Source organism: Methylopila capsulata, from assembly GCF_016907975.1.
Lineage (GTDB): Bacteria > Pseudomonadota > Alphaproteobacteria > Rhizobiales > Methylopilaceae > Methylopila > Methylopila capsulata.
Window position 1 is genome coordinate 1,120,872 of record NZ_JAFBCY010000002.1, and the last position, 56,517, is coordinate 1,177,388.

Consider the following 56,517-nt stretch of genomic DNA (forward strand, 5'->3'; position numbering starts at 1 on the left):
GCTCACCTCGCTGGTGATCGCGGCTTTCGCCACCACCACGCTGCTGACCAAGAACTCGTTCCTGGACGAGATCCGCAAGCAGTACGTCCAGACCGCGCGGATGAAGGGCCTGAGCGAGAACCAGGTGCTTTACGGCCATGTGTTCCGCAACGCGATGCTGCTGCTGATCGCGGGCTTCCCCGGCGCCTTCATCGGCGCGTTCTTCACCGGCGCGCTGCTGATCGAGACCATCTTCTCGCTCGACGGCCTCGGGCTGCTCGGCTTCGAGTCTGTCGTGAACCGCGACTACGCGGTGGTGTTCGCGAGCCTCTTCATCTTCTCGCTGCTCAGCCTCGTGGTCTCGCTGATCTCGGACCTCAGCTACATGTGGGTCGACCCCCGCATCGACTTCGAGACGCGGGAGACGTGATGCGAGCGAACCGCCAGAGTCACCGCGCGATCTTCCCCCCTTCCCCTTGCGGGGAGGGGACGGGGACGTCGCGCCCTTCGCCGCGAGGCGCCGCATGACCGACGCTGCGATCGCCGCTCCACCGCCCTCGCCCGGCGCGCCGCCGATGCCCGCCGTCCCGGCTGGAAAGCTCTCGCCGATCAACCGGCGCAGGCTCGCCAACTTCAAGGCGAACCGGCGGGGCTACTGGGCGCTCATGCTGTTCCTTGTGCTGTTCGTGGTCACGCTGTTCGCGGAGTTCATCGCGAACGACAAGCCGTTCCTCGTGAAGCACGACGGCGCCTTCTTCGTGCCGGCGCTGGTCACCTACGCGGAGACCGCCTATGGCGGCGAGTTCGAGACCGAGGCCAACTATCGCGACCCCTACGTCCAGAAGCTGATCAAGGACAGCGGCGGCTACATGGTCTGGCCTCCGATCCGCTACTCCTACCGCACCATCAACCTGAACCTGCCGACGCCCGCGCCCTCCGCGCCCACCTGGATGCTGACCGACGAACAGTGCTCCAAGGCCTCCGTCGGCCGCACGCCTGAGGGCGACGCCACGCCGACGCAGGGGGGAAGCGCGCCCAAGGCCCGGACCTGCGCCGACCTCGAATGGAACTGGCTCGGCACCGACGACCAGGGCCGCGACGTGCTGGCCCGGCTGATCTACGGCTTCCGGCTCTCCGTGCTGTTCGGCCTTGCGCTCACGCTGCTGTCGTCCGTCATCGGCGTGCTGGCGGGCGCGGTTCAGGGCTACTTCGGCGGCTGGACCGACCTGCTGTTCCAGCGCTTCATCGAGATCTGGACCTCGGTGCCGACGCTCTACCTGCTGATCATCCTGTCGTCGGTGCTGGCGCCCAACGTCTGGGTCCTGCTCGGGATCCTGCTGCTGTTCTCCTGGACCGCGCTCGTCGGCGTGGTGCGGGCCGAGTTCCTGCGCGGCCGCAACTTCGAATATGTCCGCGCGGCGCGGGCTCTGGGCGTCTCCAACCGCGCCATCATGTTCCGCCACCTGCTGCCGAACGCGATGGTGGCGACGTTGACCTTCATGCCCTTCATCCTGTCGGGGTCGATCACCACGCTCACCGCGCTCGACTTCCTCGGCTTCGGCCTGCCGCCGGGCTCGCCGTCGCTCGGCGAGCTGTTGGCGCAGGGCAAGTCTAACCTGCAGGCGCCCTGGCTCGGCATCTCGGGCTTCGTGGTGATCGCGCTGATGCTGTCGCTGCTGATCTTCGTCGGCGAAGCGGTGCGCGACGCTTTCGACCCGCGGAAGACGTTCCGATGACCGACGCTCCCCTGCTCTCCGTCCGCGACCTGTCCGTCGACTTCGCCCGCGAGAACGGCCGGGCGCTTGCGGTCGACCGGGTGTCGTTCGATCTCGCCAAGGGCGAGACGCTGGCGATCGTGGGCGAAAGCGGCTCGGGAAAGTCGGTCACGGCGCTCTCGATCGTGCGGCTGCTGTCCTACCCCGCGGCGGGGCATCCCTCCGGCGAGATCCTGTTCAACGGCAAGGACTTGCTGAAGGCCTCCGAGCGCGAGCTGCGCAAGGTGCGCGGCGCGGACATCACCATGGTGTTCCAGGAGCCGATGACCTCGCTGAACCCTCTGCACACCATCGAACGGCAGGTGGGCGAGGTGCTGAGGATCCATCGCGGCTGGTCGGCGGCGAAGTGCCGGGAGCGCACGCTGCAGCTGCTCGAACAGGTCGGCATCCCGGACGCCGCCGAGAGGCTGGACGCCTTTCCGCACCAGCTCTCGGGCGGCCAGCGCCAGCGCGTGATGATCGCGATGGCGCTGGCCAACGAGCCGGACCTGCTGATCGCCGACGAGCCCACCACTGCGCTCGACGTGACGGTGCAGGCGCAGATCCTCGCGTTGCTGAAGGAGCTGCAAGGCCGGCTCGGCATGGCCATGCTGTTCATCACCCACGACCTCGGCATCGTGCGCCGCATCGCGGACCGGGTCTGCGTCATGACCGCAGGCAAGATCGTCGAGCAGGGCGAGACCGCCCGGGTCTTCGCCGCGCCCCAGCACGCCTACACGAAGAAACTGCTCGCCGCCGAGCCAAAGGGCGCGCCGCCGCCGCTCGACCCGGACGCGCGCGCCATCGTCGAGGTGGCGGACCTGAAGGTGTGGTTCCCGATCAAGCGCGGGCTGCTGCGCAAGACCGTCGGCCATGTGAAGGCTGTCGACGGCGTGTCGATCACGGTGCGCGAGGGCCAGACGCTGGGCGTCGTCGGCGAGAGCGGCTCGGGCAAGACTACGCTCGGCCTCGCCATCCTGAAGCTGATCGCCAGCGAAGGGCGCATCGCCTACCTCGGCCAGGCGATCGAGGGCTTCAACGCGGCGGCGATGCGGCCGCTCAGGGCCGACATGCAGATCGTGTTCCAGGATCCCTACGGCTCGCTCAGCCCGCGCATGACGGTGATCGACATCGTCACCGAAGGCATCGACGTGCAGGGGACGCGGCTGAAGCCCGCGGCGCGGCGCGAGGCCGCCACCCAGGCGCTGTCGGACGTGGGGCTCGGCGCCGACGCGCTCGACCGGTACCCGCACGAGTTCTCCGGCGGCCAGCGCCAGCGCATCGCCATCGCCCGCGCGCTGGCGCTCGAGCCCGCCTTCATCGTGCTGGACGAGCCGACCTCGGCGCTCGACATGTCGGTGCAGGCGCAGATCGTCGACCTGCTGCGCGCCGTGCAGGCCAAGCGCAAGCTTTCCTTCCTGTTCATCAGCCACGACCTGAAGGTGGTGCGCGCGCTCGCGAACGACCTCGTCGTCATGAAGGATGGCGCGGTGGTGGAGCACGGGCCGGCGGCGGAGGTGTTCGCGCAGCCGAAGACCGACTACACCCGCGCGCTTCTGGCCGCCGCCTTCGACCTCGAGGCCCGCGAACCCGAGGCCGTTGCCCAGTGAGCGCCGACGTGACCGACGACGACATTCTGGCCGCCCGGGTCGCCGATGTGGCGTTCGAGGGGCCGACGCTGCTGCACGACGGCTATCGGAAGCTGGAGCTCTGGCGCGCCACCCTGCCCGAGGCGCCCGGCCGCGGCGTCATCGTGCAGGAGCGCGAGGTCTTGCGCGCGGGGCCGTGCGTGGGCGTGATTGCGGTCGACCTCGCCCGCGACGAGATCGTGTTCATCCGCCAGTTCCGCGCCCCGGCCGCGCTCGCGACGGGCAAGGGCGACCTCGTCGAAATCGTCGCCGGCCGCATGGAGCCCGGCGAGGATGCAGCCTTCGCCGCGCGCCGCGAGCTCACCGAGGAGACCGGCCTCGTCGCGCTCGCGCTGTCGCAGCCGCTACTGACCTTCCTGCCGACGCCCGGCATCGTCGACGAGCACGCCACGCTTTTCCTCGCCTCGGTCGACGCCAGCGCGCTGCCCGAGCACGCCGGCGCCGCCGACGAGCGCGAGCTGACCCGGCCGTTCGCGGTTCCGATCGACGCCGCGATCAAGGCCATCGAGAGCCCGGTCGCGAGCAATGCCTATCTGCTGATCGCGCTGCAGTGGCTGGCGCTAAACAGGGCGCGGCTGCGCGCGGTGATCGAGGCCGGCGAGAGCTGAACGCTCGAGAGCGCGCACTCCGGTCCCAACGCTCGCCGTCGTCCTCCGGCTTGACCGGAGGACCCACTTCGAACGTCAAGCTCTGCGCCGGAGACGGATGGTCCGGTCAAGCCGGACCATGACGACTGGCGCGCCCATGGCGCAACGCCGCCCCGCCCGCTATGTCTGGCTCTCACCCCTCGGAGCCCGCTTGATCCCATGCTCGTCCTCGGCATCGAGACCACCTGCGACGAGACCGCCGCCGCCGTCGTGCGGCGGAGCGGCGAGGGGCCGGGAGAGGTGCTGTCCAACGTGGTGCGGGCGCAGTTCGAGGCGCATGCGGCCTTCGGCGGCGTGGTCCCGGAGATCGCGGCGCGCGCCCATATCGATGCGCTCGACGGCGTGGTGGCCAAGGCGCTGGCCGACGCGGGCGTGACCCTCGACGCCCTCGACGGCGTCGCGGCCGCCGCCGGCCCGGGGCTGGTGGGCGGCGTCATCGTCGGCCTGACGTCGGGCAAGGCGCTGGCGCTCGTGGCGGACAAGCCGTTTTCGGCCGTGAACCATCTGGAGGCTCACGCGCTCACCGCGCGCCTCACCGACGGCGTCGCCTTTCCCTATCTCCTGCTGCTCGCTTCCGGCGGGCACACCCAACTGCTGGCGGTGCTTGGCGTCGGCCGGTACCTGCGGCTCGGCACGACGCTCGACGACGCGTTGGGCGAGGCCTTCGACAAGGTCGCGAAGATGCTTGGCCTCGGCTATCCCGGCGGCCCGCAGGTCGAGCTTCGAGCGGCGAGCGGCGACCCCGCGCGCTTCGCATTCCCGCGGCCCATGCACGGCCGGGCCGAGCCCAACTTCTCGCTCTCCGGCCTCAAGACTGCGGTTCGGCTCGAGGCGGAGCGGACGGCGCCCCTGAACGAGACCGACGTCGACGATCTCTGCGCCGGCTTTCAGGCTGCGGTGGTGGACGTGGTCGCGAACCGCGCGCGAGCTGGCGCGCGGGCGTTCGCGGAGCGCTTCGGGGCCCCGAGCGCGCTGGTGGTCGCCGGCGGCGTCGCGGCCAACGGGCCGATCCGGCAGGCTCTGCAGGGTCTGGCCGGCGACCTCGGCGTGCCCATGGTCGCGCCGCCTCTGGCGCTCTGCGGCGACAACGGCGCGATGATCGCCTGGGCCGGCGCCGAGCGGCTGGCGTTGGGGCTCGTCGACGACCTCGACTTCGCGCCCCGTCCGCGCTGGCCGCTGGACGCCGCCTCCGCAGCGCCCGGAGCGAAGGCGTGAGCGTCGCGGTCGTCGGCGCGGGCGCCTGGGGCACGGCGCTCGCCAACGTTGCGGCCGAGGCCTGCGGCGGCCGAACCCCGTTGATCGGCCGCGACCCCGCGGCGATGGCGGAGATCGCGAAGGCCCGCGTCAACGCCCGCCGGCTGCCGGGCGTCGCCCTCCACGCCGGCGTGGCGCCGACGGCCGACCTCGACGCGGTCGGCGGCGAGGACGTCGTCCTGCTCGTCACGCCGATGCAGACCCTGCGGGAGGTCGCGCGGGATCTCGCGCCGCGCCTGAAGCCCGGAGCGATCGTTGTCGCCTGCGCCAAGGGCGTGGAGCGCGGCGCGCACGCCCTGCCGCCGCAGGTCCTGGCGGAGTGCCTGCCCGGTTTCGCGCACGCCCTGCTGTCGGGCCCGAGCTTCGCCGACGACGTGGCGCGCGGCCTGCCGACGGCCGTGACTCTGGCCTCGTCCGACGAGACGCTGGCGGCGGCGCTCGCCGCGCGGCTCGCGACGCGCAGCTTCCGCCCCTACCACACCACGGACATGACCGGCGTCGCGCTCGGCGGCGCAGCCAAGAACGTGCTCGCGATCGCCGCCGGCGCGGCGGAGGGCCGCGGTCTCGGCGCGAGCGCCGTCGCGGCGCTGATCGCGCGCGGCTTCGCCGAGCTGTCGCGGTTGGGTGCGGCGCTCGGCGCGCGGCCTGAGACGCTGGCGGGGCTGTCCGGCCTCGGCGATCTGGTGCTCACCGCGACGTCGTCGAAGTCGCGCAACTTTGCGCTCGGCCAGGCGCTTGGCCGCGGCGAGGCGCCGCCGGACAAGCTGGCGGAGGGCGCCGCGACCGCCGAGGCGCTGGTCGCGCTCGCCGCCGCGCACGGCGTCGAGATGCCGATCTCGGCCGCCGTCGCCGAGGTCGTCGCCGGCCGCGTCAGCGTCGCCGCCGCGATCGAGGGCCTGCTCGCCCGGCCGCTCAAGGCCGAGGCTTGACGGCGGCCGCGCTGGGCTCGAAGAGAGCTCCGACCCCTGCGACGACCGCTGAAACCGCGAAGAGGTGACCTCCCCATGGCCTACTGGCTGTTCAAGTCCGAGCCTGACGCCTGGTCGTGGGAGCAGCAGAAGGCCGCGGGGCGCGACGGGACCGAGTGGACCGGCGTGCGCAACTACCTCGCCCGCAACAACATGCGCGCGATGAAGCTCGGCGACCTCGGCTTCTTCTACCACTCGAACGAGGGCAAGGAGGTCGTCGGGATCGTCGAGGTGGCGAAGCTCGCGCACCACGACAGCTCGACCGACGATCCCCGCTGGGAGTGCGTCGACATCCGCGCGGTCGAGGATATGCCGCAGCCGGTGACTCTGGCCGCCGTCAAGGCGAACGAGAAGCTCGCCAAGATGGCGCTCGTCACCTCCATGCGGCTCTCGGTGCAGCCGGTGACGGACGACGAATGGGCCGAGGTGCGGCGCATGGGCGGGCTGACCTCCTGAGCGACCCCGCCCGAAGCGACCCCACGGCCTTCGTCCGCGCCAACACGCGGGCTCGGCCCGTGCCGCACGCGCCCGAGATCACGCTCCACGTCGCCGACGAGGCCGTGCCGCTCTGGACGAAGACGGAGGAAGAGCTTTCCGCCATCGGCCTGCCGCCGCCGTTCTGGGCCTTCGCCTGGGCGGGCGGCCAGGCGCTCGCACGCTACCTCCTCGACACGCCGGAAACGGTGCGGGGCAAGCGCGTGCTGGACGTCGGCTGTGGCTCCGGGCTCGTGGCGATCGCAGCGATGAAGGCGGGCGCGGCGCAGGTCACCGGCGCGGACGTCGACCCCTTCGCGCTGGCGGCGATCGCCCTCAACGCTCAGGCCAACGGCGTCGAGGTGTCCGTCACCGGCGACGACCTCATCGGAGGCCCGCACCCGGCGGTCGATCTCGTCACCGTCGGCGACCTGTTCTACGAGCGCGACCTCAGCGAGCGCCTGCTGGCCTGGCTCGACGGGTTTCTCGCGCTCGGCGTGCCCGTGCTGGTCGGCGATCCCGGGCGGAGCTATCTGCCCCGCCCGCGGCTCGTGGCGCTCGCGGAGTACGCCGTGCCGGTGACCCGCGACCTCGAGGACGCCGACGTCAAGCGCAGCACGGTCTGGCGGCTCGCGCCCGGCTGATCCGGCGGACGATCAGTGCTCCCCGCCGTCCTTCAGGAAGGCTGCGGCGTCCATCACGATGCGGCTGTCGGCTCCGCCGATCGCCTTCAGGTTCCGGCCCTTGTAGGGCACGTTCAGCAGCAGGTGGCGGATGCATTCCAGCCGCAGACGCCGCTTGTCGTTCGCCCTCACCACGGTCCACGGCGCGGCGTCGGTGTGGGTCGCGGCCAGCATGCGCTCGGCGGCGTGGGAGAAGCTGTCCCAGAGGTTCAGCCCGGCGTAGTCGATGGGCGAGAGTTTCCAGCGCTTCAGCGGATCATGCCGGCGGTCGTGCAGCCGCTTGATCTGCATTTCGCGGCCGATCGTCAGCCAGAACTTGAACAGCCGCACGCCGTCGTCCACCAGCAGGCGCTCGACCCGCGGCGCCTCGTCCAGGAAGCGCGCGGTCTCCTCCGCCGTGCAGAAGCCCATGACCGGCTCCACGCCGGCGCGGTTGTACCAGGAGCGGTCGAACAGGGCGATCTCGCCCGCGGTGGGCATCTCCGCAAGATAGCGCTGGAAGTACCACTGGCCGGCCTCGACCGGCGTCGGCTTGCCCAGCGCCACGACCTTGAGGCTCCGCGGATTGAGGTGCTGGGTGATCCGGTGGATCGTCCCGCCCTTTCCCGCGCTGTCGCGACCCTCGAACACCACGACGATCCGCTCGTTCTCGGTCTTCGCCCAGGCCTGCAGCTTCAGCAGCTCTATCTGGAGAAGCCGCAGCGTCTCGCTGTAGGCCTTGTGCGAATAGGAGTCCTCGTAGGGGAAGCCGCCGCTGCCGAAGGCGCGGGTCTCGACCTCGGGCGGCAGGTCCGCCGCGTCGAGATCGACCTCGACGCCGCCGAGCATGACCTTCGGCGCGTCGCCCGCGCCCTCGGGCACGACCTCGTCCAGCAGAGCCTCGGCGGCGGTCTTCTTTTTGGTCTCGTCCGCCTTGGGTTTCTTCGTCATAGGTCGCATCCTCATGTCTTGGCGCCGTCACGCAGGTGGCGTCCTATTGCGATTCATCCAGTACTTCGCACGCAAGGCCACGATCGCCCGCCCCATGCCGCAGCTTCCCGACGACCTTTCCCCCGCCGCCAAGTCCGATCGCGCCGCCGCACGGCTCGCGCGCGCCGGCTGGACGCTGGGCGCGACGGCGGCGGTGCTCGTGGTCTTTGCGGCGCTCGGACGGGTCCAGCCGCTGGAGGCTGCGCTGGCCTTCGTCCTCATCGGCGTCGTGACGGCGGTCGCGCCGCGCCGCCGAAGCTTCGCGGCTCCCGCGCGCCGGGCCGCGCCGGCGGTCGAGGCGGTGAGCCCGCAGTCGTTGACCCTGCTGTCCGGCCTTCCCGACCCGACGGTGGTGCTCGACAGGCGCGGCGTGACGCTGGCCTTCAACGCGCACGCCCAGGCGGCGCTGCCGGCGATCCGGGCGGGCGACCCGATTTCCTTCGCCGTGCGCGCGCCCGAGGTGCTGGAGGCCGTGAAGGCCGCCGCCAAGACCCGGCGCCCACAGGTGGTGGCCTACGCCGAGCGCGTGCCGGTCGAGCGCTGGATTGAGGCGCACGTCGCGTCCGCCGGCGGCGCGGACGGCGCGCCCTCCGCGATCGTCGTCGCCTTTCGCGACCTGACCGAACAGCGGCGGTCGGAGCGCATGCGCGCCGACTTCGTGGCCAACGCCAGCCACGAGCTGCGCACGCCGCTCGCCTCGCTGCTGGGCTTCGTGGAGACGCTGCAGGGCCCGGCCAAGAACGACGCCGCGGCCCGCGAGAAGTTCCTCGCCATCATGCGCGCGCAGGCGAACCGCATGTCCCGGCTGATCGACGACCTGCTGTCGCTGTCGCGCATCGAGCTCAAGGCTCACGTGCGCCCGCGCGACGTGGTCGACGTCGTGGCCGTCGCCCGCAACGTGATCGACGCGCTGAGCCCGCTGGCCGAGGAGCGCGGCGTCGAGGTGGCCCTGCTCGCGGACGGGCCGGCGCTCGCGACGGGCGATCGCGACGAACTCACCCGGGTGGTCGAGAACCTCGTCGAGAACGCCATCAAGTACGGCGACGACGGCAAGCGCGTCGAGGTGACGATCGCGACTGCGGGGGAGGGCGTGCGGCTGGCGGTGCGGGACTACGGCCCGGGCATCGCGCCGGAGCATCTGCCGCGGCTCACCGAGCGGTTCTACCGGCCCGACGTGTCCCACAGCCGCGAGAAGGGCGGGACCGGCCTCGGCCTGGCCCTGGTCAAGCACGTGCTCCAGCGGCACGGCGGCCAGCTCGCGATCGAGAGCGAGCTCGGCGCGGGCGCAACCTTCACCGTGACGATCCCCGCGGCCGTTCCCGCGCCGGCGACGCCCGCTCTCGCCAAGGCCAGCTGAAAAGCTCGGCGCGGCGGCTGTCATCCATCTGTCATCCAGGCGTCATAGAAGAGATATGCCGCGTCGCTAGGGTCCTGCTCGACCCCGCGATCGAATGCGGGGCGCGCGGTCTCGCCTCGGCGTCGGGGCCGCCTCCATGACACGGTTTCGGCGTCTGACAGGACGTCTCACACAGGAGAGGCAGCGTGAAGCTCTTCACGATGACCAGCGCACTCGCGCTTGCGTTCGCGGGCGTTTTCGGGGCGGCCGGCGCCGCCCAGGCGCAGTCGCGCGATCAGATCCGCATCGTCGGCTCGTCGACGGTGTATCCCTTCACGACCGCCGCCGCCGAGCAGTTCGGCAAGGGCGGCCAGTTCAAGACCCCGGTGGTCGAGTCGACCGGTACCGGCGGCGGCCTCAAGCTGTTCTGCGCCGGCGTCGGCGCCGGCCATCCTGACGCCGCGAACGCTTCGCGCGCGATCAAGAAGTCCGAGTTCGACGACTGCCAGAAGAACGGCGTCACCGAGATCGTCGAGCTGAAGGTCGGCTTCGACGGCATCGTGATCGCGAACTCGAAGAAGGGCCCCGACTTCAAGGTGACCCGTCAGCAGCTCTTCCTGGCGCTCGCCAAGGAAGTGCCGGGCCCGGACGGCAAGCCGGTCGCGAACCCGTACAAGACCTGGAGCGACATCGACCCGTCGCTCCCGGCCGAGAAGATCGAAGTCCTCGGCCCCCCGCCGACCTCCGGCACGCGCGACGCGTTCCTGGAGCTCGTGATGGAGAAGGGCGCCGAGAAGGTCGCGAGCCTCGCGGCGCTCAAGAAGGCCGACGCCAAGGCGTTCGATCGCTCTTGGAAGACCATCCGCGAAGACGGCGCCTACATCGACGCCGGCGAGAACGACAACCTCATCGTCCAGAAGCTCGAGGCGAACCCGAAGGCCGTCGGCATCTTCGGGTACTCGTTCCTCGAAGAGAACGGCTCGCAGATCAAGGGCGCGACGGTCGAGGGCCAGGCCCCGACCTTCGAGGCGATCGCGGACGGCACGTACAAGGTCTCGCGCCCGCTTTACGTCTACTTCAAGAAGCAGCACGTGGGCGTGATCCCGGGCCTCAAGGAGTTCATCGCCGAATACGCCTCCGACAAGGCGATGGGCGAAGAGGGCTACCTCACCGAGAAGGGTCTCGTGCCGCTCCCCAAGGAGATGGCCGCGACCGCCGAGGACGCCGCCAAGAAGCTCGCGACCATCGGCGCGCCGGCCTCCTGAGGCTGCGCTTCGCGCGCCGCCGGATCGAGCGATCCGGCGGCGCGCCCGTTCAAGACCACCGTTTCCCCTCCGAGCCTGCGGGCGGAGCCCTCGTCGGATGACACTCATCTACCTTCTCGGCCTCGTCCTCGTGGCGGCCGGCGCCTATGTCGTCGGGCGGCAAAAGGGCGTCACCTTCGCCATGGCCGGCGGCGCGTCGCGCATGCACTCGCTGCCGAGCTACCACGGCGCCTACCTCGCCGTGTCGGCCATCGCGCCGATGCTGCTCTGGTTCATCCTGTGGCTCGTCTTCGCTCACCGCGTGGTGGAGTGGGGCGGCATGTCGGCGCTGCCGGCGGATCTCGCGCCCGCCGACGGGCTCGCCTACGCCTCGCGGCTCCGGGAGATCCTGCTGGTCGCCGACGGCGTGCAGACCAACGAGGTCGCGCCCGGCGTCCGCGCCGCGGGCGAGACCTACGCGCTGTGGCGCGGGCTCTCCGAATGGACCCTGCTGATCGTCGGCCTCGGGCTGGCGTTGATCGGCTTCGCCTGGGGCGCGCGCCAGCTCGAGCCGCAGTTCCGCGCCCGCAACGGCGTCGAGCGTTTCGTGAAGGTGCTGCTGATCGCCTGCTCGGCGGTCGCGGTGCTCACCACCGTCGGCATCGTGTTCTCGGTGCTGTTCGAGACTCTGCGCTTCTTCGCCAAGTACCCCTGGTACGACTTCCTGTTCGGCCTGCAGTGGTCGCCGCAGACCGCGATCCGCGCCGACCAGGTCGGCGCGTCCGGCACCTTCGGCGCCGTGCCGCTGTTCGCGGGCACCACGCTGATCATGCTGATCGCCATGTCGGTCGCAGGCCCCATCGGCCTGTTCGCCGCGATCTTCATGGCCGAGTACGCGAGCCCCCGGGTCCGCGGGATCGTGAAGCCGGTTCTGGAGGTTCTGGCGGGCGTGCCCACCGTGGTGTTCGGCTTCTTCGCCGCGCTCACGGTCGCGCCCTTCATCCGCTCGACCGGAGAGGCGCTGGGGCTCAACGTCGCCTCCGAGAGCGCGCTCGCGGCGGGCCTCGTCATGGGCGTGATGATCATCCCCTTCGTCTCGTCGCTCTCCGACGACGTGATCAACGCGGTGCCGCAGTCGCTGCGCGACGGGTCCTACGGCATGGGCGCGACCAAGTCGGAGACCATCAAGAAGGTGATCCTCCCGGCGGCCCTCCCCGGCATCGTCTCCGCCTTCATGCTGGCGATCTCCCGCGCCGTCGGCGAGACCATGATCGTGGTGATGGCCGCGGGCCTCGCGGGCAACCTCACCTTCAATCCGCTCGAGGCGGTCACCACCGTCACCGTGCAGATCAAGACGCTGCTCGTCGGCGACCAGGAGTTCGACAGCGCCAAGACGCTCTCGGCCTTCGCGCTCGGCTTCGTGCTCTTCTTCTTCACGCTGGTGCTGAACTTCATCGCGCTCCGCATCGTCCAGAGATACCGAGAGCAGTATGACTGAGATGACCGCCGTCTCCGGTTTGGGCCATCGCGTGGATGCGGACGAAGCCCGCGCCCGGGTCCGCAAGCGCTACCGCGCGGAAGCCCGCTTCAAGGCCTACGGCATCGGGGCGATCGCCTTCGCCGCCCTGTTCCTTGTGGTGCTGTTGGCCGACATCGTCACCAAGGCGCTGCCCGCCTTCACCACCACCCACCTCGTGATCGAGGCGCCGGTCACGGCCGAGACCGTCGATCCCGACGGGTCCCGGCAGGCGTCCTCGCTGGCGCGCGGCGACTATCTGAAGCCGCTTCGCGAGGTCTACCAGGGCTTCTTCCCGGAAGTCTCCGGCCGGGCTCCCCGGCGCGAGCTGAACGGGCTGCTCTCGAGCGGCGCCGCCGACGAGCTTCGCGCACAGGTCATGGCCGACCCGACGCTGATCGGACGGACGGTGAAGACCCGCGCGCTCGTCTCGGACGACGCCGACCTCTACTACAAGGGCGTCGTGACCAACGTCGTCGAGGAGCCGGGCGAGGCCGTCGCGACGCCCTCCGCGACCTCCGGCGACGTGGTGGTGACGACGTCGACGCCGGCCTTCGCGGACGATCTCGCGGAGATCAAGGCCGAGCTGTCCGAGACCGCGCGCAAGCGCCGCTTCGAGGTGGACCGCATCCGCACGCTGCGGGAGGGCATCCTCGCCGACAGGCCCTCGGCCGAGCTCGCGCTGCGCGAGGCCCAGGGCGGCGGCGACGCCACCCGGATCACGATCGCCCAGAACGCGCTGGCCAAGATCGACAGCGACGCCCAGAGCCTTCAGGCGCAGATGGAGACGCTCGCCGGCGAGGCCGCCGACTTCGAGGCGCGCTTCAAGGACTCGGGCGGCGCCGAGAAGCTCGACGAGAAGCTCCCGAGCCGGCTGCTGGCGATCAACGGCGGCATCGTGAAGATCACGAGCCTCGCCGCCGACCGGGTCGAGGGCGTGACGCTTACGCCGCTCAAGAGCCAGGACGCGGCGCAGCCGAACGCCTGGAAGCTGCTGGCCTATGAGACCCCGGAGAACTCCCGCCGCGTCAACGACCAGCAGATCGCCTGGCTCGAGACGCTGAAGGCCAAGGGGCTCGTCGAGACCGGGTTCAACTGGGGCTTCCTCACCTCGGGGGACTCGCGCGAGGCCGAGCAGGCCGGCATTCTGGGCGCGCTCGTCGGCTCCATCTTCACGATGGCGGTGACGCTCGTGATCTGCCTGCCGATCGGCGTCGGCGCCGCGATCTACCTCGAGGAGTTCGCCCCGAAGAACCGGTGGACGGACATCATCGAGATCAACATCAACAATCTCGCGGCGGTGCCGTCGATCGTCTACGGCCTGCTCGGCCTCGCCGTGTTCCTGAACTTCTTCGGGATGCCGCGGTCGTCGGCCGTGGTGGGCGGCTTCGTGCTTGCCCTGCTCGTGCTGCCGACGATCATCATCGCGAGCCGCGCGGCGCTCAAGGCGGTGCCCCCGTCGATCCGCGAGGCCGCGCTGGGGGTCGGCGCCTCGCACCAGCAGGCGGTGTTTCACCACACCCTGCCGCTGGCGATGCCCGGCATCATGACCGGCACGATCATCGGCATGGCCCACGCGCTGGGCGAGACCGCGCCGCTGCTGCTGATCGGCATGGTGGCGTTCATTGTCGACGTGCCGACGAGCTTCACCTCGGCGACGACGGCGCTGCCGGTCCAGATCTATCTCTGGTCGGACCTGCCGGAGGTGGCCTTCCAGGCGAAGACCTCCGCCGCCATCCTCGTCCTTCTGTCCTTCCTGTTCGTCATGAACGGGCTCGCCATCGTCCTCCGCAAGCGCTTCGAGCGCCGCTGGTGACCGGACCCAACGGAGTAAGACCCATGGACGCGACCGCGACCGCCGCCCGGCCGAAACCGACGGCCTCCGCCACGCTCCCCGCCGGCGATCCGAAGATCGTCGCCAAGGACGTCAACGTCTACTATGCGGAAAAGCACGCGCTGAAGAACGTCTCGCTCGACATCCCCGAGCGCGCCGTGATGGCCTTCATCGGCCCGTCGGGCTGCGGCAAGTCCACGTTCCTGCGCTGCATCAACCGGATGAACGACACGATCGCCTCGTGCCGCGTCGTCGGCTCGATCAAGATCGACGACCAGGACATCTACGATCCGAGCCTCGACGTGGTGCAGCTCCGCGCGCGGGTCGGGATGGTGTTCCAGAAGCCGAACCCGTTCCCGAAGTCGATCTACGAGAACATCGCCTACGGACCGCGCATCCACGGCCTCGCCCGCTCCAAGGCCGAGCTGGACGAGATCGTCGAGCAGGCCCTGCGCAAGGCGAGCCTCTGGAACGAGGTCAAGGATCGTCTGCAGGACACCGGCACGGGCCTGTCCGGCGGCCAGCAGCAGCGCCTCTGCATCGCCCGCGCGATCGCGGTGAGCCCCGAGGTCATCCTGATGGACGAGCCCTGCTCGGCGCTCGACCCGATCGCGACCGCAAAGATCGAGGAGCTGATCGACGAGCTGCGGCAGAACTTCACGATCGTGATCGTGACGCACTCGATGCAGCAGGCCGCGCGCGTCTCCCAGCGCACCGCCTTCTTCCATCTCGGCGTCATCGTCGAGACCGGCCCGACCGAGCGCATCTTCACGAGCCCGAACGACAAGCGCACGCAGGACTACATCACCGGCCGCTTCGGCTGATCCGGCGGCGACAGGGGACATCGACAATGGCAATGACCGACCACATCGTCAGCTCGTTCGACGCCGACCTGCAGACGCTTGGCGACAAGCTCGCGGAGATGGGTGGCCTCTGCGAGAAGCTCGTGGGGGAGTCGATCGAGGCTCTCCTCCGGCGCGACATCCCGCTCGCCAAACGGGTGATCGAGTGGGACCGCTCGATCGACCGGCTGCAGCATGAGATCGAGGAGAACGGCATTCTCACGATCGCGAAGCGCGCGCCGGTCGCGATCGACCTCCGCGAGGTCGTGGCGGCCCTGCGCATCGCGAACGATCTCGAGCGCATCGGCGACCTCGCCAAGAACATCGCGAAGCGCGTCGTCGCGCTCGAGGGCCAGTTCCAGCCGCCGAAGCTCGCGGGCGGCGTCGCCCACATCGCCGACCTGACGCTCGCGCAGCTGAAGGAGGTGCTCGACGCCTACACCCAGCGCGACGAGCGCCGGGCGATGGAGGTGTGGAAGCGCGACGGGGACATCGACGCCCTCTACAACTCGCTGTTCCGCGAACTTCTGACCTACATGATGGAAGATCCGCGCAACATCGGCTTCTGCGCCCATCTGCTGTTCTGCGCCAAGAACATCGAGCGCATCGGCGACCACGCCACCAACGTGGCCGAGACGGTCTACTATCTCGTGCACGGCGAAGCCGTGACCGACGAGCGACCGAAGGGCGACCTGGCCGGCGCCGCGATCAGCTACGACTGAGGAAGGCGTGCATCGGATGACCCCCCGCGTGATGATCGTCGAGGACGAGGAGCCGCTGACGCTGCTTCTCACGTACAACCTCGAAGCCGAAGGCTATGCGGTCGAGTCGGTCGCCCGCGGCGACGAGGCCGAGACGCGGCTGCGGGAGCAGGCGCCGGACCTCGTGCTGCTCGACTGGATGCTGCCGGGGCTGTCGGGCATCGAGCTCTGCCGGCGGCTGCGCTCGCGGCCCGAGACCGAGCGGCTCCCGATCATCATGCTCACCGCCCGCGGCGAGGAGGCGGAGCGCATCCGCGGCCTCGCGACGGGGGCGGACGACTACGTCACCAAGCCGTTCTCCGTGCCGGAGCTCGTCGCCCGGGTGCGGGCGCTGCTGCGGCGCGCCAAGCCGGAGCACGTCGCCGACGTGCTGAAGGCTGGCGACATCGAGCTCGACCGCGGCTCGCACCGCGTCCGCCGCCAGACCCGCGAGATCCATCTCGGGCCGACGGAATTCCGGCTGCTCGAGTTCCTGATGCAGTCGGCGGGCCGAGTCTTCACGCGCGAGCAGCTTCTCGACGGCGTCTGGGGCCGCGACGTCTACATCGACGAACGCACCGTCGACGTCCACGTCGGCCGTCTGCGCAAGGCCATCAACCGCGGCCGCCAGCAGGACCCGATCCGCACGGTGCGCGGCGCCGGCTACGCGTTCGATGAAAATTTCGCGCGCGCGGGCTGAACGCGTCGCGTTAGGCTTAACAAGGAGTTAAGATCGCGCGTCGCGTTGCGACATGGCATTGTCTGGACGGCGCGTTTCATAAGGCGAACGCGGTGCAGACGAGCAGGGTCGGCGACCGCATGGCGATGTCTTCCAGGGCCCATTGGAAAGTCGAGGTCGTCCGTGACTTCGATTTTCATTCCGACGAGTACCGCCGGCTGTTCGATCGCTCGGCGGCATCCGGTTTCCAATCTCCCGCGTGGCTTGACGCCACCTACGCCGCCATCCGGCGGGCGCCGCTGGCCGATCCCTTCATCCTGACCGTCCGTGATCTTGGGACCTCGGCTCTCGTCGCCCTGGCGCCGCTCGTCCTGCGTCATCGATTCGGGCTCAAGGTGGTCGCCTATGCCGACATCGGATCGCTCGATTACTGCTGCGTCGTTCAATCGCCCGAGTTCGAGATCGGGCTCGACTCGGCGCTGCGGCGCGACATCGACGCCGCGCTGAAGGCCGCAGACGCGCTGTTCATACCCAAGGTGCCGGACGCCGCGCTGAGAAGCTTCGATCGGCTGCTGTCCGCCCGGCGCCTCAAGATGGACTACTCCGCCCATCCCGTGCCGCTGTTCGCGCCGTTCTCGGAATGGCGCGACGCGACCATGAACGGGACGACCCGGCGGTCTCTCGACAAGAAGCGGCGCAAGCTCGGCCGCATCGGCCGGCTGGAGACGGTCGTGGGGAGCGAACCCGCCTTCGTCGCCGCGACGATCGATCAGATCCGCGTGCTGCGCGAGCCTCGGTTCGCGGAGACCGGCGTGGCGGACCCGCTCAAGAGCGACGCGTTCCGGGCCTTCTACGGCTCACTCAAGGACAGCGGCACCGTCCGCGCCTACCAGCTGCGGCTCGACGGCGCGACGATCGCCTGCGGCTTCGCGATGGTGCACGACGACGCCTGCCACCTCCTGCTGACGGGCTTCGACGTCGGAAACTGGCGGAACTACTCCGTTGGGCTGCTGATGATCGAGGACGCGATCGCCGACTGCGTCGCCCGCGGCGAGCGGGTGTTCGACTTCACCATCGGCGACCACCCCTACAAGGCCGATTTCGGCTCCCAGTCCGCGCCGATCTGGCGGCTGACCCGGGCCCTATCGTTCAAGGGCTGGCTGATGCTCGCCGCGATGCAGCTGAAGGGCGGCGAGCGGCTCGCGAGGCGCCTCGCGCCGCGAAGCTACCGCGCGCCGAGCCCGCCCGACATGGTGCGCGGCGCGGGGGCCGCGCCGTAGGCGGAGCAGCCGAGCAGGAACCACAGCAGGCCGCCGGTCTTGATGGTCACGGCGGAGGTGCTGATCGCCATCAGCAGCGTCAGGTAGAGGCAGACGAAGGCCTTGTAGCGCCAGGCGTCCATGCGCTCGGCCGGCGCGCCGAAGACGAGCGTCGCCCACAGCGCCGCCGCGCCGATCACGCCGACCCGCGACAGGATGTAGGCGTAGCCGCTGTCGTCGAAGTTCTCGGTCGCCGGGCCCATGCCGAAGGCGCCCGCGAGGTCGAGCCGGGACATCAACTGCCCGCTCAGCAGGAAGCGGCCGCTGGTCGTGTTGTCCCACGGCACGCCGACCTTGATCGCGGCGTAGCTGAAGATCGCGATGATCGCGAGGAAGGGCGCGACGAACAGCGCTCCTGGCCGCACCAGCGGCGCGATCAGGTAGATCGCCAGCACCAGACCGCAGAGGTAGACGCCGAAGCGGGCGTCGCCGAGCACCAGCGACACGAAGATCAGCGCGGTCTTCCAGATCAGCGCCCATGGCCGCCGGGCGTCGCGCAGCAGCACCCAGCCGAAGACGATCGCCCCGAAGTTGCCGACGGAGACCGGCTCGAGGAACACCGACGAGACGCGGTGCTCGCCGAGGAACGGCAGCAGGGTGCGGCCCTCGAACCGCATGCCCGAGATGAACAGGCCGTGCTCCACGCCCTGCGCCGCGGCGGGATCGACCGTGCCCTTGGCCACGAAGTAGCCAAGCACGTCGAAATAGCGGACGTAGACGTCGAGGAACGCCCATTCGAACACCGCGCCGGCCGCCACCGCGACGATCGCCGCGGTCGCGACCTTGTCGCCGGACTCGAGCGAGCCGCGCGTCGAACCCAGGAAGTAGAAGACGAGTGGGATCAACAGGTCCCGCACGACCTTGGGATCGTAGTTCGCTCGCAGCGTCATCAGGAAGATCAGGTAGCCGAGCAGCGCGGCCATGATGGCGTAGAACGCCTGCGTCCGGTCCCAGATCAACGCGAGGGCGACGCCGATCAGCACCAGCTCGGCGCCGATCACCGCGCCCGCGCCGGTGCGCGCGAGGTTCGCGTTGACGAAGGCGAGCCCGAAGTTGAACAGCAGCGTGCCCAGAACCACCGCGCGGGCGATGCGGGCGCCCGCCTCCTCGGCGGGGACGGCGGCCGGCGTCGCGGCGGCCGCGAGGCTCACCGCACGCGCGCCGGAAGCTCCGGCGCCGCAACGGAGCGCGCGCGGAGCTGATCCCGCAGCCAGGCGAGCGTGCAGCCGACGCCGAGACCGAGCAGCAGGCCGGCGACGATCATCAGGGGGGCCGGCGGGCCGCTCGGCTCCATCGGCCGCGCCGCGCGGCTGATGACGCGCGTGTTGGAGGCGTTCAGGCGGCGCTGCTCGTCGAGCTCGCGCGAGCGGGCGAGGGCGGCCTCGTAGATGCCTCGGTTCGCCTCTACGTCGCGCATCAGGTCGCGAAGCTCGAGCGAGGCGTCATTGGTCTCGGAGACCTCGGCCTTCAGCGCGGTCATCCGCTGCGTCAGACTTGTCCGGAAGCCCTTGGCGCGGTCCAGCTCGCCGGTGGTCGAGCGGATGATCGTCGCGATCTCCTCCTCGAACAGGCGGCGCGCCTCGGCGACCCGCGCGGTGGCGGCGCGGCGGTCGGGGTGGCGGGCGCCGAGCTGCTGGCCGAGATCGGCGTCCGCCTGGCGCTGCGCGGCGTAGCGCGTGCGCAGGGTCTCGATCGTGCCGGAGCGCATGGATTCCGGGATCGAGTCGATGTCGGCCTGGCCGCGCTGCACGCGCCGCATCTGCTCGAGCGCGGCCGTGAGTTCGTTGACCCGCGAGTCGGTCGTCGAGAGCTGCGTGGAGAGTTCCGTCAGGCGCTGCTCCACGAGCGGTTTGCCGTCGTTGGTGACGACGCCCTTCTCGCGACGGAGCGTCTCGTAGCGCTGCTCGGCGTCGCGGACGCGGGCCCGCAACTCGCCGAGCCGGCCTTCGAGCTCGCCGCCGGCGCGGCGGGCGACCGCGACACGGGCGTTGACGTCCTCTTCGACGTAGACGTCCATCACCGACTGCGCGATGCGCTCCGACAGCGCCGGGTCCTTGGTGGTGGCGGTCACGGTGATGATGAAGGAGCCCGGCGCGCGCGCGCCGGTGACCGAACGCTCCAGTTCTCGCAGGGCGACCTCGCGCGGATCCGACGCGCGCTTGACGCCCGCGAGCCCGAGCAGCGTCTGGCCGAGGCCCGCCGGGCGTTTGCCGAACAGCGGGCTCTCGTCGAGCTTCTCGCGGGCGATGACCTTGTCGAGCACGTCGCGCGAGGTCAGCACGTAGGTCTGGCTTTCGGCTTCGATCGCGCTCGTGTCGGCGGCGCCCGATTGCGCGTTGTCGGCGCCGAGGATCTGGCGGCCGGTGGGATCGACGAGAATGCGGCCGACAGCCGTGTAGCGGGGGGAGGACAGCAGCACGAAGGCGAGCGCAAGCGCGACGCCGACCACGGCGCAGATCGCGATCAGGCCGCCGCCGCGTTTCAACGAGGCGAACAGCGCTGCGGGCGCGGCGGCGGGGCGGTCCCCGTCCGTCGGTCGCGGCGTCGTCGGTCTCCAGTCCTGGATCGCTGCCACGGCGTCCTCGTGCGGCGTCGGAGGCCGGGTCGCGGCTCCGTACATCCCACTGATGGCGCATCGAGGTTAAGAAAATGGGACCCGGCCCCAATTCCAAGCCCGCACGCCTTCGGACGAGGTTCGAATTCTTCGTTCGGGCGTCAGGTCTGCGCGAAAAGCCGCAGCAAATGATGGGCGATCGCCGCCGGCGGCGGCGCGAACCAGCCCTTGGGATGCGCGCCGGCCAGCATCTGCCGGACATCCTCGCGGGCGAACCAGCGGGCGTCCTCCAGCTCATCGAGGTCCGGCGTGATCTCCTCCGTGAGCGCCTCCGCCGTCAGCCCCAGCATCAGCTGGGACGGGAACGGCCAGGGCTGCGACAGCGCGTAGGCGACGCGGCCGACGGTCACGCCGGCCTCCTCCTGCGTTTCGCGGCGCACCGCCGCCTCGATGGTCTCGCCCGGCTCCACGAAGCCCGCGAGGCAGGACCACATGCCGGGCGCGAACCTGGGCTGGCGGCCGAGCAGGCAGCGGTCGCCGTGCGTCACCAGCATGATGACGACCGGGTCCGTGCGGGGAAAATGCAGCGCGCCGCAGGCCGGGCACTCGCGCTTCCAGCCGCCGCCGCGCATCGCGGTCCGCGCGCCGCAGTTGGCGCAGAAGCCGTGCCGCTCATGCCAGAGCAACATGCTCTTGGCGTAGCCCGCGAGCGCGAGCGCAGGCCCGGACAGCCGCCCGTCGGTCGCGACCGTTCGCAGGTCCTCGAGCGCGAGGTCGTCGGCGCGCCCGACGGCGGTCTCCACGCCCACGTCGAGATGGGCGGCGAACACCGGCCCTGAAGCGTCGCGCCCGAGGAACACCGTGCGCTCCACGGGGCCCAGCGCCTCGGCCTGGGCGCGGTCGAACAGCGGGTCGAGCGTCCCGCCGCCCGAAGCCCGCAGCACGGCGCGTGAGCCGATGAACAGCGCCATGCGCGCGGCGGGGTCCGCTTCCGCCGCCGCCAGAAAGCCTGCGTCCTCGCGCGCCTCGCCGCAGCGGTCGAGCGCGAGGCCGGCGTAGCCGAGGTCGGCGGGCGAGTCCGCGGTCGGTCGATGAGAGGGCAGGTCGTTCATGGCGGGCTCTCAGCTTCGGTTCGCGCGCGCGGCGCCCTTGCAAGGCGCGGCCTCGGCGGGCATATAGCGCATGGGAGGTTGGTGATGGACGTGTTCCTCGCCAACCGGGTCAGGTCCGAAAGGAAGCAGCCCCAACGAGACCGATACGGGTCGTCGTCCGACCTCCCACCCTCATCCTTCAAGAAGAGACGAGGCGCTTCGATGACGGCAGGCCGCGACTGTTCCGCCGCCCGCCGCGCTGAGGGCGGCGCATGAGCGCGACCCCCTACCGCGTCCTCGCCCGCAAATACCGTCCCCAGCGCTTCGAGGACCTGATCGGCCAAGAGCCGATGGTCCGCACGCTCACCAACGCCTTCGCCTCCAACCGCATCGCGCAGGCCTGGATCCTTACGGGCGTGCGCGGCGTCGGCAAGACCACGACCGCCCGCATCCTCGCCCGCGCGCTGAACTACGAGACCGCGGAGGGCGGAGGCGGGCCGACGGTCGACCTGTCGGTTCCCGGCGTGCACTGCGAAGCCATCATGGAATCGCGCCACGTCGACGTCGTGGAGATGGACGCCGCGAGCCACACCGGCGTCGCCGACGTGCGGCAGATCCTGGAGACCGTGCACTACGCGCCCGTGATGGCGCGCTACAAGGTCTTCATCATCGACGAAGTGCACATGCTCTCGACGAGCGCCTTCAACGCCTTCCTGAAGACCCTCGAGGAGCCGCCGCCGCACGTGAAATTCGTGTTCGCGACGACGGAGATCCGCAAGGTCCCGGTGACGGTGCTGTCGCGCTGCCAGTCGTTCTCGCTGCGGCGGGTCGCGGCCGACGAGCTGTCGGCGCACCTCAAGCGGATCTGCGACAAGGAGAACGTCGCCGTCGAGGACGAGGCGCTCGCCGTCGTGTCGCGGGCGGCCGAGGGCTCGGTGCGCGACGCGCTGTCGCTGCTCGACCAGGCGATCGCCCACGGCCAGGGCGACGTGCGGGCGGAAGCCGTGCGCGGCATGCTGGGCCTCGCAGACCGCGCCGGCGTGCTCGACCTGTTCGACGCCGTGATGCGCGGCGACACGGCGGCCGCGCTCGACGGGTTTCGCGGGCAGTACGACGTCGGCGCCGACCCGGTCGCGGTGCTGACCGACCTCGCCGAGACGGTCCATCTCGTCACCCGCATCAAGCTCGCGCCCAGGGCCGCCGACGATCCCTCGCTCAGCGAGGCGGAGCGCCTGCGCGGCCGCGACTTCGCCGAGCGGCTCTCGATGCGCGTGCTGTCGCGCGCCTGGCAGATGCTGCTGAAGGGCATCTCGGAAGTGCAGGTCGCGCCGAAGCCCGCGCAGGCGGCGGACATGGTGCTGGTGCGGCTCGCGCATGTGGCCGACCTGCCGACGCCGGATGAAGCGATCCGCATGCTGGACGGCGCCGGGGCGCCGCCGCAACCTCCGGCGCCGCCGCGCGGCGGGCCGCCGATGGGGCCGTCCGGGGGCTCCCGCGGGCCCGAAGCCATGGCGCCCGCGCGGATGACCTCCGGCGCGGCCGTGGCGCGTGAGATGGCGCCCGAGGCCGCGCAGGCCCCGCCGCGCGCGCAGCAGGCGCAGACCCAGCCGATCATGCGGCTGTCGCGGTTCGAGGACCTGGTCGCGCTCGCGGCGCGCGAGCGCGAGATCCAGCTGCACGCCGCGCTGCTGCGGCAGGTGCGGGTGGTGCGGTTCGAGGACGGCGTGCTGGAGTTCCAGCCGACGCCGGACGCGACCTCCGACCTCGCCGGCGCGATCTCGAAGAAATTGCAGGAGTGGACCGGTCAGCGCTGGATGGTGGCGGTCGCCGCCGGCGAAGGCGCGCCCACCATCCATGAGCGCGAGCAGGCGGAAGCCGCGGCCCGGCTGGAGGGCGTGCAGGCCCACCCGCATGTCCGCGCCATCCTGGACCGGATGCCGGGCGCCGTGATCGTGGACGTGCGCGCCCGCAAGCCCGAGCCGGAGACGGCTGAACTTGACGCCGCCGCGGTCGACGCCCTACCTGCGGCCGACGACGACATCGACGATTTCTAAGCGGGAGACGAGCCGTTGCGCGACATCATGGGCATGATGGCCAAGGCCAAGGAACTCCAGCAGAAGATGCAGGACGCCCAGGCCGAGCTTGAACAGGTGACGGTGCAGGGGGCGGCCGGCGGCGGCCTGGTCCAGCTCACCCTGACGGCCAAGGGCGACCTGCGCGGCCTGAAGATCGACCCCTCGCTGCTGAAGCCCGAGGACGTCGAGATCCTCGAGGACCTGATCGTCGCGGCGCACGCCGACGCCAAGGCCAAGGCGGAAGCCGCGATGCAGGAGAAGATGTCCGGCCTCACCGCCGGCCTGCCGATCCCTCCGGGCATGAAGCTGTTCTGAGCCGCCAGACGACGCTCGAACGCTTTCGCGCCGTCGTAGAGGGTTGACGGTGCGAACCGATGCGACAGATCTGGAACTTCGGCAGGTTTGTGCGGCTGACCATCGTCAGTCTGGCGCTTTTGGCGTCCCTGATGGTCGCTTCACTCGCCATGCTGGGGTTCCTTTTCATCGCGGCCACGTCCACCAGCGATCCTGACGAGAAGGATCTGCCGCTTTTTGCGTTTCTTCTCGCGGCTGCTCTGGCTAGTGGTCTGGTCGCGTTCTGGAGCGCGACGCTGCCTCACCGAAAAAGGCCATGGCGTGTCGGTCTGACCGCTTCCGCGATCCTGATCGCGGTTCTTTGCGCCGGAGGAATGGTGGCTATCAAAAGCGATCCGGACGCGCGGCTTGGATCGGTAGTCCAGCCGCTTCCAAACTCGAGGGTTTGCTGAGCATGTCCCGCTCCGCCGCCGGCCCCGAGATCGAACGCCTGATCCAGCTGCTGGCGAAGCTGCCGGGGCTTGGCCCCCGCTCGGCGCGGCGGGCGGCGCTGCATCTGCTGACGCGCAAGGACAAGCTGCTGGAGCCGCTGTCGGACGCGATGCGCATCGCGTGCGAGCGGGTCGCGACCTGCTCGGTCTGCGCCAACGTCGACACCCAGGACCCCTGCGCCATCTGCCGCGACGCGAAGCGCGACGCGTCGGTGATCGTGGTCGTCGAGGACGTGTCCGATCTCTGGGCGCTGGAGCGTTCGGGCGCGGTTTCGGCGCGCTACCACGTGCTCGGCGGCACGCTGTCGCCGCTCGACGGACGGGGGCCTGAGGATCTCAACATCGGAACGCTCGTCGATCGGGCGATGGCGGAGGAGGTGACGGAGGTGATCCTCGCGGTCAACGCCACCGTCGAGGGCCAGACCACGGCGCACTACGTCACCGACGCCCTGTCCGAGACCGGCGTGCGGGTGACGCGCCTCGCCCACGGCGTGCCGGTGGGCGGCGAGCTCGACTATCTCGACGACGGCACGCTGGCCGCCGCGATCCGCAGCCGCACGGCGTTCTGAGCGGTGTCGGGGCGCGCGCTCGAGAACACACGCGGCGCGAAAGGGCTATCGTCCGCTCAGGCCTGCTCGCCGTCCTTCGGCTCGTCCAGCAGACCGTCGGGCGGGTAGGCGACCATGCGGCCGCCGGGGACGTCCACCACGGGGACGACCGCCTTGGTGAAGGGCACGTAGACCGTGCGCTGCTGCCCGTCGAGGCGGACCTCCAGCAGGTCGTCGGCGCCGAAGTTGGTGACGGCGATGACCTCGCCGATCGGCGCGCCGTCGGCGCGTTCCATCTTCAGGCCGATCAGGTCGGCCCAGTAGAACTCGTCCTCCTCGGCGGGAGGCAGTTCGTCACGCGAGATGTAGAGGCCGACGCCGTTCAGCGCCTCGGCTTGCTCACGGCTGTCGATCCCCTTGAAGCGGACGACGAGCATGTCGTCCTTCAACGGCCGCAGGGTCGAGACCGCGAACACGCGCGTCCCGGCCTTGTCGGTGACGGGCTTGTAGCGCTTGAGCGCGGTCAGCTCTGCCGTGAAGGCCTTGACGCGCACCTCTCCCCGGACGCCGTGGGCGGCGCCGATCACGCCGATCTGGACGAGGCGGGACGGGGGCATAGGATCACCTTGTGCGCCCTGCCGACGCCATGAGCGCCGGGCAAGACGTGTCGCTGGCCGAGCGGGCCGCTCTCCGAACGTGGCGTCATGGTCCGGCTTGACCGGACGATCCATGTCAGGCGTCGAGCTCGACGTCGAACATAGGTCCTCCAGTCAAGCCGGAGGACGACGGCGGGCGCGCGGAACGCGCTCGCTTATCGCGGCGTCGGCTCGCCCGGCGATCCCGATCGAAGCTTGTGGCTTCGTCCGGGATGACGCCGCGCGGGACCGAAATCACTCGGCGGCTTCGGCGCCCGACTTGGCGGCGGCGGCCTCGGCGCGCTCCTGGGCCTTCTTGCCCGGAACGCCCTTGGTCAGGTTGCTGCGCGCGTCGCGCTTCAGCAGGCCAGCCTGGTCGAGGAAGCGGTGCACGCGGTCGGTCGGGGTCGCGCCCTTGGCCAGCCACTCCTTCACCTTCTCGGCGTCGAGCACGACCCGCTCGGCGTCCTTGGCCAGCAGCGGGTTGTAGGTGCCGACGCGCTCGATGAAGCGGCCGTCGCGCGGGTAGCGCGAGTCGGCGATCACGATGCGGTAGAACGGACGCTTCTTGGCGCCGCCGCGGGCGAGACGAATCTTGAGAGCCATTTTCTTTCTTCCTTACGTTCAGTTCTGCGTTTCAGACTGCGTCATGCCCCGGCTCGTCCGGGGCATCCAGGCTCGATCGTCAAGCGCTGGGCAGCGAAGGTGTGGATGCCCCGGACGAGCCGGGGCATGACGATGAGTGCGTGACGGACGGCCTCACTTCTTCTTCCCAAGGCCGGGAAAGCCGCCGAGACCCGGCAGCTTCGGGCCGCCGAGACCTGGGAAACCGGGCGGGAAGCCGCCCGGGCCGCCGGGAAAGCCGCCGCCGGGGAAGCCCGGGGGCAGGCCCTCGGGCATCTTGCCCTTCTTGAGGTCCTCGAGCGCCTCGGGCGGGATGGCGGGCGCGCCGCCGCCGCCGAAGCCCAGCGCCGCGCCGAGGCCGGCGAGCGGTCCGCGGCCCGACTTTCCGGCCTTGCCCATCATCTTCATCATGTCCGCCATCTGGCGGTGCATCTTGAGGAGCTTGTTGATCTCCTCGACCTTGGTCCCGGAGCCCGCCGCGACGCGCTTCTTGCGGGAGGCCTTGAGCAGGTCGGGATTGCTGCGCTCGGCCTTGGTCATCGAGTCGATGATCGCGGCCTGGCGCTTGAACATGCCCTCGTCGAGGTTGGCGCCGGCCATCTGCTTCTTGAGATGGGCGACGCCGGGCAGCAGCGACATCACGCCGGACATGCCGCCCATGCGCTGCATCTGCTGTAGCTGGTCCTTCAGGTCGTTCAGATCGAACTGACCCTTGCGCATCCGCTCGGCGGTCTTCGCCGCCTTCTCGGCGTCGATCTCGGCCGCCGCCTTCTCGACGAGCGCGACGACGTCGCCCATGCCGAGGATGCGGTTCGCGATGCGCTCGGGGTGGAACTCGTCCACCGCGTCGAAGCGCTCGCCGGTGCCGACGAGCTTGATCGGCTTGCCGGTGACCGCCCGCATGGAGAGCGCCGCGCCGCCGCGGCCGTCGCCGTCGACGCGGGTCAGCACGATGCCGGTGACCCCGACCGCCTGGTCGAAGGCGCGCGCCGTCGTCACCGCGTCCTGGCCGGTGAGGGCGTCGACGACGAGCAGGACCTCGTGCGGATTGGTGATCTTCTTGACCTCGACGACCTCGGCCATCAGGGCCTCGTCGAGGGTGGTGCGGCCGGCGGTGTCGAGCAGCACGACGTCGTAGCCGCCGAGACGGCCGGCCTCCATCGCGCGCCGGGCGATCTGCACCGCGGTCTGGCCGGCGACGATCGGGAGCGTCGCGACCTCGGTCTGCTTGCCCAGCGTCGCGAGCTGCTCCATCGCAGCCGGGCGGCGCGTGTCGAGCGAGGCCATCAGCACCTTGCGCTTGTCGCGCTGGGTGAGCCTGCGGGCGATCTTGGCGGTCGAGGTGGTCTTGCCCGAGCCCTGCAGGCCGACCATCAGGATCGGCACGGGGGCCGCGGCCGCGAGGCTGATGCCCTGCGCGTCGGAGCCCAGCATCGCGACCAACTCGTCGTGGACGATCTTGACGACCATCTGGCCGGGCGTGACCGACTTGACGACGTCGACGCCGACCGCGCGCTCCTTCACCCGATCCACGAAGGACCGGACGACCTCAAGCGCGACGTCGGCCTCGAGCAGCGCCCGGCGCACCTCGCGCATGGCCTCGGCCACGTCCGCCTCGGTCAAGGCGCCGCGTCGGGTCAGGCGGTCGAGAATGCCGCTCAGGCGGTCGGTCAGCGTGTCGAACATCAAGCTCTCGCTCGTGGCTTCGGTCCCGACCAGCGAATCGCCCAACGCAAATCGCGCCCGCGGGCGCATCGCGCTGGCGGACGTTGACCCCCGGAACTCATGGGACGAGGGGCTTTGCGGGACGTCTCTCGATCAAGACGTGGCGGTTTCCATACGGTTCGGGCGCCGCCGCGTCAACCTTGGGCGGGGTTGCGCGGGCCGCGACCGCCAGCGACCGCGGCGGAGCGTCGCGCGGCAGGTCGACGTCTGGCGTTTGGCGCGAGTTGGGAGTATTTCCCGATTTGTAGCGCACGCATTCAGACCGCGCCCCATGGCCAATGTGTGGCCGGGCGTTCTGAATTCATCGATCCGAGGCGACGCAGGTCTCAGCGCTCACCCTGCGACGCACGGCTTAAAGCCCGTCGGAGTGACTGATGACTTCCATGACAACCCGGAATCCCGTCCGCCGTGTTTTCACGTGCTGGCCGTCCCGCATAGGCGCGATCGCGCTGCTGGCGCTTGGCGTCAGTTGCGGAGCGGACGTGTTCGCAGGCTCCACCTCCACGGCGCTCGCGCAGGCGACGGTCGCTGTCGTGGAATAGCCCTCTCGCGCCCCGGCGCATCGCAGGCCATATAGTGCGCGCCCGACGGCCGCCGCCGTCGCTGGAGCTGCACGCGCCATGACCATGCCGGACGCCACCACTGCAAGCTCGCTGATCGGTCGCCCGTTTGCGAAGATGAACGGGCTCGGCAACGAGATTCTGGTGGTCGACCTGCGCGACGGCGGCTCGGTGACGCCCGCCGAGGCGCGGGCGCTCGCTCAGCGCCCCGAGACCCGGTTCGACCAGCTCATGGCGCTCCATCCCGGCCTGGACGGCGTCGCCGCCTTCATGCGCATCTACAACGCGGACGGCTCGGAGGTTTCGGCCTGCGGCAACGGCACGCGCTGCGTGGCCTGGCTGCTCATGCGCGACGCAGGCGTTTGCGACCTCGTGCTGGAGACCGACGCCGGCCTTCTGCTGTGCTCGGCCGGCGCTGAGCCCGACCAGGTCACCGTCGACATGGGCGCGCCCAGCTTCGGCTGGGCCGACATCCCCCTGAGCGAGGCGTTCGACGACACCCGGGCGATCGAGCTGCAGCTCGGGCCGATCGACGCCCCGCTGCTGCACTCGCCCTCCGTCGCGAACGTCGGCAATCCCCATGCGATCTTCTGGGTGGATGACCTCGACGTGGTCGATCTGCGTCGGTCGGGGCCGCTGCTCGAGAACCACCCGCTGTTCCCCGAGCGCGCGAACATCTCGCTCGCCAAGGTGACGTCGAAGAGCGCGATCACGCTCAAGGTCTGGGAGCGCGGCGCGGGGCTAACGCTCGCCTGCGGCACCGCGGCCTGCGCCGCCGCCGTCTCCGCGGCGCGCACCCGCCGCACCGGCCGCGACGTCGTGGTGACGCTGCCCGGCGGCCCGCTGCGCATCGTCTGGCGCGAGGGCGACGACCACATCCTGATGTCCGGCCCCGCGACCCTCGAGCACGAGGGCCGGATCACGGCCGAACTGCTGGACGCGGCCGCGGCTTAAGGGTCAGGCCGTCTCCATCGCCTTGCGCGCGGCGTAGGCCTGCATGTGAGCGTAGGCGATCGCGAGCGTGGGAACGGCGACGCCCGCCGCCCTCCCGCGGTCGCGCAGGTCGCCGAGGATGTGGTCGTGCTCCGTGCGGCCGCCGCTCTCGACGTCGCGCAGCATCGAGGCGGTCGCGGGCGAGCCCGCCGCGGTCAGCATGCCGAGGCTCTGCGCCCGGAACGCCTCGCGCGGGACGTAGCCGTTCGCGGCCGAGACGCCCGCGCACTCGTCGAACAGCGCTCGCACGAGCGCCTCGCCGTCATCGGCCTGCATGATCGCCCCGACGGGCGCCCGCATCAGGCAGGTGACGCCGGCGAAGGTCGCGAGCATCGTGAACTTCTCCCACATCTGCTGCATCACGTCCGCGCTCAGCTCGGGCGCGAACCCGCCCTTCTCGAGCTCCGCATGAAGCGCCGCCGCGCGCTCCTGCTGCCCGGGAGCGCGGGCGCCCAGCACGAAGCCCTGCAGCCTGTTCAGGTGCTTGATCGCGCCGTCGGCGGTCATGGTGACGCCGATCAGCGCCACGCCGCCCAGCACGCGGTCCTTGCCGAACGCCGCGTCGAGCGCGTCGAGGTGGCGGACGCCGTTCAGCAGCGGCAGCACCAGCGTGTCGGGCCCGACCGCCGGCGTGATCGCCGCGATCGCGCTGTCGAGATCGTAGGCCTTGCAGGACAGCAGCACGGCGTCGAACGGCTCGGACGCCGTCGTGATCGCCGTCACCTTCTGGGTCACGTCGCCGTAGGGGCTCGTCACCACGAGCCCGTCGCGCCCCAGCCGCTCGGCGCGGGCGGGACGCACAAGGAAGGTGACGTCGACGCCAGCCGCCGCGAGCCGCGCGCCGAAATAGCCGCCGATGCCGCCGGCTCCGAGAATCAGAATGCGCATGCCGAACACCCCTGGTCGCCGGCCACGTCCGGCGGGCGGCCGGCATTAGGCCGCAACCCGCGCCGCTCGAAAAGCCAAGGATCGTGCGCTCGGCCATTCATGGCCGTGATGGGTTTGGTCTCGGCAAAAGCCCTTACGCCTTTCGTGCAAGACACTCGGAGGATCGTGCAAGAGGGCAGTCTGGAACCTCTCAAATCAGGAGCGTACCATCCGCTCACTTCGACGCTGCGCCCCGGAGAGGGCGCGGCGATGCCCGCGGGCCGATGGGCCCGCCAGACGAGGTCCAACATGATCAAGCTCAACATCAACGGCGAGGCGCGGTCCGTCGACGTCGACGCCGACACTCCGCTGCTCTGGGTCATCCGCGACGACATCGGGTTGACCGGCACCAAATTCGGCTGCGGCCAGGCGCTCTGCGGCGCCTGCACCGTGCACATGGACGGCCAGGCCGTCCGCTCCTGCCAGACCATGGCGGGCGACGTCGGCGACGCCAAGATCGTCACCATCGAGGGCCTCGTCGGGGCCGACGCCTCGAAGGAGGGCAAGGCCGTGCAGGCCGCCTGGCGCGCGCTCGACGTGGTCCAGTGCGGCTACTGCCAGTCCGGCCAGATGATGTCGGCAGCGGCGCTCCTGTCCGAAAACAAGAAGCCGACCGACGACGACATCGACGCCGCCATGAGCGGAAACGTCTGCCGCTGCGCGACCTACCACCGCGTACGCGCCGCGATCCACGACGCCGCGAAGCGGCTGGAGGCCTGACGCCATGACAGCCCACACCAATATCCCCGCCGCCGCGAAGCCGCTCGACCTCAGCCGCCGCGGCTTCCTCGCAGTCGCCGGCGGCGCCGGCCTCGGCCTGATGGTCGGCCTCAAGGTTGATCCCGCCGCGGCTCAGGGCGCCGCGGGCGGCGTCGTGCAGTTCAACCCCTTCGTGAAGGTGGCGCCGGACGGCGCGATCACCGTCGTCGTCAAGCATCTCGACATGGGGCAGGGGCCGACGACCGGCCTCGCCACCCTCATCGCCGAGGAGATGGACGCCGACTGGAGCCAGATGCGCACCGAATTCGCGCCGGCCGACAACAACCTCTACGCCAACCTCGCCTTCAAGGCGCAGGGCACCGGTGGCTCAACCGCCATGGCGAACTCCTGGGAGCAGTACCGCACGGCGGGCGCGACCGCCCGCGCCGTTCTGGTGAAGGCCGCCGCCGACAAGTGGCAGGTGGCGCAGGGCGAGATCAGCGTCGACAAGGGCGTGCTCACCCACCCCTCCGGCAAGCGCGGCACCTACGGCGCGTTCGCCGAGGCCGCCTCAAAGATCCCGGCGCCGACCGGCATGGCGCAGGAGACGCCCTACAAGGACGCCTCCAAGTTCAAGCTGATCGGCAAGGAGGGCCTGCACCGGATCGACAACGACCCGAAGACCGACGGCACGGCGATCTACACCCAGGACGTCAAGCTGCCCGGCATGCTGGTGGCCGCCGTCGCCCATCCCCCGCGCTTCGGGGGCAAGGTGAAGAGCTTCGACGACGCGGAGGCCAAGAAGGTCAAGGGCGTCGAGCGGGTCGTGCAGATCCCCTCGGGCGTCGTGGTGCTGGCGAAGTCCACCTGGGCGGCCTTCAAGGGTCGTGACGCGCTGAAGGTCGAGTGGGACTTCTCGGCCGCCGAGAACCGTGGCTCCGACGAACTGCTGGCGATGGCCAAGGACGCGGTGTCGAAGCCCGGCGTCGCGACCGCGACCAACACCGGCGACGCCGAGGGCGCGCTGAAGGGCGCGGCCAAGGTGATCGAGGCGGACTACGCCTTCCCCTATCTGGCGCACGCGCCGATGGAGCCGCTGAACTGCGTCGTCGATCTTAAGAAGGACCGCGCGCATCTGATCTACGCGGCGCAGTTCCAGGCGATCGACCAGCCGACGGTGGCCGCTCTCACCGGTCTCAAGCCGGAACAGGTGACGATCGAGACGGTGTGGGCCGGCGGCAGCTTCGGCCGCCGCGCGGTTCCGACCGCGGACTACGTGACGGAGGCCGTGATGATCGCCAAGGCGATCGACGGCGCGGTTCCGATCAAGCTGGTCTGGACCCGCGAGGACGACACCAAGGCCGGCTACTACCGGCCGTTCTACGCCCACAAGGTGCGCGCCGCGATCGGCGCGGACGGCATGCCGGTCGCCTGGCATCACCGCGTCGCCGGCCAGTCGATCTTCTCCGGCACCGCGCTGGAGGCCATGGCGGTGAAGGACGGCGTCGACGAGACCTCGGTCGAGGGCGCGTCGAACCTCGCCTACGCCGTGCCGAACCTGAAGGTCGAGCTCACCACGCTGAAGGTCGGCGTGCCGGTGCTGTGGTGGCGGTCGGTCGGCCACACCCACACCGCGCACGTGGTCGAGACCATGATCGACGAGCTGGCCTTCGCGGCCGGCAAGGACCCCGTCGAGTACCGGCTGGCGCTGCTGAAGGACAAGCCGCGCCACACCGCGGCTCTGAAGCTCGCGGCGGAGAAGGCCGGCTGGGGCGCGAAGCTCGAGAAGGGCAAGGGCCGCGGCGTCTCGGTGCACGAGAGCTTCAACACCATGGTCGCCCAGGTGGTGGACGTCTCGATCCAGAAGGACGGCTCGATCAAGGTCGACCGCGTGGTGGCGGCCGTGGACTGCGGCGTGGTGATCAACCCCGACGTGGTGCGGGCGCAGATCGAGGGCGGCGTGGGCTTCGGCCTCGGCGCGGCGCTGCGCAACGCCATCACGCTGAAGGACGGCGAGGTCGAGCAGGCCAACTTCGACACCTACGAGCCGCTCCGGATCGAGGACATGCCGAAGGTCGAGGTCTACATGGTCAAGTCCGAGCAGAAGCCGTCGGGCGTAGGCGAGCCCGGCGTGCCGCCGCTCGCGCCGGCTCTCGCCAACGCGATCTTCTCCGCCACCGGCGAACGCGTCCGCGACCTGCCGCTCGGCGACCGCAAGTTCAAGAGCGCCTGACGCCGATCTCCGCGGGCCGGCCGCCCCTCCTGGCCGGCCCGCGGGCTTTTTTCCGACGCGGCGATTTAAGTCGTCGTCGTGCGCTTGCGCCGGTCCGACCCTTGTGGCAGGTTCCGCGCGCTTCAAGCCGGCCGCTTCGCCGGCCCTCGGCGCTGCGGTAGCTCAGTGGTAGAGCACTCCCTTGGTAAGGGAGAGGTCGAGAGTTCAATCCTCTCTCGCAGCACCAGATTCTTTCCAAGAGAATGCGTGGACGGAACGAGCTCAGCCGGGCGGCTTGAGTCGCCGTTTGCTGTCTTGGTTCGGAATGTCGCTGGGACCGCGCCGAAGCGCTCCCGGGTCCGCGGGGGAGGTTCGGCGGCGACTCCGACGGATCGAATCGGTTGAGGGTTCGAGCGTCGCTTGGGGGCTCGGCCGCCCCGGCGGGAGCCGAGGCGGGGCGTCTTCTGAGTTCAGGATCAGGCTTCGGTTCCGATGATCGAGAAGCTGTCGGCGGTGAGTTCGGGCGCCCCCCGCAGGGTCGCGACCAGCACGGCCTTTTCCGACCCGGTGCCGTCCGCGTCGTAGAACAACCGGCCCAGGGTCTCGTTGTAGACGAAGCGCGTGTCGGCCTCCGTCGCCTTGCCCGTCGCGTTGGACTCGAACAGGCTGTCGTCGAAGCTGGTCAGGCCGAAGCCCGCGAGATCGATCGCGATCGTGTCGACCCCGACCTTGAAGTCCGTGATGGAGTCGCTGGCGTCCGCGACGCCCGTGAACACGAAGACGTCTTCCCCGTCGCCTCCGGTCAGCGCGTCCTTGCCGGCGCCGCCCGTCAAGGTGTCGTTTCCGGCAGTCCCGATGATCCTGTTGGCGAGGTCATTGCCTGTCAGCGCAAGGCCGGTCGCGCCGGAACCGATCAGCCGCTCCGTGTTGGCGCTCAAGGCGTAGTCGACCGACGCGTAGACCGTGTCGCTCCCTCCGTCGGCGTCTTCCGTGACGGAGTCGCCCAGGTCGTCCACGTAGTAGGCGTCGTCTCCCGTCCCGCCGGCCAGGCTGTCAGCCCCGAGGCCGCCGTTCAGCCGGTCGTTCCCGCCGCCTCCGTTCAGCGTGTCGTCGCCGTTCCCGCCCTTGAGGTAGTTCGCGCCGTCGTTGCCGGTCAGCACGTTGTCGAGCGCGTTGCCGACGCCGTTGATCCGGTCCGAGCCGGTGAGCGTAAGGTTCTCGACGTTCGCGCCCAGCCTCCAGGCGATGGAGGAATGGATGGTGTCGGTCCCCTCGTCGGCGTTCTCGGTGACGACGTCGCCGATGTTGTCGACATAGAAGGCGTCGGCGCCCTCGCCGCCCACCAGGCTGTCCGCCCCACCGCCGCCGTTCAGCGTGTCGGCGCCCTCGCCGCCGATCAGAACGTCGGCATATCGACCGCCATAGAACAACGCGGAGTAGGCGCCGCCGCCATCCGCGCTCGAGAAATCGAAATAGTACCCGTTCAGATCGTTAAATAAAGTCGTATCGTATCCGTAGTAACCGACCGCCCCGTCGGCTGAAAAATTCGCTACCGTAAACTGATCCGTGGTCCGTCCAGTTCCGAGATCGCTTAATCCCCCAATAAAGAGAACAGTACTCAGCCTTCCGTTGTATGTTGAGCCGAGCCGGCCTTCCGCGCCGCTTACCATTGAGATCGAAGTGGAGGCCGATTCCGAAAAATCTCCGCCACTTGTATATAGATAGGTGCCCGCCATCGCCCGCCATCGTTACGCGCTGCTCTCAGTTGAATCGCTGGCGCGCCGCACTGGCATCAGGGCGTCCTGCCACGCTATCGCCGCTGACTTAAGTGTGGCCGTATTTACAATTTCTATCTCACGTTCTATGCGATCGCATGATTTGCACTTTGTCTCACTTGGAAACAGGCGGAAACATGCGCATTTCGGCATTAACCATCTGAGCGCCCGTCGCCTTGTCCGGCGACGCCCCTTCCGGGAGACGCTCGTCGAACGTCGCTGGCGCCATGCCTGGCGCTGCGCAAAACATCGGCTTGCCATTGCCGCCATGACAAGGCTGACGGAGATCCAGCCGCCGATCGCCGCGATGGATCGGGCGCCGGCGAACAAGCAGGCCGGCGCGCTGCCGGGCGGCATCAACGCTGCTGACGATTGAGCGCGACGGAGCCTCCAAAAAGAGCGGCGGCCGCTGTCTGATCTGCCGGGTCAGCAGGCGGCTCCGTCGCCCTGCGCAAGGCTGCCCTGAGGGAACCGTCGCGCTGCGGCGCGCCTATCCCCGCGAGCCGTGAGACCGGAAGGACGCCGCCCGTGAGCCAGACCATCGCAGACCTGCTCGTCGCAACGCTCGCAAACGTGGGCGTCAAGCGAATCTGGGGCGTGACGGGCGACAGCCTGAACGCCATGAACGACAGCCTGCGGCGGCTGAAGACGATCGCGTGGATGCACGTCCGCCATGAAGAGGTCGCGGCCTTTGCGGCCGGCGCGGAGGCGGCCGTCACCGGCGAGCTCGCGGTCTGCGCCGGCAGCTGCGGCCCAGGCAACCTGCACCTGATCAACGGTCTTTACGACTGCCAGCGCAACCGCGTGCCGGTGTTGGCGATCGCGGCGCACATTCCCTCCAGCGAGATCGGGCTGGAGTATTTTCAGGAGACGCGGCCGACGGAGCTCTTCCGCGAGTGCAGCGTGTTCTGCGAGATGGTGCAGGATCCGCGGCAGATGCCGGAGATCCTGCACCGGGCGCTGCGCACGGCGATCGGCCGCAAGGGCGTGGCGGTGCTGGTGATCCCGGGCGACATCGCCCTGAAGCCGGCGCCGGAGGCCGCGCGGGCCGACTGGCCGCGGCTGTCGGAGCCCCGGCTGCTGCCGAACCTCGCCGACGTCGAGGCGCTCGGGCGTCTGCTCGACGGCTCCGGCAAGATGACGCTGCTCTGCGGCGCAGGCTGCGCAGGCGCCCATGACGAGGTGGTCCGGCTCGCCGACGCGCTCGGCGCGCCGATCGTCCACGCGCTGAGGGGCAAGGAGCACGTCGAATGGGAAAACCCCTTCGACGTCGGCATGACCGGGCTGATCGGCTTCTCGTCCGGCTATCACGCCATGATGGACTGCGACACGCTGCTGATGCTGGGCAGCGACTTCCCCTACCGCAACTTCTATCCGCCGAAGGCGAAGATCGTGCAGATCGACAGCGATCCCGGAGCCCTCGGCCGGAGGGCCCAGCTGGCGCTGGGGATCGTGGGCGACGTGAAGGCGACCATCGGCGAGCTGCTGCCGCGTCTCGCGGGCGGCCGCAGCCGCGCGTTTCTGGACCAGGCGCTCAAGCATTACGGCGAGGCGCGGAAGGGGCTGGACGATCTGGCGAAGCCCGCGGGCCGGGGCAAGCCGCTGCACCCGCAGTTCGTGGCGAAGACCATCGACCGGCTGGCGGCCGACGACGCGATCTTCACGGCCGACGTCGGGACGCCGACGGTCTGGGCCGCGCGCTACCTCACGATGAACGGCAAACGCCGGATCGTCGGGTCGTTCCGCCACGGTTCGATGGCGAACGCCATGCCGCAGGCGCTCGGCGCGAAGGCGGCGCACCCTGGCCGGCAGGTGATCTCTCTGTCCGGCGACGGCGGCTTCGCGATGCTGATGGGCGACGTGCTCTCGGCGCGGCAGCTCAAGCTGCCGATCAAGATCGTCGTGTTCAACAACGGCTCGCTCGGATTCGTCGAGATGGAGATGAAGGCGGCGGGCTACCTCGACACCAACGTCGCGCTGGACAATCCGGACTTCGCCGCGCTGGCCGAGAGCGCAGGGCTGAAGGGATTTCGCGTGACGTCGTCCGAGGAGCTCGAGGGCGCGCTGTCGGCGGCCTTCGCGCACGACGGACCTGCGCTCGTGGACGTGGCGGTCGCGCGGCAGGAGCTGTCGATCCCGCCGAAGATCGAGCTAGAGCAGGCGAAGGGCTTCAGCCTCTATATGCTGAAGGCCATCATCAACGGCCGCGGCGACGAGGTCATGGAACTCGCCTCCACCAATCTGTTCCGCTAGGCGCGGAGCGTCAGGCGGCGGAGGCCGCGCGCTTGCGGGTCTTCTTCACCACCGGCGGGGGCGCGGCGGCCTGCTCGGCGGCGTCCCGCTCCATCCGCGCCAGGCGCAGACGTTCGGTCTTGGCGTCCTGCTGCGCACGGTCGCGGTCGATGATCTCGCGCGCCGCGCGGGTGGTGGCGTCGCCCTTCATCTCGGCTTTCGACGCCTTGAACAGCGTCTCCTTGGTGACCTGCATGGCCGCCCTCCTAAGAACCTCTGAAAACAAAAAAGGCCGGGCGTGACGCCCGACCTTTCAACGCTTGGCCGTCACGGGCCGCGCCAGTACATCCGTGGTCGCGGACCGAAGCGACGTAGATCACGCGGCCTGAAGGTTCTCGGCAGCGCTCTTGCCCGAGCGGTTGTCGCGCACGACTTCGAAGCTGAGCTTCTGCCCCTCGACGATCGTGTGCAGACCAGCGCGCTCGACGGCCGAAATGTGAACGAACACATCCGTAGCGCCGTCGTCCGGCTGAATGAATCCGTAGCCCTTCTGGACGTTGAAAAACTTCACGGTGCCAGTCGCCATAACGATCTCCTTTTTCGTTGGCGTGAATCAACGCGTCTCGAAACGAACGAAACGCACGTACCATCGATTTTGAGAGGAAGATCGTGCAGGCGCAGGAAGCGCAAAACAAAATTCAACGAACAAGATCGATGGCGAAAACATAGCCCTTCAGCGGGGAAAACGCAAGGCAATGCGGATTGCTTGGCGAGGCGCGCTGAAAACAGAGCGCCGCAAGGACGAGGCGCGCGTTGTTCTGCGCCTCATCCCAGCCCCGACCGCACGTGCGCGAAGCCGCGGCGTCAGCGCGCCGCGACCGGCGTGGCGAAGGCCGCGGCGGACGCCACAGGCTCGGGCGTCGGAGCGAAAGCGGGCGGCGGATCGAACGCGGGGAAGGCGGGCGCCGCGACGGCGACCTCGGTGCGGACGGGTGGCGTCGCGCGGACCACATGGGTCTCGACGCGGACCGGCGTCTCCGCCGCCTCGTCCCGCGAGATCAGCGCCGCGACCACGATCGGCTTCGCTTCGGCCGTCGGATCCGCCTTGGCGTAGGCGAGCGCGAGGTTGCGCGAACGGGCGTTCTCGCGGGCCTGGGCGATGCTGTCGACGCTGCGCTTCTCGTAGAAGGCGTTGCCGCCGGCCACCAGCACGTAGCGCATGTTGGGGTAGGGGAACCTGAGGCCGGCGGTGTGGAAGAACATCGCGCCGCGGACGCCCGGATGACGCTTGCCGGCGGCGACCTGCTCGGCCACGCGGCGGGCGCGCTCGGCGCCGCTGTCGTCCATGCTGCGGGTCATGACGCCGGGGGCGAACTGGCCCTTCTGACCGACGACGTCGCAGTAGCTGGCGCCGTACTTTCCCGACTTGAGGCGGTTCTGCACCACCGTGCCGACGGCGAGCATGCCCTCGTCGCTGCCCCGATGGGATTCGAAATACATCGCACGCGCGAGGCAGTCCCGTTCGCCTCCGTCGAGGCTCACTTTCACGATCTGCGGCTTCGGGTGCTGCGCGCAGCCAACCGCGCCCAAGGCAGCGGCGGCGACGACGCCGGCGCGGAATGCGCGCTTCGTCATGCCGGGTGGTCCCCCCTCGAATGCAGGCCCGCCAGAGGCGGCGTCCCACGACCCTTGATGACCGTTAAAGGACGCCGGGATGGTTATCAATCCGTTAACAGCCCGCCTCACTGCGGAACGAGCTGGTGGTCCGCCCATTCCGAACGCGGGATTTCCGCCCCGAGCTTGAAGCTCAGCGACAGCACGTCGAGACCGTCGGGCGTGGTGCGGCAGACATAGGACAGACGGTACCAGGCGTTCCCGCTGCGCACCGCGGCGCCCGGCGCATGCACGACGTCGTCCTTCACCTCGCTGTCCCTGAAGGCGTAGGCGACCAGCTCGTCGGGACGCATCGCGCGGTTGGCGCGGCTGATTTCGCCCATCGCGCGGGCGTTGCAACGCTGCTCGATCCGCGTGTCGAGATCGAGCGCGAGCATCTGGTCGGCGACCGATTTCGTGGCGTGGGCGGCGCCGGGGAGCGCCAACGCGCCGACCAGGCCGACGGCGAAACGGAACGAACATGTCATGCGGCGACTCCCGGCGGCGGAAGGACACAAGGCGCGCGGCCAGCGATCGAAGCTGAGGGCGCGTCTAGCATGCGCGCCGTCGATTGGGCGATCCCCCTTTTCACGGCGCCCGGACTTGCGCGGCGGCCGCGTTCGGCCAATGAGAACAGCGGCGGTCGTCTCCGCCGCCCCCACGCTCGAGATCCCGCGCGCACATGAACGGCGTCCTGCTCCTGTCGCTTCAGGCCCTGGTGTATTTCGCGGTCATGGCCGCGCTGCTCCGGGCCCGGTTCGCCTACGGCGTCGGCCTGTTCGTCTGCGCGCTCGGCGTGATGCACTTCCTCGAGACCTATCTCGCGGCCGTGTTCTTCATCGAGCTGCCGTTCGGCCTGCTGTCGCCCGGCTCGACCGTGCTGTTCTCCGGCAAGATGATGATGTTCCTGCTGCTCTACATCCGCGAGGACGCGGAGACGGTGCGGCAGCCGATCTACGGGCTGATGATCGGCAACCTGCTGCTGGTCGCGCTGGCGTTGATCCTGCGGCAGCACGAGACGCTGGCGCCGCTGCCCGGCTATCAGGCCGACCTGCGCTTCATCGACCAGATCGGCGTGCTCATGATCTGGGGCACCCTGCTGCTGTTCGTCGACATCATCGCGCTGATCCTGGTGTTCGAGCGGCTGATGCGGCTGTTCCGGCGCCAGGCCTTCCCGGCGCTTCTCGTGAGCTCGGCGCTGGTGCTGACCTTCGACCAGCTCGCGTTCTTTCCGGTCCTGCATTGGGTGACGGGCATACCCTTCACCGCGCTCGGCGGCGGCTGGGCGGCGAAGATGGCGGCGGCGGCGCTCTACAGCGTCTTCATCGCGATCTACCTGCGCTACGTGGAGCCGACCGAGCGTCCGGCCTTCGCGCGCCGCCGGATCTGGGACGTGTTCGACGCCCTGACCTACCGCACGCGCTACGAGGACCTGCTGGCGCGCGCCGCGATCGATCCGCTGACGGGCGCCGCCACCCGAAGCGCTTTCGAGGACCTGCGGCGCAAGCGGCTGGAGCGCAGCCGCATCGATCCGTGGCCGGTGAGCCTCGCGATGGTGGACGTCGACCATTTCAAGCAGGCGAACGACCGCTTCGGCCACGAAGCCGGAGACGAGATTCTCGCCGCGGTGGGACGGGCGCTGATCGGCGCCGTGCGGGCGGGAGACCGCGTCTTCCGCTACGGCGGCGAGGAGTTCGTCGTGGTGGCCGAGCGGCTCGATTCCGAGGACGCCGCGGCGCTCGGCGAGCGGCTGCGCGCGGCCGTCGCCGACGCCTTTGTCGGCACGCCCGACCGCCGCGTGACGATCAGCGTGGGCGTCGCGACTTCGACGCCTGGCGTCGGAGACCTGATGGCGACGCTGCGGAAGGCGGACGCGCGGCTCTATGAGGCGAAGCGCGCGGGCCGCGACACCGTGATCGCCGGAGCCTGAACGGGGCGCGGCGCGGCAGGTTCAGCTCTTGGCGGCGGCGAGCGTGTAGTTCACCAGCGTGTCGTCGCTCGGCGCCCAGCTGTTCTTCAACGGATTGAACTTGATGCCGCGCAGGTCCGTGGGCTCCAGGCCGGCGGCCCGGGCCGCCGCCGACAGTTCGTCGGGCGTCACAAACTTCTCGTAGGAATGCGTGCCCCGGGGCAGCCAGCGCAGCACGTATTCGGCGGCGACGATCGCCAGCGCATGGGCGAGGGGGGTGCGGTTCAGCGTCGAGAACAGCGCGAGGCCGCCGGGGCGAACGAGGCCCGCGAGCACGGCGACGAAGGCGGGCACGTCGTTCACGTGCTCGACCACCTCGGAGGCCACCACGACGTCGAAGCGCTGCCCTTCGGCGAGCAGCTCCTCGGCGGGGGCCGCCCGGTAGGCGATCGCGAGGCCGTTCTCGGCCGCGTGGGCGGCGGCCACGGGAATCAGCTCGGGCGCCGGATCGACCCCGGTCACCTCCGCGCCGAGGCGCGCGAGTGGCTCCGCCAGCACGCCCGCGCCGCAGCCGACGTCGAGCAGCCGCAGACCCTCGAGCGGCCGCACGGCGGAGGCGTCGCGGCCGAAGCGGGCGCAGATGGCGTCCCGGAAGATCGCGACGCGGGCGGGGTTGAACTTGTGCAGGGGCTTCATCGGCCCGTCGAGGTCCCACCAGCGCTGGGCCAGCGCGTCGAAGCGCGCCACCTCGTCGCGATCGAGGCTTGCGGCGTGGGGCGTCGTCATCGGGCGTCGTCTCCGGCGTTGTGTCGGCTCGGGGTCGCGGCTATCTATACGCGCCTTTTTCGTCGGCGGACCCCGCCGCCCGCCGCTTCCGACCGTTTTTCCGAGACTGATCAGTTCGATGGCCCGCATAGTGATGAAGTTCGGCGGCACGTCCGTCGCGACCGTCGAGCGCATCCGCAATGTCGGCGCTCACGTGAAGCGCGAGGTCGACGCCGGCAACGAGGTGGCGGTCGTCGTCTCGGCCATGGCGGGCGCGACCAACCAGCTCGTGGCCTGGACCCGCGAGGCCTCGGCGATCCACGACGCCCGCGAGTACGACGCGATCGTCGCGTCCGGCGAGCAGGTGACGTCGGGCCTGCTGGCGATCGTGCTGCAGGACATGGGCGTCCCGGCGCGCTCGTTCCAGGGCTGGCAGATTCCGCTGCGGACCGATGGGACCCATGGCTCGGCCCGCATCGATTCGATCGACGGCTCGGCGCTGATCTCGCGCATGACGGACGGTCAGGTGCCGGTGATCGCAGGCTTCCAGGGCATCGCGCCGGACAACCGGATCGCGACTCTCGGCCGTGGCGGGTCGGACACCAGCGCGGTCGCCGTGGCCGCCGCCGTGGGCGCCGACCGCTGCGACATCTACACCGACGTTGACGGGGTCTATACCACCGACCCCCGCATCGTGCCGAAGGCGCAGCGCATGGAGCGCATCGCCTTCGAGGAGATGCTGGAAATGGCCTCGCTCGGGGCCAAGGTTCTTCAGGTGCGCTCGGTCGAAATGGCCATGGTGCACAAGGTCCGGGTGTTCGTGCGCTCGAGCTTCGACGCGCCGGACGCGCCGCAGGTCGGCCCCAACGGCCTGCCCCCCGGAACGCTTATCTGCGACGAGGACGAGATCGTGGAACAACAGGTCGTCACCGGCATCGCCTATTCCAAGGACGAGGCTCAGATCACGCTCCGCCGGGTGGAGGACAAGCCGGGCGTCGCCGCGGGCGTGTTCGGACCGCTCGCCGAAGCCGCGATCAACGTGGACATGATCGTCCAGAACATCTCCGAGGACGGGCGCACCACCGACATCACGTTCACCCTGCCGACCGGCGACCAGGAGCGCACGCTCCAGATCCTCGAGTCCAAGAAGGCGGAGATCGGGTTCACCGAACTGAACACCAACGCGGACGTGTGCAAGGTGTCGGTCATCGGCATCGGCATGCGCAGCCACGCGGGCGTCGCGGCGCAGGCGTTCGAGGCGCTCGCCAAGCGCGGCGTCAACATCCGTGCGATAACGACGTCGGAGATCAAGATCTCCGTGCTGATCGACGCGGCCTACGCCGAGCTTGCCGTTCGAACGCTCCATTCGGTATACGGGCTCGACAAGGCCTGACGCGCCGACGCCGTCGGGCCCCCAGCAACCACACGACTCAAGCTGCGCAGGGGCGTTGAAGGGCGCATAGCCCCCCACCCGGAGAGCGGAAGATGCGAGGCGCGTATGGCGGCCCGCGCGTGCTTTTGCGCCGGCTGCGGGAGGTCATGGCGGAGCCGGTCACGGCGCAGGAGCGCCTTGACCGGATCGTGGTGCTGATCGCCGCCAACATGGTGGCCGAGGTCTGCTCGGTCTACGTGCTGCGGTCGGACAACGATCTTGAGCTGTTCGCCACCGAAGGCCTGAACCGGGACGCCGTCCACCGCACCACCATGCGGAAGGGCGAGGGCCTCGTCGGCCTCGTCGCGGACGAGGCCGAGTCGGTCAACCTGTCCGACGCCCAGGCGCATCCCTCGTTCTCCTACAAGCCGGAGACGGGCGAGGAGATCTACCACTCCTTCATGGGCGTCCCGATCCTGCGCTCGGGCAACACGCTCGGCGTGCTCGTCGTCCAGAACAAGGCCCACCGCACCTACTCCGACGAAGAGGTCGAGGCGCTCCAGACCACGGCGATGGTGATCGCCGAGATGGTGGCGAGCGGCGAGCTGTCCGGCCCCGGCGGGGCCGAGACGGTCGGCCGCAGGCCCGCGCACTCGGCGGGCGTCTCGCTGTCCGACGGCATCGGTCTCGGCCACGTGGTTCTGCACGAGCCGAAGATCGTGGTGAAGAACTTCATCGCCGAGGACGTGAACAAGGAGCTGAAGCGGCTCGACGAGGGCCTTGTGCGGCTGCGCGCGTCGATCGACGTGCTGCTGGACGACGGCGACGTCGCCCGCGCCGGCGAGCATCGCGACGTGCTCGAGACCTTTCGCATGTTCGCCCACGACCGTGGCTGGGGGAAGCGGCTGCACGAGGCGGTGATGACCGGCCTGACCGCTGAGGCCGCGGTCGAGCGGGTCCAGTCCGATACCCGCGCGCGCATGCAGCGCCAGACCGATCCCTATTTGCGCGAGCGCCTGCACGACCTCGACGACCTCGCGCACCGGCTGCTGCGCGAACTGGCGTCGCCGGACCACGCCTCCCGGCCGCGGGAGGAGCTGCCGGAGAACGCGATCGTGGTCGCCCGTTCCATGGGCCCGGCGGCGCTGCTGGAGTATGACAGGACGCGGCTGCGCGGCCTCGTGCTCGAGGAGGGCTCCGGCTCGAGCCATGTGGCGATCGTCGCCCGGGCGCTCGGGATCGCGGCCATCGGCCAGCTCGAGAACGCGACCGGCCTCGCCGAGGCGGGCGACCCGATCATCGTCGACGGCTTTTCCGGCGAGGTGCACATTCGCCCGACGGCCGACGTCGAGCGCGCCTACGCCGACAAGGTCCGCTTCCGCGCCCGCAAGCAGGAGCAGTACCGCGCGCTCCGCGACCGTCCGTTCCGCACGCGGGACGGCGTCGAGGTGGCGCTGATGCTGAACGCTGGCCTCCTGGTCGACCTGCCGCACATCCCCGAGACCAACGCCGCCGGCATCGGCCTGTTCCGCACCGAGCTTCAGTTTATGGTCGCGCCCTCGCTGCCGAAGACGGCCGCGCAGGAGGCTCTGTACCGCGCCGTTCTCGACGCCGCCGGCGACAAGCCGGTCACCTTCCGCACGCTGGACGTCGGCGGCGACAAGGTGCTCCCCTACATGCGGCTGGAGCCCGAGGAGAACCCGGCGCTCGGCTGGCGCGCGATCCGGCTCGGCCTCGACCGCCCGGCGCTGATGCGAACCCAGATCCGCGCCCTGCTGCGGGCGGCCGGCGGGCGCGAGCTCAAGATCATGTTCCCCATGGTCTCCTGCGTCTCGGAGTTCGACGAGGCGAAGGCGATCGTGGAGCGCGAGCAGGCGCGGCTCGCCGCCCACGGCTTCGAGGCGCCCGCGAAGGTGCGCCTCGGCGTCATGGTCGAGGTGCCGTCGCTGCTGTTCCAGCTGGAGGAGATCGTCCGGCGGGTCGATTTCCTCTCGGTCGGCTCCAACGACCTGATGCAGTTCCTGTTCGCGGTCGACCGCGGCAACGCCAAGGTCTCCTCCCGCTTCGATCCGCTCGACGTCGCGTTCCTGAGGGCGCTCGCGCGCGTGACGGCGGTCGCGGGCGCGGCGGGCAAGCCGGTGACGCTGTGCGGCGAGATCGCAGCCCGGCCGCTCGAGGCCATGGCGCTGGTCGCCATCGGCTACCGCTCGATGTCGGTCTCGCCGGCCGCGATCGGCCCGGTGAAGGCCATGCTGCTGGACCTCGACGCCGGCGACGTCGCGAATTTCGTGCGCCCGCGTCTCGAGCGCTTCGACGGGGGGCATTCGCTGCGCGCCGAACTCGGCGATTACGCGAGGTCCCGGGGGCTTCAGATCGAGCCGTGAGCGTCGAGCTTCCCAGAGACAAGCTTGAGGCTCTCGTCGAGCGCTTCGCGGCGGTCGACCACGCGCTCGGGCAGACGACCGAGGGCGCCGAACTCGCGCGGCTCGGCCGCGAGCGCGCGGAGCTCGAACCCGTGGTCGAGGCCATCCGCGCCCTGCGCGCGACCGAGGACGAGATCCAGGACCTCGAACACCTCGTCGCGGACGGAGGGACCGACGCCGAGATGCGCGACCTCGCCCGCGCCGAGCTCGACGAGGCCCGCGGTCGTCGGGACGAGGCGGCCGCGGCGCTGCAGATCGAACTGCTGCCGAAGGACGAGGCGGACGCGCGCGGCGTCATCCTCGAGGTGCGCGCCGGCACCGGCGGCGACGAGGCGGCGCTGTTCGCCGGCGACCTGTTCCGCATGTACCAGCGCTACGCCGACGCCTGCGGCTGGAAGGTCGAGGTGCTGTCGACCAGCGAAGGCGCCATGGGCGGCTACAAGGAAATCGTAGCCGAGATCGCCGGGCGCGGCGTGTTCGGGCGCATGAAGTACGAATCCGGCGTCCACCGCGTGCAGCGCGTGCCGGCGACCGAAGGCTCCGGCCGCATCCACACCTCCGCCGCCACGGTCGCCGTGCTGCCGGAGGCGGAGGAGGTCGACGTCGCGCTCGACGATTCGGAGCTGCGGTTCGACGTCTACCGGGCGCAGGGCGCGGGCGGCCAGCACGTCAACAAAACCGAATCCGCCGTCCGGGTGACGCATCTGCCGACCGGCATCGCGGTCGCCGTGCAGGACGAGCGCTCGCAGCATCGCAACCGCGCCCGCGCCATCGCCCTGCTGCGCGCCAAGCTCTACGACATCGAGCGCGAGCGGGTGGACGGCGCGCGCGCCGGCGCCCGGCGGATCCAGGTCGGCTCCGGCGACCGCTCCGAACGCATCCGCACCTACAATTTCCCCCAGGGTCGCGTCACCGACCACCGCATCAACCTCACGCTCTACAAGCTCGACGCTGTGATGGAGGGAACCGCCCTCGGCGAGCTGATCGACGCCCTGTCGGCCGAGCAGCGCGCCCGGCTTCTGGCCTCCGAGGACGCGGCGGCGTGACGCTGGGCGAGGCCGCGCGCGCCGCCGCGTCGCGGTTCGCCGCGGCCGGGATCGACACGCCCGAGGCCGACGCCCGGGCGCTCGCCCGCGAGGCCTTCGGCCTCGACGCCGCCCAGCTGATCGCCAGAGCCGGCGAGCCTGTGGACGTCGACGCCCTGGCGCGGCTGGAACACCTGATCCTGAGGCGTCTCGGCGGCGAGCCCGTCGACCGGATCCTCGGCCGCCGCGAGTTCTGGGGGCTCGACTTCACGCTCGCGCCCGAGACCCTCGCCCCCCGCGCCGACACCGAGACCGTTGTGCAGGCGGCGCTCGACGCCGTCGGCGGGCGCGATCGGCCGATCGCGGTTCTCGACCTCGGGGTCGGCTCGGGCTGCATCCTGCTGGCGCTGCTGTCCGAACTTCCGCGCGCCACGGGGCTGGGCGTCGACCGCTCGTTCGGCGCCGCGCGCGCCGCGCGCGCCAACGCCGAACGCCTCGGCCTTGGGGCGCGCGTGCGCGTCGTCGTCGGCGACTGGGCGACGGCGCTCGGGAGCCGCTTCGATCTCGTCGTCTCGAATCCGCCCTACATCGCTAGCGCCGACATGGCCGGGCTCGACCGCGAGGTGCGGGAGCACGATCCCGCCCGCGCGCTCGATGGCGGCGCCGACGGCCTCGACGCCTACCGCGCCATCGTCGCGGATCTGCCCGCTCGCCTCGGCCCGGGCGGGACAGCGGTGCTCGAGCTCGGCGCCGGTCAGGAGGCCGGCGTGACGCGCCTCGCCCTGCAGGCCAACCTGCGGGTCGACGGCCCGGCACAGGTCGATCTCGGCGGCGTGCCGAGGGCGCTGGTGATGAGGGCGACTGCGTAAGCGGTAAAAACCCCTTGGAAAGCGAAGGCCGAGCCGCTATCTTACTTATCGGAATCGTCTGCCGCCCGCCTGGTTCGCGAGAACGAGGCCTGAGAGCGACGGACGGATAATTTCGAAACCGCGTCCGCACGGATCTGCCGGCGACCGGACTCGAAAGATCGACGCACCGCTTCGATCGCGCCTGATCGCCGCGCAGGGCTTCGGCTTTGCAGCGGACGCCGGGTTGCTTTGCGCGCCAGCTTCGGCTGGCGGCGTAGGGCGGCCGGGTTGGACGCCCCGCCCCGGCGGGAGAGTCAGCGCGCGCCCGGATCCGGTCTCGGTCCCCGGCCCTGACGGGCCCTCAATCCAGAACGAGTGCTGATTTGAACGCCATGAGGCAAGGACAAGCGAAGCGCCTCCGCGGGCGCAACCGCGGCGGTGGCGGCGGTGGTGGAGGCGGCGGTGGCGGCGGGGGAGGCGGCAAGGGGCCGAACCCGCTGACCCGCAGCTACGAGTCGAACGGTCCCGACGTGAAGATCCGCGGCACCGCGGGCACCATCGCGGACAAGTACGTTCAGCTGTCGCGCGACGCGACGTCCTCGGGCGATCCGGTCGCCGCCGAGAACTACATGCAGCACGCCGAGCACTATTACCGGCTGCTCGCGGCGGCGCAGGCGCAGTATCAGCCTCACCAGACCTTCGTGCGCGCCGACGCCGACGACTTCGTCGATCCGGACGAGGACGACGACGGCCTGGAGGGCGGCGAGCCGAACGGTTACGGCCAGCCGAACGGCCAGAACAACAGCCAGCCGTCCTATGGCGCGGAGCGCCAGGGCGGCGGACAGCGCCACCAGAACGGCCGTCCTCAGGGCGGTGGTCAAAACTACGGCGGCGGACAGAACCCTTACGCCAACTCCAATGGCGGCGGCGGTCAGAACGGGCAGAACGGCGGCCAGAACGGCGGTTCGAACGCCGCTGGTCCGAACGCCGGGGGCCAGAACGTCGCCGGACAGGGCGGCTTCGGCGACCAGCCGCGTCGTTTCGACCGCAACGACCGGCGTGACCGCAGGGATCAGCAGCCGCGCGGGCCGCGCCCCGAGGCGACGGACGACGAGCCGGTGGCCAACGCGCTTCCGGCCTTCATCACCGGCGGCGCGCCGCAGCCGGCCCCGGCCCCGGCCCCGGTCGCAGCGGCTCCCGCTCCCACGCCTCCCGCCTTCGTGGGCGAGCCCGACGCGCCGAAGGCGGCAGACGTCGCGGAAGCCCCGCTCGCCGCGGCTCCCGCGGACGAGACGATCTCGACCGACGACCAGGGCGAGGGCCGGGCTCCGGCCCGCGGCCGTCGCCGTCGCTACGGGCGTTACGGCCGCGGCGCGGCCGGAGAAGACGGCGCGCCCGCGATGGCCGGCGACGCGCCCCCGCCGTCGGACGTCGCGACCGACTGACGGTCCGCGACTGACGTTTTGAAAGGCCGGAGCGGCGACGCTCCGGCCTTTTTTGTCGCAGGCGCAAAGGTCGATCTTGGCGACCATGCCGTGTGCGCCATCTCGGCGATCACGCGGCGTTGATCGAGGATCTACGGAGCGGTTCCTCTTCCGGAAAACGTCGCCATGAACACGATCGCCGCGCTCACCACGCTCAACTTCCTCCTGGCCGACGTCCGCGACGGGCTCGGTCCCTATCTCGCGATCTTCCTGCAGGGTCAGGGCTGGTCGGCGATCGACATCGGCTACGTCCTCACCATCGGCGGTCTCGCCGGCATGATCGCGACGACGCCGATGGGCGCCTTCGTCGACGCCACCCGGCGCAAGCGCATGGTCACGCTCGCCGCCGCGCTCGCGGTGACCGCCGCCTGCCTCGCGATCCTCTACTTCCCGAGCTTTCCCGTCGTTTCGATCAGCCAGGTGCTCACCGGGGTCGTCGGCGCGGTGATCCCGCCCGCGATCGCCGCGATGACGCTGGGGATCGTCGGACCGAAGGAGTTCTCCCACCAGATCGGCCGCAACGAAGCCGCCAACCACGGCGGCAATGTCGTCGCCGCGGTCGCCTGCGCGGGCTTTTCCTACCTCGTCGGCATCCAGGCGGTGTTCTTCGTGATGATCGCGATGGCGGTCGGGTCGATCGCCGCGACGCTCGCGATCAAGGAGAGCGCGATCGACCATGACGTCGCCCGAGGCCTCGACAAGAGCGCGAAAGACAATGGCGCGTCGGGATTTTCGGTCCTGCTCAAGACGCCGGCGCTGCTGATCTTCGGCCTCATCCTGATGCTCTTCCATTTCGGCAACGCGCCGATGCTGCCCTTGGTCGGGCAGCGCATCGAAGCGCTCGGCCTCGGCAACGCCGTGTTCTGGACCAGCGTCGCCATCATCGTCGCCCAGGCCGTCATGGTGCCGATGGCGCTGTTCGCCGCGCGGATCGCCGAACGCTACGGCTACGTTCCGCTGTTGCTCGCCGCGCTCGTCGCCCTGCCGATCCGCGGGATCGTGGCGGCTTCGGTCACCGACGCCTGGATCGCGATCCCGGTGCAGATGCTCGACGGCGTCGGCGCCGGCATCCTGAGCGTGGTGACGCCCGCCCTCGTCGCCCGCATGCTGCGCGGCACCGGCCGGTTCAACGTCGGCCTCGGCGCGGTGATGACGGTGCAGGGGATCGGCGCGAGCCTCAGCACCACCGCCGCGGGCTATCTCGTGCAGGACGGGCGGGGCTGGCTTTCGGCGCTCGGGATCGAGACCGGCTTCACCGGCTATGGCGTCGCCTTCCTCGGCCACGGCGCCGTGGCGCTGATCGCGCTCGCGGTCTTCCTCGCGACGATGCGTCTGATGCCGCTCGAGCCTGAAGCCGGCCATGTTCACGGCGGCGCCGCGAGCGGACCCACGCCAGCGACCGCGTGAAAGCGCGCGTAATTCCCTTCTCCCCTTGCGGGAGAAGGTGGCGCCTAAGCGCCGGATGAGAGGTCGCCTGGGGCATCCTGAACGGTGACGGAGGCCTCCCGGCCGAACCCCTCAGGCGAGCGCGATCGGCGCGCCCACCTCCAGCCGGCCGGGCGCCGTCACCTCCACGTAGACGCCGCAGTCGGCGTGGCCGAAGCCCTTCATCAGCGTCGCCGGGATCTTGAGGTCGCGTTCCGCGGTCGCGGGGTTCACATTGGTCGCCGCGCAGCGCACCGTGCGCTTGACCACCGTCATGCGGACCTCCCCGGAGACCAACTCGCGTCCGGCCCAGTCCAGCTCCTCCCAGGCGTCGAAGCCCTCGATCTCCAGGTTGCCGCGGAAGCGGAGCGGATCGACGGCCGCGTTCACCATCGCGCCGACGGCCGTCACGCTGGCGTGGTTGATCAGCGAGAGAAAGCCCTTCGCCGTGTCGGAGAACGTGTGGCCGCCCGGCGCGGGAAGCACCGTGAGCGGACCGTTCAGTTCGCCGTCCATGAACGCGGTGAACCAGGCCGCCGTCGCTGCGCGCCCCTCCTCGGACGACAGGTCTGCCGTCAGCGCCGTGTCCTCGCCGCGCCGCACGGTGAGAGTCGAGGAAGCGAGATCGAAGGTCGTCGCCAGTCCCGCGAGCCGTGCGTTCTTCATGAGGCAGAGGAAGCGCTGCTTTGGAATGAAGGCCGGCGCCGCCGGATCGAACCCGGACGGGCCGTTCTCGATGGCGAAGCTCCGGTCGCCCGCGATCGGCTGGCCTGGGAGCACGTCGATCGCCTCGAGGTTCTCAGGCGAGAGGCCCTTCACGGGGTAGCGCCGCAGCGCCGCGATCCGGCCGACGGTTTGAGGCATTCGAGACGATCCTGATGCTGATCAAGGAAAAGCGCGCGAAGACGGCTACCATCCCCTTTTGTGACCAAATGGCAACACCCATATCGGTCTTGGACGCAGCCGCCTGAGCGGGGCGTCCGTCCGCCGGACAGGCGGAGACGATCGAGGCGTCGGCGGAGACCGAGAACGTTTCCCGCCGCGGAGGCTTGGCGACAGGCAGCGGAGCGATCCGGCGCGCTCACCAGAGGAGGGATTGATGAATCCAGAAATCTACACCGAACGGGTGCGCGGATTCCTTCAGGCCGCGCAGGCTGCGGCGACCGGCGCGGGCCACCAGCAGCTCCTTCCGGAGCATGTGCTCAAGGTGCTGCTCGACGATCCGGAAGGCCTCGCCTCCGGCCTGATCGATCGCGCCGGCGGCCGCTCCGCGGACGCGCGCGCGTCGCTCGAGGCCGCCCTGCGCAAGGTGCCCAAGGTCGGGGGCGCCGGAGCCGGCAATCTCTATCTTGCGCCCGCGACGGCGCGGATCTTCACCAGCGCCGAAGAGATGGCGAAGAAGGCCGGCGACCAGTTCGTCACGGCCGAACGGCTGCTCACGGCCTTCGCCGTCGAGAAGGACACCGAGGCCGGCAAGGCGCTCGCCGCCGCGGGCGTGACCGCGCAGGCGCTGAACGCGGCGATCGAGGAGCTGCGCAAGGGCCGCACCGCGGATTCGGCCACGGCCGAGAACGCCTACGACGCGCTCAAGAAGTACGCCCGCGACCTGACCCAGGCGGCGCGCGACGGCAAGCTCGACCCGGTCATCGGCCGCGACGAGGAGATCCGCCGCACCATCCAGGTTCTCTCGCGGCGCACGAAGAACAACCCTGTGCTGATCGGCGAGCCCGGCGTCGGCAAGACCGCGATCGTCGAGGGCCTCGCGCTCCGCATCGTGAACGGCGACGTGCCGGAATCGCTCAAGGACAAGAAGCTGCTGTCGCTCGACCTCGGCTCGCTGATCGCGGGCGCGAAGTACCGCGGCGAGTTCGAGGAGCGGCTGAAGGCCGTGCTGTCCGAGGTGCAGTCGGCGGCGGGCGGCGTCGTGCTGTTCATCGACGAGATGCACACGCTCGTCGGCGCCGGCAAGGCGGACGGCGCGATGGACGCGTCGAACCTGCTGAAGCCCGCGCTCGCCCGCGGCGAACTGCACTGCGTCGGCGCGACCACGCTCGACGAGTACCGAAAGCACGTCGAGAAGGACGCCGCGCTCGCGCGCCGGTTCCAGCCCGTGTTCGTCTCCCAGCCTACGGTCGAGGACACGATCTCGATCCTGCGCGGCATCAAGGAGAAGTACGAGCTGCACCACGGCGTGCGGATCGCGGATTCGGCCCTCGTCGCCGCGGCCACGCTCTCGGATCGCTACATCACCGACCGCTTCCTGCCCGACAAGGCGATCGACCTCGTCGACGAGGCCTCGGCGCGGCTCAGGATGCAGGTCGATTCGAAGCCCGAGCCGCTCGACGAGCTCGACCGCCGCATCATCCAGCTCAAGATCGAGCGCGAGGCGCTGAAGAAGGAAACCGACGACGCCTCCAAGGACCGACTCGTCAAGCTCGAGACCGAGCTCGCCGGCCTGCAGGAGGAGGCCGACGCGCTGACCACGCGCTGGCGGAACGAGAAGGACAAGCTCGGCCGCGCCCAGACCCTCAAGGAGAATCTGGACAAGGCGCGGACGGAGCTGGAGCAGGCGCAGCGGCAGGGCGATCTGGCCCGCGCCGGCGAACTCGCCTACGGCGTCATCCCGAAGCTCGAGCGCGAGCTGAAGGAGACCGAGGAGGCGGGCGCGGTCGCCGGCGACCTGGTGAAGGAGGTGGTGACGCCCGATTCGATCGCGCAGATCGTCTCGCGCTGGACCGGCGTGCCGGTCGACAAGATGCTTGAGGGCGAGCGCGCCAAGCTGCTGCGCATGGAGGACGAGCTCGCCAAGCGCGTCGTCGGCCAGGCCGAGGCGGTTCAGGCGGTCTCGACCGCGGTGCGCCGCGCCCGCGCCGGCCTGCAGGACCCGAACCGGCCGATCGGCTCGTTCATGTTCCTCGGGCCCACGGGCGTCGGCAAGACCGAGCTCACCAAGACGCTTGCCGCGTTCCTGTTCGACGACGACACCGCGATGGTGCGCCTCGACATGTCCGAATACATGGAGAAGCACTCGGTCAGCCGGCTGATCGGCGCGCCTCCGGGCTATGTCGGCTACGAGGAGGGCGGCGCGCTCACCGAGGCGGTGCGGCGCCGGCCCTACCAGGTCGTGCTGTTCGACGAGATCGAGAAGGCGCACCCCGACGTGTTCAACGTCCTGCTGCAGGTGCTCGACGACGGCCGGCTGACCGACGGGCAGGGGCGGACGGTCGACTTCCGCAACACGCTGCTGATCATGACCTCGAACCTCGGGTCCGAGTATCTGGTCAACCAGGGCGAGGGCGAGGACACCGAGGCGGTCCGGGACGAGGTGATGGGCGTGGTGCGCGCGCACTTCCGGCCCGAGTTCCTCAACCGCGTGGACGACATCGTGCTGTTCCACCGGCTGAAGCGCGAGCAGATGGGCGCGATCGTCGACATCCAGCTGGTCCGGCTGCGCAAGCTGCTGGACGACCGCAAGATCACGCTCGACCTCGACCAGGCCGCGCGCGACTGGCTCGCGAACAAGGGCTACGACCCGGCCTACGGGGCGCGGCCGCTGAAGCGGGTGATCCAGAAGTACCTGCAGGACCCGCTGGCCGAGCTGATCCTCGCCGGCGAGGTGCGCGACGGCGAACGGATCGCGGTGTCGGCGAGCGGCTCCGGCCTCATCGTCGGCCCCCGCGTGGTCGCCGCCGCGGCCTGATCACGCAAACGGCGCGGGCGGGAGACTCTCTCGGCCGCGCCGTTCGCTTTCCTTGCGGGTTAGGGGCGGGCCGTGCGGCCTCAGCCGCCCTCGACGCCGCCGCCGGGTTTGCCGGCCGCCGCGGAGTTGCGGCCGAGCATGCCGTCGACGCGCTCGCGCTCGCGCTCGAAGGCGGCGAGCAACGGACCGTCGAGCTCGCGGCCGCGCGGCAGCTTCACCTTCATCGGATTGACGAAGCGGCCGTTGACCAGCACCTCGTAATGCAGGTGCGCGCCGGTCGAGAGGCCGGACGAGCCGACGTAGCCGATCACCTGGCCCTGCCGCACCGCGGCCCCGGGATTCACCCCGCGGGCGATGCCGGACATGTGGTTGTAGGTGGTCTCGTAGCCGTTGGTGTGCACCAGCTTGACCTGGCGGCCGTAGCCGTTGGTCCAGCCCGCCTTCTCCACCGTGCCGTTGCCGGAGGCCACGATCGGCGTGCCGACCGGGGCGGACCAGTCGACGCCCGTGTGCATCTTGGAGTAGCCGAGCACGGGGTGGCGCCGGAAGCCGAAGCCGGAGCGCATGACGCCGCCGTTCATCGGCTTGCGCATCAGGAACTTGCGGGCGGACTTGCCGCCCTCGTCGTAATAGTCGGCGAGGCCGTCGTCCTCGGTCTCGAACCGGTAGAACCGGCGCTGCTCGCCGGCGAGGCTGAGCGCCATGTAGGTGACCTCCGGCGCGCCCGCCTGCTCCTCGTCGGCGTCGTAGAACACCTCGAACGAATCGCTCGGGCCGACCGGCCGGTTGAAGTCCACGTCGTAGGAGACGATGCGGACCATCTCGTCCACGATCTCCTTCGGCACCTCGTTCTTGAGCGCCGCCTCGTAGAGGCCGTTGTAGAGCCGCATCCGGCCGGGAGTGCCGGGGCGTTCGACCTCGTCCGCGATCTCCTCGGCGGTGGGCTCGTCGGCGAGATCGGAGGCGTCGGCGACCGCGACGTAATCGCCCTGGTCCGACAGCGCGACCGAGCCCAGATGCTCGCCGCTCGCGTCGAACAGGCTGACTCGCACGGGCTGGAGCCGGTTGAGGCCGGGGGCGGCGGAGCGCCCCATCAGCACCTTGAGCTTCTGCCCCGCCTTCACCGAGGCGACGCCGTAGCCGTCGCGCCCCGCGAATCGCTGCGCGATGGCGCGGGCGTCGTCGAGCGCGGCGCCGCCGTCGCGCACCAGCGCGGTTTCGAGCGAGCCGTCGACCGCGATCGGGACCGCGCGCTCGCCAGGACCCGTCGCGACGTCGGCGTCGAGCGTGGGCGCGGACTTCGCGACCAGCGTCACGTTGGCGGCGATGGGGCGGGGATCGAACGGGCTTGCGACGGACGACACCGCCTCAGGCGCGTAGGCCAGCCGGCTCTGGGCGCCGGGCGTCAGCTCGAGCGTCGGCGCGAAGCGCGAGGCGAGCTCCAGCGCCGCGGCCTCGCGCACCCGGGCCCGCACCTCGATCGGCGGGATGGTCGGCCCCTCGTCGACGCCGATCGTCGTGGTCGCGAGGTCCTTCACCGTGAAGGACAGGTCGCCCTCGGAATCGGTCGGCTGGGTCGCCCGGTCCTGGGGCGCCTCGGCCAGCACCTTGAGCGGGTCGAAGGTCGGGACCTCGGACGCGAACTCCGTGGGCTGCTGGGCGAGGCCGGCCGAGACCTTCACGAACTGGCGCATCTTCACGACCTCGCGGTCGCCGTGCCGGGTCGTGGTGCTGATCTTCATCACCTGGCGGGCGGCCACCGTCTCGGGCTCGGCCGTCAGGCGGTCGCCCTTGCGCGCGCCGGCGGAGACGCGGTCGTCGTCGAAGCGGGGCGCCTCCATAAGAAGACGCGGCGCGTCGCCGGTGCGGGCCTCTCCCTTGAGGGTGGAGTAGATCGCGCCGCTCAGAAGCGCCGCGCCGGCCATGCCGGTCAGAATGGTGCCGCTCAGCCAGCGCAGGCTGACCGCGCGCGGGTCGGGCGGGCCCTCCTGCCGTCCGTCGACGCGCAGGGGCGGCTCGACCCCGAGGTCGATCGCGAAAGCGCCCGACATATGGCTGCGCGAAGCACGTCCGGGGGACAAGGCGGGCGGAACCCTCTTCATGACAGCGAGGCGACGAACGTGCGGGCGAACCTAGCCCGCGCGACGCGGTCTCGCCACGTCTATCAAACACGGCGCGCGGGGCGAAGCAGGGCGCGGGCAATATGGCGCCAGTGCGGCTCAGGACCCAATCCCTTGTGCGTCAGAGGCTTGGCGGCGTTCGCGAAGCTGCGGCGGGAGCGGGGTCGCGGGCCCAATGGACCGAAATCGCCCCGCGATTCGACGGTCGGCCGCCCGCAGCCGGCCCGAAAACGCCTGCGAAACGCGCTCTGTCGCAAATCTTTTGCACAGGCGGCGCCCGTTCTGAAGGCCTCAGTCCTCAGGGCGCGGCGCAGGGTCGGTCCACATGGCGGATCGCGCCGGGGTCATCCGAACGTCACTTTTCCTGAAACCCGTCGTTGACAGCTTCGGAGCGTGCGGCCTATATAGCGGCACACCGGCGGCGGGGCCTGAGGGTTCCGGCGGCGGCGAGTTAGTCTCCTGACATTGGGC

General features: G+C 70.2%; 50 protein-coding genes, 1 tRNA gene and 1 other RNA gene (1 of these 52 cut by a window edge). 36 read left to right on the top strand and 16 right to left on the bottom strand.

From position 1 onward, the window contains the following. The 8 genes from JOD31_RS10975 to JOD31_RS11010 all read left to right on the top strand — a co-directional run. A protein-coding gene (locus JOD31_RS10975; protein ID WP_204950340.1) for a microcin C ABC transporter permease YejB crosses the window boundary here: on the top strand, positions 1-409 show its 3' portion. 698 nt of this gene lie to the left of the window's left edge; 409 of the gene's 1,107 nt are visible here — the last part of the coding sequence; its start codon lies beyond the left edge, outside the window; the stop codon is at positions 407-409. A gap of 94 nt (positions 410-503) precedes the next feature. Then, entirely contained in the window at positions 504-1,715 is a 1,212-nt protein-coding gene (locus tag JOD31_RS10980) for an ABC transporter permease (RefSeq protein WP_204950341.1), read from the top strand. Then, complete coding sequence (locus JOD31_RS10985) at positions 1,712-3,343, top strand: ABC transporter ATP-binding protein (RefSeq protein ID WP_204950342.1); 1,632 nt, start codon at positions 1,712-1,714, stop codon at positions 3,341-3,343. The genes JOD31_RS10980 and JOD31_RS10985 overlap by 4 nt, the downstream gene beginning before the upstream one ends. An 8-nt stretch (positions 3,344-3,351) precedes the next feature. Then, positions 3,352-3,990: an NUDIX domain-containing protein gene (locus JOD31_RS10990; protein WP_271206130.1), complete on the top strand. Its 639-nt coding sequence runs from the start codon at positions 3,352-3,354 to the stop codon at positions 3,988-3,990. 198 nt (positions 3,991-4,188) lie between these two features. Beyond that, entirely contained in the window at positions 4,189-5,244 is a 1,056-nt protein-coding gene (gene tsaD / locus JOD31_RS10995) for a tRNA (adenosine(37)-N6)-threonylcarbamoyltransferase complex transferase subunit TsaD (protein ID WP_204950344.1), read from the top strand. Continuing rightward, complete coding sequence (locus JOD31_RS11000) at positions 5,241-6,212, top strand: NAD(P)H-dependent glycerol-3-phosphate dehydrogenase (RefSeq protein ID WP_204950345.1); 972 nt, start codon at positions 5,241-5,243, stop codon at positions 6,210-6,212. The genes tsaD and JOD31_RS11000 overlap by 4 nt, the downstream gene beginning before the upstream one ends. 75 nt (positions 6,213-6,287) lie before the next feature. Then, positions 6,288-6,707 carry an EVE domain-containing protein gene (locus tag JOD31_RS11005; RefSeq protein ID WP_103122369.1) on the top strand — a complete coding sequence of 140 codons (420 nt, stop codon included), beginning with the start codon at positions 6,288-6,290 and terminating at the stop codon, positions 6,705-6,707. Then, on the top strand, positions 6,668-7,369 hold the full coding sequence (locus tag JOD31_RS11010; RefSeq protein WP_204950346.1) for a class I SAM-dependent methyltransferase: 702 nt from the start codon (positions 6,668-6,670) through the stop codon (positions 7,367-7,369). The genes JOD31_RS11005 and JOD31_RS11010 overlap by 40 nt, the downstream gene beginning before the upstream one ends. 12 nt (positions 7,370-7,381) lie before the next feature. Here JOD31_RS11010 and ppk2 read toward each other — a convergent pair whose 3' ends face one another. Next, positions 7,382-8,338, bottom strand: a complete 957-nt coding sequence (ppk2, locus tag JOD31_RS11015) for a polyphosphate kinase 2 (RefSeq protein ID WP_204950347.1) — start codon at positions 8,336-8,338, stop codon at positions 7,382-7,384. Between the two features lie 94 nt (positions 8,339-8,432). On the opposite strand from ppk2, the gene JOD31_RS11020 reads away from it, so the two are divergent. The 8 genes from JOD31_RS11020 (at position 8,433) to JOD31_RS19760 (ending at position 17,848) form a co-directional block, all read left to right on the top strand. Then, positions 8,433-9,734 (top strand): ATP-binding protein, encoded by a 1,302-nt coding sequence (locus tag JOD31_RS11020; protein WP_204950450.1) that lies wholly within the window; start codon positions 8,433-8,435, stop codon positions 9,732-9,734. A gap of 200 nt (positions 9,735-9,934) precedes the next feature. Beyond that, complete coding sequence (locus tag JOD31_RS11025; protein WP_210341482.1) at positions 9,935-10,978, top strand: PstS family phosphate ABC transporter substrate-binding protein; 1,044 nt, start codon at positions 9,935-9,937, stop codon at positions 10,976-10,978. Positions 10,979-11,075: 97 nt separating this feature from the next. Further along, positions 11,076-12,455 carry a phosphate ABC transporter permease subunit PstC gene (pstC, locus tag JOD31_RS11030; RefSeq protein ID WP_204950349.1) on the top strand — a complete coding sequence of 460 codons (1,380 nt, stop codon included), beginning with the start codon at positions 11,076-11,078 and terminating at the stop codon, positions 12,453-12,455. After that, positions 12,448-14,289, top strand: coding sequence for a phosphate ABC transporter permease PstA (gene pstA / locus JOD31_RS19815; RefSeq protein WP_204950350.1), 1,842 nt, complete (start codon positions 12,448-12,450; stop codon positions 14,287-14,289). The genes pstC and pstA overlap by 8 nt, the downstream gene beginning before the upstream one ends. Before the next feature lie 23 nt (positions 14,290-14,312). Beyond that, a complete protein-coding gene (gene pstB / locus JOD31_RS11040; RefSeq protein WP_204950351.1) occupies positions 14,313-15,131 on the top strand; it encodes a phosphate ABC transporter ATP-binding protein PstB in 819 nt (272 codons plus the stop codon). Positions 15,132-15,163: 32 nt separating this feature from the next. Beyond that, positions 15,164-15,871: a phosphate signaling complex protein PhoU gene (gene phoU, locus JOD31_RS11045; protein WP_204950352.1), complete on the top strand. Its 708-nt coding sequence runs from the start codon at positions 15,164-15,166 to the stop codon at positions 15,869-15,871. 16 nt (positions 15,872-15,887) lie between these two features. Continuing rightward, positions 15,888-16,589, top strand: coding sequence for a phosphate regulon transcriptional regulator PhoB (phoB, locus tag JOD31_RS11050; RefSeq protein ID WP_204950353.1), 702 nt, complete (start codon positions 15,888-15,890; stop codon positions 16,587-16,589). A 92-nt stretch (positions 16,590-16,681) separates the two neighbouring features. After that, entirely contained in the window at positions 16,682-17,848 is a 1,167-nt protein-coding gene (locus JOD31_RS19760; RefSeq protein WP_204950354.1) for a GNAT family N-acetyltransferase, read from the top strand. Here JOD31_RS19760 and JOD31_RS11060 read toward each other — a convergent pair. The 3 genes from JOD31_RS11060 to nudC form a co-directional block, all read right to left on the bottom strand. Then, positions 17,794-19,038 carry a surface polysaccharide polymerase gene (locus JOD31_RS11060; protein WP_204950355.1) on the bottom strand — a complete coding sequence of 415 codons (1,245 nt, stop codon included), beginning with the start codon at positions 19,036-19,038 and terminating at the stop codon, positions 17,794-17,796. The two genes, JOD31_RS19760 and JOD31_RS11060, sit on opposite strands and share 55 nt — an antisense overlap. Next, on the bottom strand, positions 19,035-20,462 hold the full coding sequence (locus JOD31_RS11065; RefSeq protein ID WP_204950356.1) for a GumC family protein: 1,428 nt from the start codon (positions 20,460-20,462) through the stop codon (positions 19,035-19,037). Before JOD31_RS11065 ends, JOD31_RS11060 begins: the two co-directional genes overlap by 4 nt. Positions 20,463-20,602: 140 nt before the next feature. After that, on the bottom strand, positions 20,603-21,553 hold the full coding sequence (gene nudC / locus JOD31_RS11070; protein ID WP_204950357.1) for an NAD(+) diphosphatase: 951 nt from the start codon (positions 21,551-21,553) through the stop codon (positions 20,603-20,605). Between the two features lie 72 nt (positions 21,554-21,625). On the opposite strand from nudC, the gene ffs reads away from it, so the two are divergent. The 5 genes from ffs to recR all read left to right on the top strand — a co-directional run bounded on the left by ffs (position 21,626) and on the right by recR (position 24,961). Beyond that, positions 21,626-21,723: signal recognition particle sRNA small type (gene ffs, locus JOD31_RS11075), an RNA gene on the top strand. An 81-nt stretch (positions 21,724-21,804) separates the two neighbouring features. Then, positions 21,805-23,586, top strand: a complete 1,782-nt coding sequence (locus JOD31_RS11080; protein WP_204950358.1) for a DNA polymerase III subunit gamma/tau — start codon at positions 21,805-21,807, stop codon at positions 23,584-23,586. Between the two features lie 15 nt (positions 23,587-23,601). Continuing rightward, a complete protein-coding gene (locus JOD31_RS11085) occupies positions 23,602-23,922 on the top strand; it encodes a YbaB/EbfC family nucleoid-associated protein (protein ID WP_204950359.1) in 321 nt (106 codons plus the stop codon). Between the two features lie 59 nt (positions 23,923-23,981). Then, a complete protein-coding gene (locus JOD31_RS11090; RefSeq protein ID WP_204950360.1) occupies positions 23,982-24,353 on the top strand; it encodes a hypothetical protein in 372 nt (123 codons plus the stop codon). A gap of 2 nt (positions 24,354-24,355) precedes the next feature. Continuing rightward, on the top strand, positions 24,356-24,961 hold the full coding sequence (gene recR, locus JOD31_RS11095; protein ID WP_204950361.1) for a recombination mediator RecR: 606 nt from the start codon (positions 24,356-24,358) through the stop codon (positions 24,959-24,961). A gap of 56 nt (positions 24,962-25,017) precedes the next feature. Here recR and rimM read toward each other — a convergent pair whose 3' ends face one another. The 3 genes from rimM to ffh form a co-directional block, all read right to left on the bottom strand. Then, the gene (rimM, locus tag JOD31_RS11100) at positions 25,018-25,557 is read right to left on the bottom strand and encodes a ribosome maturation factor RimM (RefSeq protein WP_204950362.1); all 540 of its coding nucleotides are present in this window, start codon (positions 25,555-25,557) and stop codon (positions 25,018-25,020) included. A gap of 273 nt (positions 25,558-25,830) precedes the next feature. Next, positions 25,831-26,181: a 30S ribosomal protein S16 gene (gene rpsP, locus JOD31_RS11105; protein WP_020187119.1), complete on the bottom strand. Its 351-nt coding sequence runs from the start codon at positions 26,179-26,181 to the stop codon at positions 25,831-25,833. A gap of 153 nt (positions 26,182-26,334) precedes the next feature. Then, positions 26,335-27,885, bottom strand: a complete 1,551-nt coding sequence (gene ffh / locus JOD31_RS11110; RefSeq protein ID WP_204950363.1) for a signal recognition particle protein — start codon at positions 27,883-27,885, stop codon at positions 26,335-26,337. A 413-nt stretch (positions 27,886-28,298) separates the two neighbouring features. Here ffh and JOD31_RS11115 point away from each other — a divergent pair, with 413 nt between their 5' ends. After that, positions 28,299-28,466 carry a hypothetical protein gene (locus JOD31_RS11115; RefSeq protein WP_204950364.1) on the top strand — a complete coding sequence of 56 codons (168 nt, stop codon included), beginning with the start codon at positions 28,299-28,301 and terminating at the stop codon, positions 28,464-28,466. A 78-nt stretch (positions 28,467-28,544) separates the two neighbouring features. Beyond that, positions 28,545-29,438, top strand: a complete 894-nt coding sequence (gene dapF / locus JOD31_RS11120) for a diaminopimelate epimerase (RefSeq protein ID WP_246482422.1) — start codon at positions 28,545-28,547, stop codon at positions 29,436-29,438. Positions 29,439-29,441: 3 nt separating this feature from the next. Here the strand turns inward: dapF and panE are convergent, their stop codons facing one another. Next, a complete protein-coding gene (gene panE / locus JOD31_RS11125; protein ID WP_204950365.1) occupies positions 29,442-30,365 on the bottom strand; it encodes a 2-dehydropantoate 2-reductase in 924 nt (307 codons plus the stop codon). Positions 30,366-30,653: 288 nt separating this feature from the next. On the opposite strand from panE, the gene JOD31_RS11130 reads away from it, so the two are divergent. The 3 genes from JOD31_RS11130 (at position 30,654) to JOD31_RS11140 (ending at position 33,562) form a co-directional block, all read left to right on the top strand. Beyond that, entirely contained in the window at positions 30,654-31,124 is a 471-nt protein-coding gene (locus JOD31_RS11130) for a (2Fe-2S)-binding protein (RefSeq protein ID WP_204950366.1), read from the top strand. A gap of 4 nt (positions 31,125-31,128) precedes the next feature. After that, positions 31,129-33,336 carry a xanthine dehydrogenase family protein molybdopterin-binding subunit gene (locus tag JOD31_RS11135; RefSeq protein WP_204950367.1) on the top strand — a complete coding sequence of 736 codons (2,208 nt, stop codon included), beginning with the start codon at positions 31,129-31,131 and terminating at the stop codon, positions 33,334-33,336. Between the two features lie 151 nt (positions 33,337-33,487). Beyond that, positions 33,488-33,562 (top strand) — tRNA-Thr (locus JOD31_RS11140). A gap of 229 nt (positions 33,563-33,791) precedes the next feature. Here JOD31_RS11140 and JOD31_RS11145 read toward each other — a convergent pair. Continuing rightward, entirely contained in the window at positions 33,792-34,745 is a 954-nt protein-coding gene (locus JOD31_RS11145; protein ID WP_246482423.1) for a calcium-binding protein, read from the bottom strand. Between the two features lie 295 nt (positions 34,746-35,040). Here JOD31_RS11145 and JOD31_RS11150 point away from each other — a divergent pair, with 295 nt between their 5' ends. Continuing rightward, entirely contained in the window at positions 35,041-35,466 is a 426-nt protein-coding gene (locus JOD31_RS11150) for a hypothetical protein (protein ID WP_204950369.1), read from the top strand. Positions 35,467-35,618: 152 nt separating this feature from the next. Further along, positions 35,619-37,343, top strand: a complete 1,725-nt coding sequence (gene poxB, locus JOD31_RS11155) for a ubiquinone-dependent pyruvate dehydrogenase (protein WP_204950370.1) — start codon at positions 35,619-35,621, stop codon at positions 37,341-37,343. 10 nt (positions 37,344-37,353) lie between these two features. On the opposite strand, the gene JOD31_RS11160 is transcribed toward poxB, so the two are convergent. From JOD31_RS11160 to JOD31_RS11175, 4 genes are all read right to left on the bottom strand, one after another. Next, positions 37,354-37,578, bottom strand: coding sequence for a hypothetical protein (locus JOD31_RS11160; RefSeq protein ID WP_020187089.1), 225 nt, complete (start codon positions 37,576-37,578; stop codon positions 37,354-37,356). A 120-nt stretch (positions 37,579-37,698) separates the two neighbouring features. Beyond that, positions 37,699-37,908: a cold-shock protein gene (locus JOD31_RS11165; protein WP_020187088.1), complete on the bottom strand. Its 210-nt coding sequence runs from the start codon at positions 37,906-37,908 to the stop codon at positions 37,699-37,701. Between the two features lie 278 nt (positions 37,909-38,186). Further along, a complete protein-coding gene (locus JOD31_RS11170; protein WP_204950371.1) occupies positions 38,187-38,957 on the bottom strand; it encodes a cell wall hydrolase in 771 nt (256 codons plus the stop codon). Positions 38,958-39,064: 107 nt separating this feature from the next. Further along, on the bottom strand, positions 39,065-39,463 hold the full coding sequence (locus JOD31_RS11175; protein WP_204950372.1) for a DUF930 domain-containing protein: 399 nt from the start codon (positions 39,461-39,463) through the stop codon (positions 39,065-39,067). A 194-nt stretch (positions 39,464-39,657) separates the two neighbouring features. Between JOD31_RS11175 and JOD31_RS11180 the strand changes: the two genes are divergently transcribed. After that, positions 39,658-40,905 carry a GGDEF domain-containing protein gene (locus JOD31_RS11180; RefSeq protein ID WP_204950373.1) on the top strand — a complete coding sequence of 416 codons (1,248 nt, stop codon included), beginning with the start codon at positions 39,658-39,660 and terminating at the stop codon, positions 40,903-40,905. A gap of 21 nt (positions 40,906-40,926) precedes the next feature. On the opposite strand, the gene ubiG is transcribed toward JOD31_RS11180, so the two are convergent. After that, entirely contained in the window at positions 40,927-41,670 is a 744-nt protein-coding gene (gene ubiG / locus JOD31_RS11185) for a bifunctional 2-polyprenyl-6-hydroxyphenol methylase/3-demethylubiquinol 3-O-methyltransferase UbiG (protein WP_204950374.1), read from the bottom strand. A 118-nt stretch (positions 41,671-41,788) separates the two neighbouring features. Here ubiG and JOD31_RS11190 point away from each other — a divergent pair, with 118 nt between their 5' ends. From JOD31_RS11190 to JOD31_RS11215, 6 genes are all read left to right on the top strand, one after another. Beyond that, complete coding sequence (locus tag JOD31_RS11190) at positions 41,789-43,042, top strand: aspartate kinase (RefSeq protein ID WP_204950375.1); 1,254 nt, start codon at positions 41,789-41,791, stop codon at positions 43,040-43,042. Between the two features lie 92 nt (positions 43,043-43,134). After that, complete coding sequence (gene ptsP / locus JOD31_RS11195) at positions 43,135-45,405, top strand: phosphoenolpyruvate--protein phosphotransferase (RefSeq protein ID WP_204950376.1); 2,271 nt, start codon at positions 43,135-43,137, stop codon at positions 45,403-45,405. Further along, positions 45,402-46,490, top strand: coding sequence for a peptide chain release factor 1 (gene prfA / locus JOD31_RS11200; RefSeq protein WP_204950377.1), 1,089 nt, complete (start codon positions 45,402-45,404; stop codon positions 46,488-46,490). The genes ptsP and prfA overlap by 4 nt, the downstream gene beginning before the upstream one ends. Next, positions 46,487-47,338, top strand: coding sequence for a peptide chain release factor N(5)-glutamine methyltransferase (prmC, locus tag JOD31_RS11205; protein WP_204950378.1), 852 nt, complete (start codon positions 46,487-46,489; stop codon positions 47,336-47,338). The genes prfA and prmC overlap by 4 nt, the downstream gene beginning before the upstream one ends. A gap of 371 nt (positions 47,339-47,709) precedes the next feature. After that, on the top strand, positions 47,710-48,762 hold the full coding sequence (locus tag JOD31_RS11210) for a DUF4167 domain-containing protein (RefSeq protein WP_204950379.1): 1,053 nt from the start codon (positions 47,710-47,712) through the stop codon (positions 48,760-48,762). A gap of 165 nt (positions 48,763-48,927) precedes the next feature. Beyond that, positions 48,928-50,208, top strand: a complete 1,281-nt coding sequence (locus JOD31_RS11215; protein WP_204950380.1) for an MFS transporter — start codon at positions 48,928-48,930, stop codon at positions 50,206-50,208. Positions 50,209-50,319: 111 nt separating this feature from the next. On the opposite strand, the gene JOD31_RS11220 is transcribed toward JOD31_RS11215, so the two are convergent. After that, positions 50,320-51,090: an MOSC domain-containing protein gene (locus JOD31_RS11220; RefSeq protein ID WP_204950381.1), complete on the bottom strand. Its 771-nt coding sequence runs from the start codon at positions 51,088-51,090 to the stop codon at positions 50,320-50,322. A gap of 235 nt (positions 51,091-51,325) precedes the next feature. Here JOD31_RS11220 and clpB point away from each other — a divergent pair, with 235 nt between their 5' ends. Further along, positions 51,326-53,926, top strand: a complete 2,601-nt coding sequence (clpB, locus tag JOD31_RS11225; protein WP_204950382.1) for an ATP-dependent chaperone ClpB — start codon at positions 51,326-51,328, stop codon at positions 53,924-53,926. 80 nt (positions 53,927-54,006) lie between these two features. Here clpB and JOD31_RS11230 read toward each other — a convergent pair whose 3' ends face one another. Next, positions 54,007-55,977 (bottom strand): M23 family metallopeptidase, encoded by a 1,971-nt coding sequence (locus JOD31_RS11230; RefSeq protein WP_204950383.1) that lies wholly within the window; start codon positions 55,975-55,977, stop codon positions 54,007-54,009. Between the last annotated feature and the right edge of the window lie 540 nt (positions 55,978-56,517).

What these genes read in the sequence shown, in the direction of transcription:
- pstB (WP_204950351.1), top strand. Translation starts at nt 14,313, where the DNA reads ATGGACGCGACCGCGACCGCCGCCCGGCCGAAACCGACGGCCTCCGCC.
- JOD31_RS11115 (WP_204950364.1), top strand. Translation starts at nt 28,299, where the DNA reads ATGACTTCCATGACAACCCGGAATCCCGTCCGCCGTGTTTTCACGTGC.
- JOD31_RS10980 (WP_204950341.1), top strand. Translation starts at nt 504, where the DNA reads ATGACCGACGCTGCGATCGCCGCTCCACCGCCCTCGCCCGGCGCGCCG.
- ptsP (WP_204950376.1), top strand. Translation starts at nt 43,135, where the DNA reads ATGCGAGGCGCGTATGGCGGCCCGCGCGTGCTTTTGCGCCGGCTGCGG.
- JOD31_RS11170 (WP_204950371.1), bottom strand. Translation starts at nt 38,957, where the DNA reads ATGACGAAGCGCGCATTCCGCGCCGGCGTCGTCGCCGCCGCTGCCTTG.
- JOD31_RS11135 (WP_204950367.1), top strand. Translation starts at nt 31,129, where the DNA reads ATGACAGCCCACACCAATATCCCCGCCGCCGCGAAGCCGCTCGACCTC.
- pstA (WP_204950350.1), top strand. Translation starts at nt 12,448, where the DNA reads ATGACTGAGATGACCGCCGTCTCCGGTTTGGGCCATCGCGTGGATGCG.
- ffh (WP_204950363.1), bottom strand. Translation starts at nt 27,885, where the DNA reads ATGTTCGACACGCTGACCGACCGCCTGAGCGGCATTCTCGACCGCCTG.
- phoB (WP_204950353.1), top strand. Translation starts at nt 15,888, where the DNA reads ATGACCCCCCGCGTGATGATCGTCGAGGACGAGGAGCCGCTGACGCTG.
- JOD31_RS11230 (WP_204950383.1), bottom strand. Translation starts at nt 55,977, where the DNA reads ATGTCGGGCGCTTTCGCGATCGACCTCGGGGTCGAGCCGCCCCTGCGC.
- JOD31_RS10985 (WP_204950342.1), top strand. Translation starts at nt 1,712, where the DNA reads ATGACCGACGCTCCCCTGCTCTCCGTCCGCGACCTGTCCGTCGACTTC.
- JOD31_RS11210 (WP_204950379.1), top strand. Translation starts at nt 47,710, where the DNA reads ATGAGGCAAGGACAAGCGAAGCGCCTCCGCGGGCGCAACCGCGGCGGT.
- tsaD (WP_204950344.1), top strand. Translation starts at nt 4,189, where the DNA reads ATGCTCGTCCTCGGCATCGAGACCACCTGCGACGAGACCGCCGCCGCC.
- JOD31_RS11025 (WP_210341482.1), top strand. Translation starts at nt 9,935, where the DNA reads ATGACCAGCGCACTCGCGCTTGCGTTCGCGGGCGTTTTCGGGGCGGCC.
- JOD31_RS11020 (WP_204950450.1), top strand. Translation starts at nt 8,433, where the DNA reads ATGCCGCAGCTTCCCGACGACCTTTCCCCCGCCGCCAAGTCCGATCGC.
- panE (WP_204950365.1), bottom strand. Translation starts at nt 30,365, where the DNA reads ATGCGCATTCTGATTCTCGGAGCCGGCGGCATCGGCGGCTATTTCGGC.
- recR (WP_204950361.1), top strand. Translation starts at nt 24,356, where the DNA reads ATGTCCCGCTCCGCCGCCGGCCCCGAGATCGAACGCCTGATCCAGCTG.
- JOD31_RS11160 (WP_020187089.1), bottom strand. Translation starts at nt 37,578, where the DNA reads ATGCAGGTCACCAAGGAGACGCTGTTCAAGGCGTCGAAAGCCGAGATG.
- JOD31_RS11130 (WP_204950366.1), top strand. Translation starts at nt 30,654, where the DNA reads ATGATCAAGCTCAACATCAACGGCGAGGCGCGGTCCGTCGACGTCGAC.
- ubiG (WP_204950374.1), bottom strand. Translation starts at nt 41,670, where the DNA reads ATGACGACGCCCCACGCCGCAAGCCTCGATCGCGACGAGGTGGCGCGC.
- ppk2 (WP_204950347.1), bottom strand. Translation starts at nt 8,338, where the DNA reads ATGACGAAGAAACCCAAGGCGGACGAGACCAAAAAGAAGACCGCCGCC.
- phoU (WP_204950352.1), top strand. Translation starts at nt 15,164, where the DNA reads ATGACCGACCACATCGTCAGCTCGTTCGACGCCGACCTGCAGACGCTT.
- JOD31_RS11005 (WP_103122369.1), top strand. Translation starts at nt 6,288, where the DNA reads ATGGCCTACTGGCTGTTCAAGTCCGAGCCTGACGCCTGGTCGTGGGAG.
- JOD31_RS11180 (WP_204950373.1), top strand. Translation starts at nt 39,658, where the DNA reads ATGAACGGCGTCCTGCTCCTGTCGCTTCAGGCCCTGGTGTATTTCGCG.
- rimM (WP_204950362.1), bottom strand. Translation starts at nt 25,557, where the DNA reads ATGCCCCCGTCCCGCCTCGTCCAGATCGGCGTGATCGGCGCCGCCCAC.
- JOD31_RS11175 (WP_204950372.1), bottom strand. Translation starts at nt 39,463, where the DNA reads ATGACATGTTCGTTCCGTTTCGCCGTCGGCCTGGTCGGCGCGTTGGCG.
- rpsP (WP_020187119.1), bottom strand. Translation starts at nt 26,181, where the DNA reads ATGGCTCTCAAGATTCGTCTCGCCCGCGGCGGCGCCAAGAAGCGTCCG.
- pstC (WP_204950349.1), top strand. Translation starts at nt 11,076, where the DNA reads ATGACACTCATCTACCTTCTCGGCCTCGTCCTCGTGGCGGCCGGCGCC.
- dapF (WP_246482422.1), top strand. Translation starts at nt 28,545, where the DNA reads ATGACCATGCCGGACGCCACCACTGCAAGCTCGCTGATCGGTCGCCCG.
- JOD31_RS11215 (WP_204950380.1), top strand. Translation starts at nt 48,928, where the DNA reads ATGAACACGATCGCCGCGCTCACCACGCTCAACTTCCTCCTGGCCGAC.
- JOD31_RS11010 (WP_204950346.1), top strand. Translation starts at nt 6,668, where the DNA reads ATGGGCCGAGGTGCGGCGCATGGGCGGGCTGACCTCCTGAGCGACCCC.
- JOD31_RS11080 (WP_204950358.1), top strand. Translation starts at nt 21,805, where the DNA reads ATGAGCGCGACCCCCTACCGCGTCCTCGCCCGCAAATACCGTCCCCAG.
- JOD31_RS11090 (WP_204950360.1), top strand. Translation starts at nt 23,982, where the DNA reads ATGCGACAGATCTGGAACTTCGGCAGGTTTGTGCGGCTGACCATCGTC.
- clpB (WP_204950382.1), top strand. Translation starts at nt 51,326, where the DNA reads ATGAATCCAGAAATCTACACCGAACGGGTGCGCGGATTCCTTCAGGCC.
- nudC (WP_204950357.1), bottom strand. Translation starts at nt 21,553, where the DNA reads ATGAACGACCTGCCCTCTCATCGACCGACCGCGGACTCGCCCGCCGAC.
- JOD31_RS11165 (WP_020187088.1), bottom strand. Translation starts at nt 37,908, where the DNA reads ATGGCGACTGGCACCGTGAAGTTTTTCAACGTCCAGAAGGGCTACGGA.
- JOD31_RS11190 (WP_204950375.1), top strand. Translation starts at nt 41,789, where the DNA reads ATGGCCCGCATAGTGATGAAGTTCGGCGGCACGTCCGTCGCGACCGTC.
- JOD31_RS11220 (WP_204950381.1), bottom strand. Translation starts at nt 51,090, where the DNA reads ATGCCTCAAACCGTCGGCCGGATCGCGGCGCTGCGGCGCTACCCCGTG.